Raw genomic sequence first — 57671 nt, 5'->3', positions numbered from 1 at the left:
AAATGGTACGCGAGTCTCAAACAATGAAATCAGAATTGATGGGGTTGATTACCGAACGAGGAGGAAACGCCGATGACAGTTCAACCACTGCAGGAGCACTGCACAGAACATGGATTGATATCAAAAACTCATTTGGAGGAGATCATGCAGAATCAACTTTGGAGAATGTTGTTTTTGGAGAAAAAGCTGCAATCGATTCTTATCAGGATGCTCTGGAAAGTGGAGACTTATGTCCGCAAAGTACGATAGTTATAGCAGATCAATTAATAAAATTGAAAGCTTCCTATGAGAAATTTAAAAGTATAGAAAAAACTACAGAATAATAGTACTACATTTAGAATGTATTTGAATTAATACATTGTTAGACTCCTGAAAAATAATGTTTTGAGGAGTTTTTTTTATTAATTCTTGAAATGATTTCGTAAAATTTACATTGGTTGTAAATTGACCTGCCAATTGCGAAAAAGCGGTCTCAATTCTTTTTCTAATTTTTGATTTACTGTAGGGAAATTTAACAAAATTCTGTTGGTTTTTCTGCAAAAAGAACGAACAGAATGTATTTTAATAATTACATAAATCCAACTGTAATTCTTTACCAATTTACCCCTCCCCCCTTATCTATTATTTTATGACTGTACACAGTAGCTAATAATAAAATATAAGAATGATATAAATAACCAATACCACAAAACACTATGATGGAATAGTCCTTGTATCTCTAATTCATAACGGTACATTTTCGTAAAATCATCACCCCTAGTCTAAAATAAATTATTATGGAAAAATTAACATCAGAAGATGCTATGAAATTATCAACTCAGGATAAAAAGATTAAATCTAATTTTGAAGAGATTAAACCCTTAGAAGATCCAAGGGGAAAATATCCAAAACCACCTTTTGAAAGACAGTTTCAACCTTTTCCAGGGTTGGCACACAACATGAATCCTGTCCCGGATCATGGAGAAGATTCCTACATTGGAGCAGGAAGACTGAAAGGCAGAAAAGCTCTAATTACAGGTGGGGATTCCGGAATCGGAAGAGCTGCCGCTATTGCTTATGCAAGAGAAGGGGCTGATGTTGTTATTAATTATCTTCCGGAAGAACAGTCAGATGCTGATCAGGTGCTCGAACTGATAGAAAAAGCAGGACAAAAAGGTTTCGGAATTCCTGGCGATCTTCGTAATGAATCATTCTGTAAAGAATTAGTCGGACAAGCTATAGAAAAGCTTGGTGGACTTGATATTTTAATAAATAATGCGGGACATCAGAAAACGAATGAATCTATTTTAGATATATCAACGGAAGCTTTCGACAGAACGATGAAAACCAATATCTATGCACCGTTTTGGATTATCAAGGCGGCTTTGCCACATTTACGACCAGGATCAAGCATTATCGGATTATCATCAGTTCAAGCCTATGATCCCTCAGAAGATTTATATGATTATGCACAGACAAAAGCTGCAACAACAAGTTATGTAAAATCTTTGGCAAAACAATTAGGTCCAAAAGGCATTAGGGTAAATGGAGTAGCACCAGGTCCGGTTTGGACAGCATTGGAAATAAGCGGTGGCCAAACTCAAGAAAAAATCGAAGTTTTCGGCGAAGATACTGCATTTGGCAGACCAGGACAGCCTGCGGAACTTGCATCGATTTTTGTACACCTTGCAGAAAATGTAGGAAGTTTTGCAACAGGTCAGATTTATGGTTCTGCCGGTGGAAGCGGGCAGCCTTAAGATTAATCAATAATTAAAAGTTCCACCTATATAGAATTCATCATATTTGAACCTCAACTTTTATAGAGGTTATAAAAATTATAATATATCAAAAAAATACTATTATGATAATGAAATAACAGTATCACTACTACAAATATGTTAAAAATTGCCAATGACAGAATTCAGGGATTCGCTAAAGTACAATACAAAATTTTGGATTCTTGCAATCTGAAAAAAGTAGACCATGACAATGTCAGTGAGGTTGAGACAACATTGAAGAAACTAAAATTAATGCGTTTCCAGGATGCATTAGATAGTGAAAATTTTTGGTATTGAATGCTCTCTAGCATCATTTTAAATCATCTTACAGTAAATTCAATAAAGTAGAAGAAATGAAAAAAATAATTTAATGATGATCAATAATTTATTATTTTGAAGTAATGGATTCTAATAATTAATGTTACACATTTTAATCTTAAAAAGCTATTTTTAGGATTGTTTTAATTAAGATAATTTACACCTAATGATGAGGAAATCACAACTTATTTAAAAAATGGAGTGCTAATAATTCTAGTACAAGTGAAAAAAAGATGGAAAATTCTCCGGTTAATTATTTGATGAGCCATAAAGATTGTTAAAGACATTAGTGATTAATATAACTTTTAGTTGCATTCATTTTAGACTCAAATTTGTTTTTAATCAAGGTCTGATTTTTTCGACGTTAAACATATTGAATATGTGTTTTAATCAGTTATTTTATTTAACAAATCATCACCTATGATTGTAATCATAGTATTTGTATATATTAGGTTTGTAACTTTGGTAAACACCAAACAAGATAGATTATGAACTCATTAGATTCTTCGGCATTTCTGCTACCTAAAGTTTCCGTACAGGTTATTTTGGACATTCAAAATTTTATTAAAAATACCGTAACAACCGCTAATATATAAGACAAAACATCAGCAGATGTACAATAAAACTGAAAAAGAAGTAAAGGTTAAAATGGGTAATGCAAATGTAAAAAAAATGCGAAATGAAAAACGCTTCGTTACGCAAATTTTTTGTAGATGCTTTAAAGGCATCTAGTATGCTGAAGATTGCATCGTGAAAGCTCTTAAAAACATGCAGGACACCACAGGGAACGAAGAGTTGAAAGGATGCTTTTGAATACCATAGCTCCCAGACAAAAAACATATCAGCAGATTGGAAAAAAGTATTTAGGTCTATCGATGAAATACCTGAAAAGAAAAAATGTAAAGCCATTGGAGAAATCATAACGGGATGATATTCGGAACATCAATTCGCAGGTTATTGCACATTTGATTAGTAAAAATATTAGCAAATATAAAAGCTTTTCAATACCGTACGAGTAAAACCTTTGGAAGGATTTGCCAGTTTTGTAAAAGAAAATTCAGATTCTGAAACCAATTTTATAGAGATAAATTATTTAAAGAAATATAGATAGCCTTGCAGAACTAAAAGGTAAAGAAGCTAAGGTTTTAAGATACGAAGGCGACTCTTACGCCATTTACAAAGAGGCAGATGGGTAAACATACAGTGGGTTTACAAAGAATATACTTTATTGAAAATGGAAAAGAACAAAAAAATTAAAACAGGTTTTTTTTATCGGAATAGTTTAGGAATCGTTTTGTTGTGTATGATGATTCTTTGTCTTATTGGTCAGTTTTTTACGGGTTTTAACGTAGAAAATAAAGAGTTGGCAGAACATGGACAATCTACTTTGAGTTTTAACAAGTACTTTAAAAGTGGACACTTCATTCAGGCAACATTTGAAAATTGGGAAAGTGAATTTCTACAGATGGTGATTTATGTACTTTTAACCATTTCACTAAGGCAAAAAGGTTCCAGTGAATCTAAATCTTTAACTGAACCAGAAAATGTTGACAGAGAACCCCAACCTAATCCAAATGCGCCATGGCCGGTAAGAAAAGGCGGGATATATTTGAAAATTTATCAGCATTCTTTATCTATTGCATTTGTAATTCTATTTTTTATCAGTTTTGTCCTACATTTTTACGGGAGTTTGAAAGACGAAAATACCGAAAAATTGATGAAAAACGAACCGCTCTTAAACTGGTATGATTATCTTTCAGAATCTAGGTTTTGGTTTGAATCCTTACAAAACTGGCAGAGCGAATTTCTAGCAGTTTTCTCATTAGTTGTTTTGTCAATCTGGCTTCGAGAAAAAGGCTCGCCTGAATCTAAACCCGTTGATATGCCGCATAATGAAACCCCTTAATTAATACCTAATCATAAATTTATTTAATGAAACCCCGATATATTCCGAGCGTACCTAAACAATTTAAAGGAAGTTTTCACGATACAGAAAGTTTTAAATGCTTTGGAGACTCCGACAGCCTCGATCTGAAATTTAATATTTTAAAAAAAAGACTTTTGTCCATCAATCATTGGAAAGATTATTGTCGTGAAAGTACAACTGATTTTAAACTTTGTGACTCCTCGGGAAGACTTGTAGAACGTTTACCACAAATTGGCGATTATATTAGAATTGATATTTCCGGCCACGCTGGACGTGAAGGTAGGTCTTTTGATTGGGTTCAAATTGTGTCAATTGATCTTGCTCAAGAAGACATGGTTATAATTCAGTGTAGACCTTCCCAAGATCCTGTAAAAGGTTATAACTCAAAAATTGCTCATTTTTATTCAAATGTTGCCACATCAACATTTATTGTTTCAAAAAATAATAACGTTTTGAAGGCTGGAATTTATGGCAGAAATGAATATCCCAATTTGAAATCTGGATTTTTCAATTGTCTGAGAAATATAACAATTGCCTTTGGTGGAATGCTCGGCTTTTCAAAAATACAGTGGAAATGTTTAGCCAAAGGATTAATAAATTTTAAATAATTCTTAATCAAAATATGTGTTATAAAACAATTAGAAGTAATTCAATTGGTTTTTTTGACATTAATGTGTTATTTTTTAAAGTACTATATTTATGTATTAACGCTTTGCTTAAAATTGTAATTTAAATGGACCTTCAAAATAAGTTTCATACGAATCAATAAGGTTACCTTTCAAATCATAAACTCCGATTGTAATATTCTGTTTAGATAAATTCATCTCTTTTTCCGGAAAAGAAATGCTGATTGTTCCTTTGGTAATTTTATCTTTTTCTATGCTAATTCTGCTTGAGCCGCTGTAAATAATTTCTCCGTGAGCCGGCTTAATTACTTTAACTGTTAGAATTCTCTTGTCATTAGATTTATTCAGGAAAGTGTAATTATAAATATTTGTAATTAGTCCATCACGAACAAAAAATGTACTTCCGGCCGGTTTAATAAATTTTGCTTCTAAATCTCCACGATTGTAAAGTAAAAAGCCTAAAAACAACTGTAATGAGATTAATAAAACCACAAAAGCTTTCATTCTCCCTGTAAATTTTGTAGGTTGTTGGGTTTCGATTTCCTTTTCTGAAGCATATCGTATTAAACCTTCTGGCAAACCAACTTTCAGCATTACTTCATCACATGCATCGATGCAAGCGGTACAGTTCACACATTCTAACTGTTGACCATCTCTGATGTCAATTCCTGTTGGGCAAACTACTACGCATTGAAAACAATCAATGCAATCTCCTTTGCCTGCTGCTTTTCGGTCTTCGCCTTTCCTCCATTTTGCTCTGTTTTCGCCACGATTAAAATCATAAAAGACGTTAATTGTTTCTTTATCTATTAAAACTCCCTGAAGTCTTCCATAAGGGCAGACTAAGGTACAAACCTGCTCTCTGAACCACGCAAAAACAAAATAAAAAGCAATTGTAAAAAGAATAATCACGATAAAATTTGTAGGATGAACGAACGGACCTTCTGCAATAGTTTGGAATACTTTTTCGTAACCAACGATGGTCATCATCATAAAATGAGTGAAAATCAACGAGAGAATAAAAAAGATTGACCATTTTAAAGATTTTTTCCAAATTTTTTCAGCGTTCCATTCTTGTCGGTCAAGTTTCATTTGTCTGTTGCGGTCGCCTTCGATCGCAAACTCAATTTTCCGGAAAACAGATTCTAAAAATATGGTCTGTGGACAAATCCAGCCACAAAAAATTCTTCCAAAAGCAATCGTGAAAATGATGATGCAAACCAATCCTACAATGGCTCCTAAAGTCAATAGAAAAAAATCCTGAGGGTAGAATGGCTGTCCGAAAATAAAAAATTCGCCATCAATAATATTTAATAATATGAATGGATTTCCATTAATCTTAATAAACGGAACCGCCAGATAAACTGCAAGTAAGATATAAGCAACAATAGTTCGGTAATTGGTGTATTTACCTTGTGGTTTCTTCGGAAAAACCCATTTTCTTTTTCCCGATTGTTCCATTGTTCCAATTGAGTCACGATAGGTTTCCGGGCTCAGAACCTGTCCTTGACCACCTCTATTTTGAGTGTTTTCATCCAGATGCATAGTAATTTTTTTTGATAATTTGCAGTAACATGAAGTATTGTTAATTTTGCAAATACAAGACCATTATGAGCGAATTGAATGATTAAAATATTGATATTTAGATTCGTATGATTATAATCATAATCTTGGGTTTTTATATTTTTAATTCTGCTTTTATTTAAGCTTTGAAAAATAAATCATTTCACATACTCTTTTTCTTTTTAAAAGAATGACATTTTTTTGAATATCATTATATAGTTAAAATTTAAAAGTGAAGTTCTTTTCTCTAATCCGTCAGTTATTTGTGGATTTGGGTGAAAACGTGTGTGTTGCCCAAAGTTTTGCTTCAAGCTCTTTTCAGCTTGATTTCAAGTGTGATAATATTGATGAGATCATCGGATTTAAATTATCCGGAGCAAATATTTTCAATATTGAATTCAGAAAAATAAAATAGATTTTTGGTATTCTCCCAATTCATTGTAAGTTTCTCCGAATCTGTCGAAAGCATGATGTGAATCCCTTCAGAAATCATAAAAGAACTGTTGGTGAATGCCCCTAAATAAACTTTATCTATGCGATCAGCAGGGCAGTGGCAAGTGCACTGTAAATTGATTAATGATTGTTGGCTATTTATGGAAATAAGGTATTAGACAGAAAGATTATTTTGAACTTGAAACTATTTATGAGACTAAATTTATATACTTCTTTACGCTACATTTTTAGATTGAACTTAGACACCTAGATTTTATATATTTTTCCAGTACATTCAAATAAATACAAAGTTTGAATCCGAAATAAATAAACAAAAATTGAAAACTATTATTCTATTTGATCGTTAATAAAAGTTCTATTTTACACTTTAGTGTAGTTTGTTAGATTTTCATTATTACTAGATTTGATCAAAAATTGGAAATATACTCTAGAAACAGTTTGTACGTTAGTGATGATGAACAAAATTTTTTAAAAAAAATCCTATCATTCTTGCTGGAAGCGGTATCGGGAGTAATATTGCAGAATGTGCTTTAAGATTTGGTTTTGAGAACTTGACTATTGTTGATGGTGATCGCGTTGAGTTTTCAAATCTCAACAGACAAAATTACACCTATGAAGATGTATCAACTTATAAAACATAATCGCTTTACAAAATGTTAAAAGATATCAATCATGATGCTGAAATTAAATTTATAACTGATTTTTTATCTGATGATAATTTAGACTATCTACTTTTAGATCAAAAGATTGCCGTAAATGCATTAGAGATTAGTTTTTAAAAGTTACAAGTAAAATCTTTTTAAGATAGGTACAACAGACAATCTTATGGATTATTCCGGTATGAAACACGGCTTTTTTAATTACCAATACAATATAATTAAAGAATTACATGAAGAATTTAACCACATATAAAGTGATCTTCTTATTAGCTTTTATAAGCTGTACAAATAAAATTATTGTGAGTGATGCTCCGATGCTAAAAGGAACATGGACTGTAGAAAGTGATATTAAAAATAATATCTCCTCAAAAAAAACAGGTACTTTTCAATATCCAAACCTGGGGATGGAATATAATTTGCGAAACGGAAAATTTACTGGCGTTTTTAAGATCATTGCGAAAAATAATGATACTCTATTTTATGCCAATTATGAAAATAATTTACCTATTGGAAAATATATTTCGAAAAGGTTAGATTATAATGAGCAAGTTTTCCATCATAGAACCATTCCGGTCAATTCTAAATTAAATTATGGAGTAGGTACAGGTAATTTTAATGAAAATCATACAAAGGAAGGATTCTGGAATGAGGTGGTCAAGAAGTATTTTATAAAAATGGAGAAGTTGTTTCAAAATAGGAAATTATTTTTTGTTGATATCCGAGATAATTCAAAGAGATGGTATCCAATTATTTTGTTAAATTATTCAACATCAGCATTTATTCTGTATTATTTCTAAATAAAGAGGTCAGTAACAGCAGAAATAAAAAAAACTTCATGTAGCTACTACTGTATTATAGTTTTTTGGAACATTGTTAATCCTTAAACGAGTAGTCTTAAACTTATTGCTCCCAAATTTGATAAAGACACTTTCCAAGAACTATATAACATAAAAAGTACAGTCGGAAAATTTTCATTTCTCCGACTTTATTTTGTAATCTGACGCATAGAGAGTAAGGTTTGATCGCTAATCAATGCGCTGCAAAAATTTTTTATTTATCTCTTCCTTTATATAATTTTCATCTTCTTTATTTAAAAAACCTAAAGGTGAATATTCTGTATATTTCTTTTTGAAATTTTCGACCAATTTATCATATACTTTATCTTTTTCAACATATGGGGAATGATAACGGTCAATCTTTTCAAATTCTCTTTCTATATCATTGAAAAATATTTTAAAGTAGACTCTGTCTTTAATTTCTCTTTTCCAGTTAAGAAGCCAATTAATCTGACTTGCTATGGTATTTGTATTTTCAGGGTATCTCAACTCTTGTTTTAAGAAAAAACGTGGATGCCCGTTTGTAAACTTACAAACAAGATCATAATCTTTACCCATTCTTTCATTGAAATCTGAAAGATTGAGCTGAGCCATTTTTAAATTTTCTGCGTTTTTGTCGAATGTTTCCTGAGGGATGTCGTTTTCGAAAGAAATTATATTCACCTAAATATTTTTAAATAATGTATTGAGCAAATTGTAGTCCGTTAATAGATTTAATTTTATCTGATAAAAAGTTACAGCTATAAAATTAACTGATCTAATTTCAGATCAGTTAAGAAACTTGTGAGTGCAAAATTATAAATGGAATATCTGAAATATAGAGTCCTTTTTCAAACTTCATTTTTGTGATTTGAAAACATTAGCCGAAACTTTGGACTTACTGATCACTCTTCCAAATAATAGAAATGTCAGGTTGAATCAGGAGGTTTAAAATAGTAAAACTGATTATGTCAAGATCATAATCGCATTTGTTCTTGCGCATATTATTGGATTTTTGTTGGAAAAGCTTGTATAATGAAATAAATTAGAGTGTCTTTAGTCTTAATTTGCTCATATTACCTGGTGTAAATAGAGATTTGATTCAGCCAAAAAAAATAGCTTAAGGTCAACGAACTATAACTGGTCATCTATAGCAACGCTTTCAATGGCTTTTACCAGCGCGTTCTCAGATCCAAAAATGGCCTGCCCTTCTACACGAAAAATATTGACGACCTCTATTCCTAAAAGGTTCAGAAAAAAACGAACATAATTTGTTGTAAAATCGTAAGGTTCCAGTTCACCTTCAGAATACTTTCCGCCAGATGAAGTAACGATGTAAGCTTTTTTATCTTTTAAAAGACCCTTTGGCAACAAGCCTTCACCAGTATATTGGAAAGTTAGTTTAGCTCGTGCTATCTGATCGAAGTATGCCTTTAACGTACTGGGAATATTCCAATTGTACATAGGAGCCTCGATCACAATAATGTCAGCTTTTAAAAGATCTTCAATTGTCTGGTCTGACTGTACTAAAGATTGTTTATGTGCTTCTGTCTGAATTTCTGCAGGTGTAAAAAATGCTTCAATATGATCTTCATCCAAATGTGCTGGTTGATTTAGTGCAAGGTCATATTCAGTAATCTGTAAATCAGAATATTTTTCTTTGATCTTTTCAATCACTATCCGACCCAATTTTCTGCTTGCAGAACTCTTAGTATTCGGACTTGACATAATGTGCAATAACTGTTTCATTTAGATAATTTTATTTCCACAAATTTATTTTATATTTACTATTGTTTTAATAGTAGTATATAAAAGGATAGTAGTAAAATCTCGGATAGTTATGAAAGGAAATGATAAAAAGCGGGCTTTTACAAAAATTGAATGCGCAGACAATCTTTCAGCAGTTGAAGATGCGATCTATGTATTGGGAGGCAAATGGAAACTTAGGATCATAGTTGCTTTGGTAAGTGGTTATCATCGGTTTAATGAGATCCAGAGAGCTGTAAAGGGAATCACTCCAAGAGTCTTGTCAAACGAGCTGAAGATACTGGAACTTAACGGGCTGGTAAAAAGGACGGTTAATTCGGAAAATTTTCCGGTATTGGTTGAATACGTACCAACTGATTATGCAGAAACATTAAAAGAGTTGGTGTATATGTTAGGCAATTGGGCAGTTAATCATAAAAAACGGATAACGTCGGAGATTTAAGCTTAAATTTCTGCAAATCTCAAATGTATTATTTATTCCGGCTGAATAATAACAAAATGAACCAGTGGAAATTCCCTCTTTATATTTTCACGAATACGCTTAATGGCTTCAGTGATCTCCTCGGTATCAAGATGGTCTTCAAAATCGATAATGAGCATCAATACGACTTCCTCGGGTGACTGGTAGGTAGATAATATATTTTTCGTTCTGACCACGGCAACATCTTTTTCAGCCAATATTGCGATCTTCTCTCTCGTCTCCGGCGCTATTCCTTCACCCATCAATAAGCTTCTGCTCTCTCTGGCCAGGATAAAAGAAACAAAAACCAGTATCAATCCGACAATGATCGAGGCGAGCCCATCAAGCTCAGGGATCTGGAAGGTATGGCTGATTCCCATCAATACCATCACAACGATAAGACCTGCGACTGCCGCACCATCTTCAAAGACTACGAGAAAGCTTGCGGGGTCTTTGCTTTTGATGATCGCATCCCACCATTTCAGGCCGTTGCGGGTCTTATTAAATTCTTTGATTGCAATATACAGGGAAGTGCCTTCGAAAATGAGTGAGAGTACCAATACGATATAATTCCAGAACGGATCTTTCATCAATTCAGGTTCCAGAATATGCAGGATCCCCTGGTAAATGGATAATGCACCACCAAGACCAAATATCAATATCGAGACAACAAAAGATCAGAAATATAATTCCTTGCCATAGCCGAAAGGATGATATTCATCTGCCGGTTTTTTGCTCCTTTTCAATCCATACAACAATAACAACTGATTGGTGGTGTCAACAGTGGAGTGGATCCCTTCAGAGATCATAGAAGAACTGTTGGTGAATGCCCCTGCAATAAACTTGGTTAACGCGATTAGCAGGTTGGCGGCAAGTGCACTGTAAATTGATTTACGATTATTGGCCATTTGATGGAACTAAGTATTAGATAGAATCATTTAACTTTTCAGCATGTTTAGGTCATTCTACAATTTGCTGTCCATTTTTTTCTTCATTCCCGATATGATACGTTTTCGATGGATAAAGCCCCAGTCAGCGATGGTGTTTGTCAGTAGTTTCAGGGATTTTCCGTAATCAGTTATTTGATATTCCACAGCAACAGGTGAAGTATTTAGTACATGGCGGTCGATCAATTCATTGATCTCCAGATCTTTCAACTCACGGCTGAGCATCTTTCCGGAAATGCCTTTGACCTCTTTTAAAAGCTCAGAATAACGCATCGGCTTGTAGCAAAGACATGCGATAATGGACATCTTCCATTTCCCGTTTAAAATTCTCTTATGCAAAGCACTTTAAAGTTGGAAACAATTGTGCTAAAAAGATCAGTGTTAATTTTTAGTATAATCACTTAACATCTTTAATTCTTTCTCAACTTTTTGTTATAATCTGTATTTTTATCTGTTCATTGTCTTTCCTTTTCCTGAAGTTGTTACGCTGTAATTTATTTTGTGTTTTGTTATTTAATAAAAAAAGTCAGTAAATCCGTATTAGAAAAGTTGATAAAGCCTGCTTGTCGTAACAGCGTCACTAATTGACCACGATGATAAGTTGCGTGATTAACGAAGTGAGGAAATGTTTGCCAAAAAATCATTTGTCCTTGTTTGCCGTTAGGATAAGTGAATGAAACAGGTTTTTGATAGTCTTCTTCTGGATAGTTTTCAATGAAGTTTTGCAAGTCTTCTGATGCTTTTTCCCAAATTTCAATCAGATCATTTTTTGTGCCGTTAAATTCAGCAGATAAATAAACTGGGTTAGAAACTTTTGTCCAAAAATCAATCCATATTTTTTTTGCACTTACAATATGAACCACAGTTTGTTTAACGCTTCTGAAGCTACTCAGAATAGGTTTTTCCCATTTTTCGTTATCGATTTGTTTTATCCATTCAATGATAATGCTGTCTGTCCAATTATTGTAATTGGCTAATTCTGTGAAATACTTTTTTGTCATTTCATTACGTATTAAATTCAGCGCAAAGTTAGATAGGAAGTGGGATATAGAATTATTGCTGATCGTCCAAAAGTTGTCGGGAAACAGTCAGATTTTGTTGCTGGAATTCTTTTGGACTAATGCCGTAAACTTTTTTGAAAGATTGCGAGAAACTTGAATGATTTTCGTAACCTACCTTATAAAATATTTCACTTGGGATTTCATTTTGCAGCAACAATGATTTTGCTATTTCCATCTTTTTTTGAAGGAAATATCGGCTGGGTGTTTCATTGTAGCGCTTTATAAATTTACGTTTGAAAGTGGATACACTTGTATGGCACAAAAACGCTAATTCTTCTAATGTAAGATTGCTGGTTACATTTAGTTCAACCGCTTTTCTTATTTCAAAATCGGAATGTTCTTCATTATTTTTTGTTTGGAATGAAAGAATTTCATTCGGATATTCTTCAATTAGATGAAGCATTAATTCTTCAAATTTTAGTTCAAGTATTTTGTCCGAAAAAGAAGCTGGTTTTTTTTGAATAAGTTTAAGAGAAGTAATGTAGTTTCTAATAAACTCATCTTTTTCAAATACTAAAAACGGCATTTTTGTTTTTGAAGATCCTGTTGAAATTTTGTCAACTATAGAAGCATATTTTAGAAAAAAATTTGTTATTGTTGTGTTGTCAAAAAAGAGCATTGTGCTGCGATAACTGTTGTTTACAGGAAGTTTTTCTGTCATTAGACAATTTCCCGAAGATAGAATAGCAAATTGGTCTTCTGTAATTGTTGTTTTGTTGTCAGCATAATACAAAACTTTTTCGCCATGTTCTAAAAACGAAATAAGATTTTGCGGAAGAAAAATTTTGTTTCTTGGTGTTTGTCGGTCCGAAATGTAGGTATAAGTATTAAACGAATTCATTATAAATTTCTATGTCTGTAGGTGTCTTACTTTAGTCGATATCTTTCAAATTAATGCATTGCATCATCTTATTTATATAATTTTCGTAAAGCAATTTTGTGTTATTATTACTATTATTATAAAAATTATTATCACCGTTGTTTGAGATTTTATTAACCACAGTGCAATATTAAACGATAAGAATTTTAATATTACTTATTTTTCTATTAAATACAAAAAAAATTACAAATTGAATACAAGTCATTGGTGCTATTTTACTCAACATTATAGTAAAAATATATTTAATGTCCATAGCTAACTACTCTTGATATTTTACAATTATCAGGACTTTGTTTCCAAATGTGTACAAACTTAAATGTTCCACAATTGATAAGAAATTTATTTTCCAAACGGCAAAATTGATGGATTCCGGTTTGGATGGCTCCGTAATCTAGAATTGGATATACTTCCACACTCTCCACTACAAGAACCCTCCGAGTATATATATAGTTTTTCGTCCCTCTTTTATAATTATCAGTGGTCTTTTCATACCTGCCAATCCACCAACATCGTGAAAGAATTCAAGATCTTTAGTGAAAAAGGTTTTAAGCATGTTAATATCCCCGATATTGGCAGCGCTGAAAAGCAAACTTTTATTCTTCATAACCGTGTCATATAATTCTTTTGAAAGCGGATTGTATGGTTTAGATTGAGAAAGGCTGCTAGAATACGCAAAAAAGCATATTAAAACCAAGAAAAATTAAATCAATATTATTTTTGTTCATATTTTTTTCTTTAGTTATTTTGAATATTCGGATAGGTTAATAGATATTATTTCTTATTATTTTAGTGATTTATATATCGTTTTTTGAGATCGACAACTTTAAAAAGATATAAAACGGCTTAATAAATTACTGAATGTCTGGTGTGATGTATGAATTAGATTTAAATGTCCTAAAACTTAGATTCTACCTTACAGCTGATAGATACTTATTCCCGGATTTTGAATTTTCTCTATATAATTATCAATATATATAAAATCAAAGGCCTCCTGTAGGAAGCCTTCGAAACACCAAATCACAAAATATTAATATGAAAAAAATTATTACAATGCTGTCGCTGTATATGTAACTGTTTGCGTGTAAGTTCCCGCCGGTTTACCTAAAATGTCGGCAGAAGACGATTTTGCTGCAGGAATCGTATAATCCAAGTTCAATGTTAATGCGCTTCCAAGTGGAGCATTGGTAACTAAATTTTGATCTGTTGCAGATAAAACTACAGTGTTTTTTGTTCCGCCCATTGTTCCGGATGCTGCAGCTGCTTTGATGGTCAAAACATTAACAGGGATTGTATTGATTCCATTCAGGAAATTTGCACCGCCTGCTTTTACTTTGACGTTAAAGTTCTTGGTTGAAGTAACTTTTAAAGAGTTGGCTTTAGTAACCGTCTGATCAGAGTTATAGTCTGCTGCAGTAGCATAGGTAAAATCAACCGTATTACCAATTGCAGTACTTCCCGGATCGATAGAGATCACATCGTTTAGCGTAATATTTACGGTTGTTGTTGCGGTTGTATTTTGAGCATTAACAGTGTTAGTTCCTAATATAGTTGCTCCAATAGTTAAGGCTGCGATTGCGATTAATTTTGTCATGATCGTAATATTTAATTTTTATTTCTTGTTTAATTGTTCTCTTTTGAGCACTACAAATCTACGGCAGCGCTAAAATTTTCTTTGTAGTTGAAAATGGAAGTTCATGTAGTAAAATAACTACACGAATCAGTTAAGACCAAGTTTCTTCAGTTGCTCACTGAAAATCTTGAAATTTAGAAGAAGAATAGAATTAGCAGTTGATGTTTTTCCCAGTCAATATTTTTTCCTGCGACAAAATTGTTCAGTAGTACGAAAAACTAACGAAAGATTCTTATCCTATTTCTAATACTTTGTCTCAATCAAATAAACAAAGTATTATGAATATTGACACAGCAGGATTTATTTCATGGATGGAAAGAATTATGACGAGATTTGATCTTCTTGGGAAGAAGATGAAGGAAATCAGAATGAACTTAACAGTATTGACGGGGAGCAGTTATTGGATAATAAGGATGTACTGAGATTACTTAAAATCAGCTCAAGGACTTTTCAGAGATACCGGTCTGATGAGAAATTGCCATACTACACGATCATTGGAAAACATTATTACAAACTTTCCGATGTTCATCAGTTGATTAGAGACAGTTTTAAAAGACGATGACAAATTTTCTTATTGAAAAGCAAATCTTATCTGTTTTATAAATAGGTCATTCTTAATGTTTCTACTTAAAATTTTAGTGTAGCTAATTCTCCAAATTATCCTACAAACACTGTTGAAACATATTTTAGGTACGTACTTCTGCTGATGAGGTAAGATTTCTGACAATGGGTCTACAAATATTCTAACCTGAATTTTTAAGGTATTCCTGCTACAATATAATTAACTGTTGACATTAAGAAAGATATGTTTGAAATTTATCCTAATCCTGTCAACCATATCTTAAATATCACTAAAGTTTCAGATCAAGCAAAATATAAAATTTATAATAGGTTAGGTCGGCTTATATACCAGTTTATTAATTGTACCTTACCAATGTCCAAAAAGACAAACAAAATTATGCTCATTGACAAAAATTTACTCTCCAGATACGGAGCAACTACCGATTTATATAAACCAAAAGATATCATTTTCGGAGAAGGAGATACGCCAAAATATTATTATCAAATAATATCCGGAGACATTAAACTCAATCATATTGATGAAAATGCACGTGAAATAATCATCAGTTTATTGAAAACAGGGGATAGTATTTGTGAATTTCTTCTGTTACTTGATACCAAATATCCCGTCAACGCTACCGTTATGACAGAGTCAACAATATTGAAAATAACAAAAGCTAATTTTGCAGAGATGTTAAATTCTCATCCCGAGATCGTATTGGATGTATGTAAATTCGTTTCCGAGCGTTTGCATCATAATGTTATAAAAACTAAAAATATTACTTCCCCCTTTGCAGAAGTGCGCATAAAAGCTATGCTGAATTTTTTTAAGGATTTAAACAACAATGATAAAACCGATTATTCTTTTCAAGTACCTTTAACCCGGCAGCAATTAGCTGCAATAACTGGTTTACGTACGGAAACTGTTATCAGATGTATAAAGAAATTGGAGAGAGAGAAGTTTTTAAAGATTCATAATCACAAGATTTTTATTTAGATCACAAGATTATTACTAGAGAAATTCTCCAGAACGAGATAATGAGATTCATTCTAAAAATTTCATCAGGATGCATCATTTGATGGCAGCGGAAATCCTGCATATCCTCAAAATTCAGGTCTGCAAATTCAAGCCACTTTTTATTAAAAAATGGAACCTTACCGTTAGGAAGTGCATTAGATATGTTAGAAGGTACTCGATCTGCTGACATTTTAACGTATGCCTCGTTTTTTTCAATCTGCTTATGGGCGTTCACTTGTTCTGCTATATCAGTAGCCACCATCAAAATGTCAGAAATATTCACATAAGTATCTGCAGGCGGTGGCAAGTAATAAAATTCAGCCAGTGCCACTAGGCAAATAAACTATTTGATTCTTATTGGATTGATGTTTTCGCAATGCTATCTTATAATGAGATCCTACATTAAAAAAAATGCAGTCAACCAAACTGTGATTTTCCTATTATTAACAGTTTTATCGTGTGATTATAATTATGATTACTATGATCAACGTCATAAAATTTATAATATCTATTTATCTAAATTGTTTTCTCAAATCACATTAAAAAAATGAAGAACTTATTATGTTTTAGTCATCTGTCGTGGAACTTTGTTTACCAACGACCTCAACACCTTCTAACAAGGTTTTCAAAGTTTTATCATGTGTTTTATTTCGAAGAACCAAAGATTGGTGACTCAGATATGTACACTGTCAATATTCAGGACGGAGTTTCTATTGTGGAATTGTTTATCACCAGGCATGATGATTCCACCAATGATAGAATCCGGGATCTTATTAATCAGATATTAAATGAGTATAATGTTGAAAGTTATATCAATTGGTATTATACGCCAATGGCGTTGCAGTTTACCGATCATCTGAATCCGGGAAAAATTATTTATGATTCTATGGATGAGCTGTCTGCGTTCAGATTTGCTCCGCCACAGCTTTTGGAATTAGAAGACGAACTTTTCAAAAAAGCTGACGTTGTTTTCACGGGTGGTAATTCACTTTATCAGGCTAAGAAAAACCGCCACCACAACATTCATGCAATGCCAAGCAGTATTGACAAAGCTCACTTCGGAAAAGCAAGAAAGATTCAGCATGAACCAGAAGATCAGATGTCAATCGGTTTTCCAAGGTTAGGCTTTTTTGGGGTTGTTGACGAAAGGTTTGATATAGAACTTCTCCGTGAAGTTTCTGCACAACGCACGGACTGGCAGTTTGTGATTATTGGTCCTATTGTTAAGATCAATCCGGATGATTTGCCCCGTGCTTCTAATATTCATTATTTAGGACCAAAAACGTATACAGAATTGCCTCAATATATCGCTCATTGGGATATTGCGTTGATTTTATTTGCTTTAAATGAATCTACAGAATTTATCAGTCCTACCAAAACTCCTGAATATCTGGCAGCCGGAAAACCTGTAATATCGACAGCAATAACAGATGTTGTACAACCTTATGGAAATTCCGGTCTGGTGCAGATCGTTGATGATGCAGCCTCATTTATTTTGGCCGCTGAAAAAATATTCACAGATACAGAAAAAGATTACTGGCTGCGAACGGTTGATCATTTTCTCGAAAATGATTCCTGGGATCATACTTTCAATAAAATGAATGCCCTTATTAATAATGTGAAAAAAGATCAAACTCAAATTAAAAATACACAAAATCAAATTAACCATGTATGATTTTTTAATAGTAGGCTGCGGTTTTGCAGGAGCAGTTTTGGCAGAACGCCTTGCTGATGAGGGAAAGAAAATTTTAATTGTAGATAAAAGGGATCATATTGCAGGGAATGCCTATGACTATTATAATGAAGAGGGTATTCTGATTCATAAATACGGGCCTCATATTTTTCACACAAACTCTGAAGATGTATTTAAATATTTAGGGAGATTTACAGACTGGAGACCTTATGAACATCGTGTCTTGGGAAGTGTTGACGGTCTATTGGTTCCGATTCCTATTAATCTGACCACAATCAATGAATTGTATGGTAAAAATCTTACCTCCGATGAAGTTACAGATTTTTTAGCTTCAAAAGCCGAAAAAAGAAATCCTATTCTCACTTCAGAAGATGTTGTTTTGAATGTAGTAGGGAAGGAATTATATGAAAAATTTTTCAAAGGGTATACAAAGAAACAGTGGGATCTTGATCCTTCAGAATTGGATGCTTCGGTTACTGCAAGAGTTCCGACAAGAACCAATAAAGATGACCGCTATTTCACAGATACTTTTCAGGCGATGCCAAAAAACGGATATACTGAAATGTTTAAAAAAATGCTGTCCCATAAAAACATAAGCATTATGCTTCAGACAGATTATAGAGATATTGTGGATGTAATTCCTTTTAAAACCTTAATCTATACAGGTCCTATCGACTCGTATTTTGATTACTGCTACGGAAAATTACCGTATCGTTCAATTGATTTTAAATTTGAAACCTTGAATCAGAAAAATTATCAGTCAACGGGAACCGTCAATTATCCAACCTCCAATTTATATACAAGAATTACAGAATTTAAATTTTTAACCGGACAAAAAAACGAAAAGACAACCATCGTCTACGAATATCCGACTGCCGAAGGGGATCCATATTATCCAATTCCGAGAAAACAAAATCAGGAAATTTACAATCAATACAAGAAGTTGTCTGAAGAACATCCTGATGTATTTTTCACAGGTCGTTTGGGAACCTACAAATATTACAACATGGATCAGGTAGTGGCGCAGTCACTGGCACTTTTCAAAAAGTTAAAAAGCAGAGAGCAGTATGTTCAGCAATGATTTTGAAGCGTTAAATATCAGTCCGTTCAACAGTTTTCTGATGGGCGGATTTGAATGTGCAGATCACCAGAATGCTTTCGGAAAAAGGGTAGATTTATACAAAACATCCGGTCATGAACGATATTTGGAGGAAGACTATGATAAATTGAATGAATTGGGAATTAAAACGATCCGCGAAGGCATCCGGTGGAGTATGGTTGAAAAAAAACCTTATGAATATGATTGGACGGAAGTAGAGCGGATAATAAAAGCTTCTCAGTCAAAGGATATTCAGGTTGTGTGGGATGTCTGCCACTTTGGTTTTCCTGATGATCTTACTCCTCTTCATCCACTGTTTGCGGGCAGATTCAGTCATCTGTGCCGTGAATTTGTTTTGAAATACAGAAGCCTGGTTCCCAATGGTCCATTAATTATAACTCCAATTAATGAAGTCAGTTTTATATCCTGGCTGGGAGGTGATGTCAGAGGTACTTCTCCATACTGCATTGGTCAGGGTTGGGAAGTGAAATATAATTTGATGAAAGCTTATATCGAAGGCATTGAAAAGATGAAAGAAGTGGATTCTTTAGTGCGAATTTTAATCACTGAGCCTCTGGTAAGTATTGTATCGAACGATCCAAATAATCCGGAAGCAGTTTTAATTTCCGAACAGAAACATTTTGAGCAGTTTCAGGTTCATGATATTCTTTCGGGAGCAATGTGTCCGGAGTTAAGAGGCAAACCTGAATATCTGGATATTATTGGGGTGAATTATTATTACAATAATCAATGGATTAATGAAACCCACGAATTTTTACCTTGGGCAGAAGAACCGCCACATGCTTTATTCAGGCCGCTTCATTCTTTAATTGAAACTGTTTTTATCAGGTATGGTAGACCTATCATTATAGCTGAAACCAGTCATCCAGGCGAAGACAGAGCAAAATGGATTCGTGCGATAAAAAAGGAATGTGTTTCCATTTTGAGATCTGAACTTCCACTTTTGGGATGCTGTTATTATCCTTTGATAGACCGTCCGGATTGGGATGATTTGGTAGACTGGCATCACAGTGGAATTTATGATATTTTTGATACAACAACCTTGGAAAGAGTACCAGATACAGACAGTATTGATGCTATAAAGAAATTCAAAATACAAATGGACGAAATCATGTTTGACGTTAAGAACTAGATATCTATTTTTTACGATTGACCTCTCTTCAAAGAGGTCTTTTTTGAGAATCTACGCTTTGACAGAATTTAATACACCCAAAAAACAATATATCTAAAGTTATAATCAGGTCATATCAATCTGTGTTCAAAATCTGGTGCATTTTAATGGCATTAATATGGTAACAGAAAGATAATAGTATAAGCTCTTCTTTTTATTCATAATTTTATAATTAAAGTTTGAAAAATACGCACACCAAAACAAATAAATCCAAAATAGCAGATTTAGTAATTTCTGCTCAAATTATAGGAGATCAATCTCTTTCCGAAGCGGCAGAAACAGATTCTATAAGCTCTTTTCCTACACTAACTTTAGGAAGACTGAAATCTGCAAATCTTTTAACAGCAAGTATTGCTAAAAAATATGGTGGTCAGAATTTAGGTTTAACATCAGGAACAAATTTAGCACTGCTTACTATACTGAAAAATATAGGCAGAGGAAATTTAGTAATGGGAAGAGTACTGGAAGGACACATCAATGCTCAGATTTTAATTCATCAATTTGGAAGCGATAATCAAAAAAAACTTTTTGCGGAAGAAGCATTTGACGGAAGACTCTTTGGTGTCTGGAATACGCAAGCAGAAGCTGGCACTGTATTGTTAAAAATAGAGAAAGGAAGTTATCAACTACATGGTACAAAAACTTTTGCCACCGCAACCGACTATGTTACCCGACCTGTAGTCACCGCTGCGATGAAAAATGGAGGCTGGCAAATGTGCGTAGTTCCATTAGATAAAGTAACGGTAAAAACCGATTCAAGCTGGTGGAATCCTATGGGAATGAAGGCGAGCCGAAGCTTTAAAATGACTTTTTTAAAAGCTGATATTCCAAAAATAAATCTTTTAGGATCAGCAGGAGAATATTATAAACAGCCGGGTTTTAGTGGCGGTGCGGTACGTTTTGCTGCGGTACAGCTTGGTGCAGCTGAGCAACTTTTAAATGAAACAAAAAAATACCTTATAAACTTAAACAGAACCCAGGATCCTTTTCAGAAAATGCGGTTAGGTCAGATGGCTATTGCTGTAGAATCTGGAAACCAATGGTTGAATGCTGCTTCTATCCGAATAGATCATTATATGAAAAAAACCTCAGTAAAAGAGGGCGAAAGCTATGTCATTTATGTTAATATGGTGCGAACCGCAATAGAGCAAATTTGCATAGAGGTAATGAATCTTTGTCAAAAATGTGTCGGTGCTCGCGGACTCAATAAACCTTATCATTTTGAACGAATTATCCGTGATCTCAGTACCTATTTACGTCAGCCTGCTCCCGATGCAGTATTGGCAGATGTTGGCGGTTATGTTCTGAATAATGATTTTCCTGCAAACGAAATATGGAATTTGAATTTTAAAAAATAAAACATGCATAAAATAAATTTTGAGAATATACCACTGGCACCCGAACAATGTGTCACAGGATTTGGGACAACACTTATTGTGGCTCCACACGCAGATGATGAAAGTTTAGGTTGCGGGGGAGTCATTTCGCTGTTAAGAAAATATGAACAGACTGTTTATATATTATTGCTCAGCGATGGAACACTGTCTCACCCTAACAGTAAAGAATATCCAGCCGAAAAACTAAGAGACCTTCGGGAAAATGAAATGCTGGATGCAGCTGAAATTCTGGGTGTAACAGCAGAAAATATTATTTTTTGCAGATATCCAGACAGAAATGTGCCCACAATTCAGCATGAAGGTTTTGACGCTTCTGTAGCCAGCATATCTAAATTGATGGATAAAATTAAACCACAAAGTATTTTTGTTCCTTGGCGTAGAGATCCGCATCCTGATCATCAGGCTGCTTTTCAGCTGATAAGCAATGCTGAAACTTCGAATGCAAAAATATATGAATATCCTATTTGGCTGAAAGAACTTGGCGAGCAGGAAGATTTGCCAACTGCGGAAGAAGCAATGCCTTTTCGGTTAAATATCGCCAATGTGCTTGACAAAAAGCAGCGTGCAATCTCTCAACATCGTTCTCAGATTACAGATCTTATCAGCGACGATCCTGAAGGATTTCGGCTTTCTGAAGAGATGCTCAGTCAATTTAATGTACCTTACGAAACTTTTTTTATATCAAAATAATGAACGAAAAACAATCTTTAGATTCAGAATACTTCAAAGATGTTTATGATGCTAATGAAGATCCGTGGAATTTCGAAACAAGCGAATATGAGGCAGCAAAATATGCAGCGACGATCTCAGCTCTGCCGAGAAAGCAATATGAAAAAGTTTTAGAAATTGGGTGCTCTATTGGTGTTCTTACCCAGCTTTTAGCAAAAAAAAGCATTTATTTATTGGCAACAGACGTATCACAAAAAGCGTTAGATCTTGCTGCTAAACGATGTGAAAATTTAAGCAATACATTTTTTAAAAAAATGAGCTTTCCCAAAGAATTGCCAGAAAAATCATACGATTTAATCATGATTTCAGAAGTAGCTTATTATTTGTCAGCTGCTGACTGGCAATTTGCCATGAATAGTTTATATGAGAGATTGCTTCCCAAAGGAAATATCGTTCTGGTTCACTGGTTGCCAGTTGTTCATGATTATCCGCAGACAGGCGATGAGGTTCATGACAGTTTTGAGAAAGTAATGCAAGATAAAATGACGAATGTTTTTTCTACACGAGCAGAAACTTATAGAATTGATGTTTGGGTAAAATCATAATCAGAATATTCCTGAAGCTTATTTTGTAAATCTTTTATCGCCGTGTCGATAGGCACATTGTGAAATTTTTTATCCAAATTAATCTTTTCCATTTGAATTAATTTTTCATACCATTCCCCGAAATATCGACTGTCAAGTAATGATTTATAAATGTGCTCATCGGCAGTAATTTCTGGAGCTATTTTTTGCATTGTTTCAAAGAATTCAGATACTGTTTGGTCTTTTAATTCCCACAACGTCATCAGATTTTTCTTTTGAGTAAGTCTGTGGAACATGGAAGCACAAGATTCTACAAAATAATCGCCAGCATGATTTCCCAGATTTTTCCAGACATTGAGTTGATAAGACAAACCAATTTCTGTTCTGCCGATGCATCTTGCAGAAGTATGTACTGTTACTTTATTACTGTGTCGAATTTTGGCATCTACAGTTTCCAATCTTTCAAAAAAAGCACAATCTTCTAAATGTTCTACTTTTGGTACACCTCCTGATTTCTCATAACAAAATGTGGTAATAGCAAAGCTGCCATTGAAATGCTGATGGTGTCTTGGGTTAGGGTCAAACTCAGAATTAATGATCTTTCCTTCTAGTTCAGCAAGCAAAAGTCTATACTTTTCGTCTTTAAAATGATGTAAACGTGTGAATTCGTCTAAACCTGCGAGTTCGTCTTCAGAAAGTAAAATTCTGCCTCCTACGGCCTCCGCTCCGTTATCGATTTCCCAATGGGTCTGCGCAATCCAGTCTGATGCTACCATCGTATCACCATCTGTGGTCATTATGATACCACCACCATTTTTCGAAAGTCTTGCATAGGCACATTCCATCAATTTCCTGCGTACATAGCCAATATTTGCTTGTTTAGGCGAAAGTTTTACCTCATCCAAATAAAGGTTAAGATGTGGATGATGCTCCTGAAATTCCTTAATTAGTGCTACAGAATTATCAGTACAATTATTAGCCAAAACTAAAATTTCAAAATGATCGGAAGCAAAAGGCTCGCCAAAAATATCAACCTGATTGTGAAACGAAATCAGTGTTTTTAAGATATGTGCTTCTTCATCCTTTACAGGAATGACTATGCAGAATTTTACAGTGGGTGAAATTTTAAATCTGGAGAATAAAAATTCACTGGAACTCTCTGTAGGATTTTTCATCTTATTTTTTTTAATCGAGTAGGTGTAAACTATTTTTATTGATTAAAATATTCAAATCTACATTTTTAGAAAACACTGTAATACAGAGGTTTTCTTAACGGCATGATCAACCAGATATTTGCAATTCTAATACCATTTTAGTTTTGTGATGTGGTACTCACGCAATTTTTTTTTTGAAATGAGATAATTGATGAGCTAGAGGTAAAATTGATAAAATATAATTCTATAACACAAAAAATGAAACTTATCTTTCTAACTCTGGTTTTTTCATTATTTTTATCAAGTATAACTTTTGCCGTATTAAAAGGTTACACATATTTATTTGTTCCTTTTTTTAATTCTGAATCAAGAAATTATAAAATTTTATTGTAAAAAGTTCAGATCAACGTAAAAACACTTACAAAATATGATTAATATAAAAGTAAAACGCGAAAAAATGAATACCGTATTTATGAAACATCATCTGATGGGGTTGCCCTTTGATGCGGTCATTCACCATTTCAGCGATAAAGATCAGAATGAACATATACACGATCATCCGTTTAGTTTTACAACACATATTTTAAAGGGGAGTTATGTCGAAAAGATCTACGAGATTCTTGCAGATGGAACTTATATCTCATCCATACATCACAGAAAAGAGGGAACTTCACATTTTGTATCTGCTTATATAATACATGAAATCATTGAGCTACCGGAAGGTGAGTGCTTTACTCTGATAAGACCCTACGAAAAAGAAAAAGAGACTTGTTTCTACAGATTTGAAGATGGAAAGGTTTTTAAACGACAGTGGAATCAGCGTAAGTTTAGAGAAATAATTTAATGTTGAATTTGAATTGTTGTATTCTGCGAGGTATAGATTTTTACTGAGAATAAAGGGTAATTTTTCAATTTACATGATGTGGTTTGGTGTGTATTAAATCATCTGTTTCTTAGGTAGTTTCAAGTATTAATCTAGTATGAGTAAGAAGTTCATCTTTAATATCCGTAGTAATTCTCATAATAATAAAATAATTGTAGGTGATCAATGATTTAAAAATTCTACGCCAACATATTAATACTAATATTTTAAAATATCCTTAACATTTTTCCTTATTGAGTTGGATCATCGAGAGCATGTTTCTAAGTTCTGAATTGCTTGCAAGGCTATTCGACTCTATAGTACATATATTCCGATGTTTCTGCTGAAAAAAGATGGGTAGCAAGAATTACAGATCTCATACCCTCTTTCTTATCATCTGTTTTGACGAATCGATTTCCGTTTTGCTTCCTTGAATAGACATCTGCATATAAAGTTGTATTTTGGATCTCTGGAACTATGTTTAAAGCTTTATCCTTAATTACTATTGATTATAGGTAAGTTGGAATTATGTGTGAAAACCGATAGACTAAATCTGCAAAAAAAATAAGTAATAATAATCTTCGATGATTTATAGATGAGCGCTGTTGTTTTTAACAAACAATAAATAATTTTAAAATTTAACTTATATTAGATATCTAAAAATTTCAAGATGCTGGAAAATTTTGAATTTTATCTTTTTTTGGTTCTGGTTATCACTTTGCTCATTATGCTGGCTAAGAAAATTCAGGTTGCATATCCTGTATTATTGGTGTTAGCGGGGCTTCTCATCAGTTTTATCCCTGGTGTGCCACCTATTAAAATAGAACCCGAATTATTATTCATCATTTTTTTACCTCCGTTGCTCTATGAAGCTGCATGGTCAACCTCGTGGAAAGAACTGTGGCGATGGCGGAGGATTATTTTCAGCTTTGCTTTTGTTGTCGTTTTTTTTACTGCTTTGTCAGTGGCTGTTTTCGCAAATTATTTTATTCCCGGATTTTCCTTAGCCCTGGGTTTTTTATTAGGTGGAATTGTTTCTCCACCGGACGCAGTGAGTGCTGGGGCAATATTAAAATTTGTAAAAGTGCCGAAGAGACTGGCCTCAATTCTCGAAGGTGAAAGTTTGCTCAATGATGCTTCTTCTCTGATCATTTTCAGATTTGCAATGATTGCTGCGGCTACCGGACAATTTGTTTGGCACGAAGCAGCAGGAAGTTTTGTATGGATGTGTTTTGGTGGTGTGGGAATCGGACTTGTTATTGCGTATATTTTTATGAAAATGCACAAAATTTTACCTACCGATTCAAATATTGATATTCTACTTACTTTTATTGCTCCCTTTTCAATGTACTTGGCAGCAGAACAACTACATGCATCCGGAGTTTTGTCGGTTGTAACCGGTGGATTATTTCTTTCTTATCGCAGTCATGACTTTTTAAGCAGTGCATCAAGAATACGTACGGTAACAGTTTGGGAAAGTTTTTGCTTTTTGTTAAATGGGATTGTATTCATGCTCATCGGCTTAGATTTGCCAGAAATTGTTTCCGGATTGGGTGATACAGATATATTCACTGCAATCGGTTATGGAATAGCAGTTACTGTTGTCCTGATTATTGTAAGAATATTTGCGGGCTACGCAGCGGTGATTACAACTTTAATTATGAGAAATTTTATCACTGTTGCAGATGCAGAATCACCCGGCTGGAAGACGCCCATGATTATCGGTTGGACTGGAATGAGGGGAGTAGTTTCTTTGGCAGCAGCGCTTTCGATTCCCTTGACTTTAGATGACGGAACTCCTTTCCCACAACGAAATATGATACTCTTCATGACCTTTATTGTCATTCTTTTAACACTACTTCTTCAGGGGCTGACACTTCCCATTTTACTTAAAAGGTTTCCTCCAATTGACCGGGACTTTATAAAAAGTGAGAAAGAGATAGATTACGAAATTCAAAACAGTCTGGCGGCAGTGGCGATTGATAAAATTCGCAGCGATTATGCTCACAAGATAGAAAGTTTCCCGGCATTAAAAGATCAATTACAGAAATATGAAAACCAATTGAGCAGTTCTGAGATTATTCTTAATTTTGATGAATACAGAAATATTTATATAGACATTCTCGAAACTCAAAGAAGCTGGCTGATCAATAAAAACCGTGAGGAACTTTTGCTAGATGAAGAAATAATCAGAAAACATCTTCGGCTGCTTGATCTTCAGGAGGAAAGATTAAATATGAAAAGCTAGGAGAATGTAAGATACTACCAGTTCTATGGAAAAAAAATCGCATTACTCTTCGAATAATAAATATGTATTTGTAGGTATTGTCCAAGACCATTTCCAGATGGTCATAAGATTAAAATCTTTTTTGCAATTACATCTTTTTTCCCAATTTTAATTACAAAAATATTCAAAGACTATAACAACTTTTTCAAGATAATTTAATTGGGTTTACTGATGCAAACGAATATCTAGTTCCCTCTAATGCTGTTAAAGCATTCCTTTTTTTTTCCGGTTGGTGAACCATCAATAACAATAAATCCTAATCATTATAGTCGTTCTCACAAACTACTTTTACTTAAAACTATCAAAACCAAGTCAAATTTCATTCCCCTTTGCTTTATTTATAGTGGTAGAGGGAACTGTGTTTTTCTTTCATGATTTAAAAGATTTTATATTTTATGCATAGAAAATTAGAGTGGACTAAAAAACTAACCAGATGGTCCTATTAGAGATACAGAAAACTCCCATACTGATGATGCTGAAGCTAATAGAAGTGAGGAAGAAGGACAAAACCGAGCAGAAGTACAGGGTAGCGAAGCCCTCAACTAATTTTAACATCTAAGATTAGTTGAGCTTATTAATTAACTTTTAAATAATTGGTTTTCAGTTTTTTAAAAAACATAATCTATATTGATTGAAATATTAATAAAAATTAAATTTTCATTATTAAAAATTTATTACTTTAGCAAAAACAAACAACCAAATCACCTAAATATGAAAAAAGTTCTATATTGTTTTGCGGTTTTCTCTGCAAATTGGGCTTATGGCCAGATAATCATTCAGCCTCCAACATCTGTAAATTTTGAATATGATGAAGCCGGAAATCAAAAATACCGAGGTGATGGTGTGCTCTCACGAAATCAAAACGTAGGTTTAGAACAGACTTATATTTTAGATTCAAGTGATGCACCAACAACTTCCGCAGTGTTAACCGAGCAAGAATTTTGGAATAATATCGGAATCTATCCAGTCCCTGTGAAAGATATACTTACTATAGATTGGACGGAGAATGTGAATGATTTAATTTCAAGTGTTGGTCTGTATCAACAAAGTACTGTTCACTGGGTTTTCCAAAGCGAAAAAATACCAAGTCTAAATAGAAAGCTTCAGATTAATATGTCTAAGCAGTACATGGGAGTTTATATCTTAGTGTTTACCCTTAAAGATGGTAGGCGAGTAAGTAAGAACATTACCAAACTTTAAAGCGACCGCTTTTCAACACCTTCTACAAAATAATTCTCAAAAAACTTTATTGATATGAAAAAAAATTTCCTTTTCATTGCATTGCTGCTTTTTATTTCTAACTACGCTCAAAGTGATGATAAATTTCACGATACCAAAGGTTCGATTGATGTAAATAGTGGAGGTCAGCTGCAGTATACTTTACCGATTGCTCTTCCACCTGGTGTCAAAACTGTTGCTCCCCAAGTCAACCTCTCCTACACAAGTGGTTCAGGAAATGGAACTGCAGGTTATGGATGGAATGTCGGTGGTATCACTGCCGTATCAAGAGTCAGCAGGAATATTGAGAAGGATAATGAAATTATTGGTGTCCAGTCTGACTATTCAGATTTGTACAGTTTCAATGGCCAAAGATTGATTTTGAAGTCAGGGGAATATGGTAAGGACGGAGCTGTATATGCGACAGAAAAATTTTCAAACCTGAAAATTAAATCTTATGGCAGTATTGCAGGAAAACCGTGGCAGGGACCTGCGTACTGGGAAATTACTTTTGAAGACGGTTCACAGGCATGGTATGGAACAATACCAAATTTGTTAGCAGCAACTACAGATTTGCAATATAATATTGTAAAATGGAAAGACACCAGTGGGAATATTATTACATATGAATACGACCAAACTGATCTCAACAGTCATAATATCTCACTAATTAAAAGTATAAAATGGGGTGGTAATGAAAATTTAAACAAGCCAAATTTTAATACCATAAATTTTAATTACATTGATAGAATTGTAAAAGAAACAGCTTATCATCAAGGTATATTGCATACTCAACAAAGTATTTTAAAGGAAATTATTGTCCTTACAAATCAGTCTCAGTTCAGAAGATACGAAGTCGATTATATTGATAACGGTACGAGCTACCAATTTATTAATAAAATTACAGAATATAACTCTCTTAACGAACCTGCAAATCCCGTATCTTTTACGCATGCTCCAAATCAGATGGGATCAGAAGAAACCTCTTATCACCATAATATTACTAATTTCAATACCAAGAAATATGCAGATTTCAATATGGATGGTGTTGCAGATTTTATTGAATTTGTATCAGTTGGGGTAATCAATTATAAAAGTTCAGTTTATGCCAGTGTCAGCCCTATTTCTTTACAATATGATTCTTCAAAATTTTCGGCAAACGATTTTAAAAATGCAGTCCCTGTAACTTTTAAGAACAATAATTACGTAAAAAATAAAGTTGGTTTAGTAATACCTGTTCCTAAGGCGACAAGCGTATCATATAAAAAAAATTATGAATTTCAGGTGTATTCGATTAATATCCAAAATCAAAGTTTAGATTTCGAATATTCAAAGACAATTGATTATGATTCTTACACTCCTCTAGTATTTGATGACGAATTGGGATCATGTAATAATCCATCAATTGTTATTAAGGATGCTGTTAGTTATGATTTTAATGGTGACGGAGTTTCCGAACTTGTTATGAAATTTCAGTCCAGCAGGATATGCGGTGGTGGTTTAGATCCTGGCTTATCAGGTAAATCATCATCTGATGATGTAAATGAATCAGACGATATATCAAATTCAAAGTATAACCCTTCTATTGATCAAACAAATACAGAGCTTGGGTATGATGAGGTTCCAGAACCAATTAATATCATTCCTGGTCAGACTTTCCAACTAAACTATTCTTACGTACTTATTGATCTGGATCAGAACATAGCTGTGCCGCAGAGCGTTTACAATTTCGATAATGGTATCGGAGGTACGGCAAATTCTTTAAAATTTGCTGATTTTAATGGAGATGGTATACAAGAAATCATTATCCAGATTAATTCTCAATTCAATAGAGTTCTTAATATAAAGAGAGATCTAGCCTTAAATTACTCGACAGCTACTGTTGGAAACTTTGAAGGTCAAAACTTTGTAGGATCTGTCTATAATGCTATGCTGTTTGGGGATTTCAATGGCGATTCAAAAATGGATATACTTGTACCCCAAGCTAATAAATCTTACAATTGGGATTTATATACATCGACAGGCAAGTCCTTTATCAAATCATATATCAACAACTTTGTATTTTATCAGGCCGGGACTGAAACATTAACCTCAAGTACACATAATACATTTTATGAAAGCGGATGTACTTATGGGATGTTGAGAATGTTTCAGTATCAAACGGGCGATCTTGACGGAGATGGAAAATCTGAAGTCATCGTTTCTAATGTGTTACTCTATGATCATGAGTGGAATGCTCACAGAGATCAGGAATGGACAACCACTACTGTTGCAGTTTATTCGACTAATAAGTTAACGGGAGCAATTAATAAGAGTATTGTCTATAATCCCTCCCAAAGCGGACCATTCGGGGTAACTTATTATGCTTTATATAATACGGATAACAGTAGTCCAATCCAGACGAACAGCGAAATTAATTTTTTTAGAACCAAATACTGGCTTAAAGGATTTAATGAGAAAGTAATTCCGTTCAGTACATTAAGTCTTAACAGAGAAAATCAGCAGATTATTCTTACGGGCAAGCCTGTAGACTGTCAGGGTGCAGAATGTGATCAGAATTATGTGTTGCATTATAATTATACTTTTCTTCCTACTATAGCAAAAATAACTCACATCAAGCAAGGGGATGTTACAACTATTATTGATTATAAATCAATAAATAGCTATGCAGATTCTAATTTTTACAAAACAATCCAGAGTGAGCCTTATCCATATATGGAATTGGATCAAATTCCTATGTCGTCAGTTGTTTCAAAACTTTCACAGTTTACAAACAGTAGTTTATTGCTCTCACAAGACTTTAGATATAGAGGTCTATTATCTAATTATCATGGCAGAGGGATGGTCGGTTTCAGACAGATTGCAAAAAGTTCCTGGTACGCCTCTGGTTTTGAAAATACAAAAATATGGTCAGGTGTCGAAATACATTTACTGAACGAATCCGTTCCTCTTAAAGAATGGGCTATCAGGACAAATGATGAAAGTAAGATTTTCCCTGTCATGTTGACAGAATCTAATAATGAATTGTTAAGTTTAAAAGTCAATACCTATAAAGTTGAGAAAATTATTAATGGGCAAGTAAGTACTACAGTTGCAGATATTGATAAACCTAAGGTGGTGAATGCAACTCTTTTAGAAACTTCCAGATCGAAAGATTTTCTGAAAGGTATTATTACTGAAAATTCTACAGTTTACGGAGATTATTATCTTCCTACGCAGAATATATCAAATACTAATAATGGGTTTGCGATTTCCACTGACACTTATGAATATTATAATAATATATCAGGACAAGGAAGTGACTACTATATCGGACGATTAAAAAATAAAATTACGACAGCTCAGGTATATAATGATACCAAGACAAGCAAAGAAGAATATACTTATGATAGTAATCTAATAAAAACCTTAAAATCATGGAATAGAGATAATACTCACTACCTTCAGGAATCTTTTGATTATGATGGGTTTGGAAATGTTCTTGGTAAAACAATCTCAAATAGTATTGATTCTCAAACAAAAAGCACAAGTGTAGCTTTTGATACTATGGGAAGATTTGTTATACAGCGTACGGACAATTTAGGTCTAATAAATACAATAAATTATAATAGCTGGGGACAAATAACTAGCCAGATTGATCCCCAGGGAAATTCAACTACTTCGAACTACGATGGATGGGGAAAAATCCTAAATACAACTTCAAATTTGTCAGGAACCTCGTCCTATGACTATGAGAAGTTATCTGGTGGTGCTGGAATAAAGGTTCAAGAGACCAATCCTGTCGGTAATAAAAATATCACTTACACGAATAATATAGGTCAGAAATTTAAAACAATCACTAAAGCGTTTAATCAAGGGCAATATGTCGTTACAGACTTTGCCTATGATGCAATGGGAAGACAAATTTCTGAAAGTGAACCCTATTATGAAGGTCAGAGCGCATCTCAGTGGAATACTGTGGAGTACAATGATAATTATTACCCTCCAATCGCAATTGCTACTTCATTTAACGGAAAAAAAACAGAAACTGTAATTAGTGGTTTAACTACGACGGTCAGCGAGACAAATGGATATCTTCGAACGACCTCAAAAACTACTGATGCCATAGGAAATGTTATTTCTTCTACTGATAAAGGTGGTTTTTTACAATTTATGTACAATGCTGCCGGTGAACAGACCAAAGCGATTTATGGAACGAATATCGTTGAAACTAAATATGACGTATGGGGTAGAAAATCAGAATTTAATGATCCCTCCAATGGAAAATATCTGTATGAATATGATGGTTTAGGCAACATAAAAAAAATTGTAAGTCCAAAAGGTCTGAAGCAATATAGTTATAACAATTTAGGTCAGCTTATTACTCAGATTGAAACTTCTTCAGATGGAATTTCGACAAATAAAAACATTACATTGGGCTACGACAGCTTTGGCAGGCTGATTTCAAAATCAGGAACTGCAAATGGAAAACATTATAATTCAAATATTGAATTTGATACATACGGCAGAGTTAAGTCAAATGTAGAGAACAGCAATGGAAGGACATTTACACAAAAAGGCTTTTTCTATGATGAAAAGTCAAGAATAAAGTCATACACAAAAAGCTTGCAATCATCAGGTATCTTGACTGAAGTAACAATAATGCATGCATATAATGATTGGAATGGTCAATTATATCAGCTGAAAGATAAAAAGACTGGATTGGTCTTATGGGAGCTTCAAAATACCAATGTTAAAGGTCAAACTCTTACCTCAAAATTAGGTACATCAACTATAAATAATTTATATAGTGTTAATGGTTTTCTTACAAGTACAAATCATTCTTCCGCTGTAAAACCAGGTATTCTACAAATTTCCTATACTTTTGATGCTATAAAAAATGAGTTAACCAACAGGACTACAGGTGGTGATTTTAACATTCTTGAAAGTTTCACTTATGATGATAACAATCGTCTTATCAGTTGGACAGATCCGAGAACAGGGTTAACTTCAAGCAACGTTTATGATGTTAAAGGCCGAATTACAGTAAATGATCAATTGGGGCAGGTTAAATATGAGAATAGCAATAAGATTTATCAATCAACCGGTATTGATTTAAACCCGGCAGGAGTTCAGAATTATACGAATGATCTGATACAGTATATAAGCTATAATGAAAATAATGATCCAATCCACATTGACGGACTAAAAGGTGATGTAGGATTTCAATATGGCTTAACGGCAATGAGGCAGAGAGTTACTTATGGGGGAAATTTCGAACCGAACAAAGATGGAAAGTATACAAAATTATATAACGAAGACGGAAGTTTTGAGATTACTATTGATAATAAAAACAAAGTTGAGAAACATGTTTTATATATCGCCGGAGAACCATATGAAAGCAGTATTTTATTTGTGAAAAATTATAAAGATACGAATGCTTCGTACAAATTTTTGCACAAGGATTATCTTGGAAGTATTTTGGCTGTTAGCGATGCGGCTGGTTACAAGATTGAGCAAAGACATTTTGATGCTTGGGGTAACATTACTCATCTTCAGATCGGTACTGGTTCGGTTTTAACAGATAAGAATTCTATTAGCGATATTATTTCGAAATCCACCTTAATTGTAGACAGGGGATTTACCAGTCATGAACATTTTGTAGAGGTGGGAATCATCCATATGAATGGAAGACTTTATGATCCCTTGTTAAGAAGATTTTTAAATGCTGACCAAAATATACAAGAGCCATTTAATACTCAGAATTATAATAAGTATGGTTATGTACTAAACAATCCTTTAATGTTCAACGATCCAAGCGGAGAAATTTTTGGAATTGGCGAAACACTTGTATCAGCAATTGTTATTGGAGCAATAATTGGTACTGCTGGTTATGTAGTTGGAGCACTTATAACGGGTGAAAAAATTACTTTAGCAGGATTATTTAAAGCAAGTACATTTGGAGCAATTTCAGGTGCCGTAACATTTGGAATTGGTAGTATATTTACCTCTACGGCGGGAGCTGCCACTCAGTTTGCTACGAGTATTGGAAGGGTTGGTTCTGCGTTTCTTCAAGCTGCGGCGCACGGTATTGCACAAGGTACCTTGTCACTGATGCAGGGGGGGACTCACCAATCAGGTATGATTTCAGGTTTTTTAGGTAGCATAGGAGCATCCGCTTTTGGCATGATCAGTAAAGAATTTGCAAAGAGTGCTGGGGGGATGGTTTTATCAGGTGCAGTTCTTGGTGGCGTTGGTGCTGAACTTACAGGCGGCAACTTCTGGCAGGGAGCATTAATAGGTGGAGTAGTTGCAGGCCTTAATCATGGCTTGCATAGAATTAGTGAAAATTTGGCAGTTGATAAAACGGTTAGAAAACAATTCAGAGCATATGTCCGAAATAAAGATTATCAGTGTGCATTTGAATTGGTTAATTCGCAATATAATTTGGATAGTGGTATAGAAGGTAAGTATACGATGACGTACGCCGATAGCGATAAATTTTCCGGACTTACTGGTGGAGAAGCAAATAGCCTGCAGGAGGTTACTATTGCTAAGCATGTTTTTAATAGATCTGTAGCTGTTTTTGCTAGAGTTGTTCATCACGAATTTGTACATGTTTTCCAACGTGCTGTAATGGGAATGGCTGGGAATCTAGGAATTTACGAAGTCAGAGAATTCCTAGCGTATCATGACACCATATTTAATAATAGTCTTCCAAGTGCTTCATTCAGTTCAATGGAAGGATACTGGAGTAAGGCAAAACAGTTCTACAACTATATGACAGCAAATCCGACTCTTATCAAAGCTTACCAATTGCAATATAACGATTTTAGAAACACAGAATATTTTAACAGATGATAATTATGTGGAAATTCCTTCTGCTTTTTTTTGCTGGTCTTGTATCAGCGCAGCAAACATGCAAACTTTCTTTTGAAAGTAATTCATTAACAAAAGAAAATGAAATAATTTTTATTGTAAAGAATAATACAGATCGTAGAATTAGAATTCCTGCAGACTATGCATCTGTATGGATCAGGGCTGTAGATATTCAGATTTATAATGATATCAACAGGAAGTATGAAATGACCGGATATTCTTTTGATGATGCAACATGCCTCGATACGAAAAAATGTCTTGGAAGAATGATTTTTCTTAAGAAAGGTGATTCGAAGAGATATGTAATTAAAATTATTCCTGGAATAGTTTCAAAGGCCTTTAAAAAGTCAGGAAAGTATAGATTTAAATTGTCTTTTGATACTTATGTGTTTAGCGGCTGTAATAATTACGTTACGGATTGGCAATTTTTTCAGAATTAAGGACTGATATTATTGTAACGAAAGAAAAACGAATTATGATGGTAGAAAATCAAAATTATTTTTTAGATAAAAATTGAGTACATCTATTTATTAGCCAGCAATTTAATCACCGTTAGAAACAAAACTTAGAAGGATGGTTTTTGCCGTCCTTTTCTTTATTTATTAAGTGAAATGGCTTTACAGTTAGGAAAATAGTTACTGCTTTTATTTTGTTTATCAGACTCTAAGTATATGATGAATCTTAATAAGATTATTAATATCTGCTTGGAAAATGAATGGATGACAAAAAATCCTTTCGCTAATTATAAATCAAAGATAATAATTGAGGATGTTTTATGCTTAACAGAAGTAGATTTAAAAAGGATGAGAGATAAAATTTTTTCCTCTGAAAGACTTAATAGAGTTAGAGACATTTTTATTTTTTGCTGTTATACAGGGTTGTCTTATGCTGAAGTAAAAAAATTATCTAGTAACCACATTAAGATTAAAGATGACGGAGAAAGGTTAATTAAAATTAAAAGAACGAAAACTAATACTGAGGCAAAGATTCCAATTTTACCTATAGCCGCAGAGATTTTAGAAAAATATAAAAACGAAACTGAATGTATAAACACAAATAAACTTTTGCCAGTTATAAGTAATCAAAAAACAAATGAGTATTTAAAAGAAATCGGAGCTATCTGTGAAATTGATTTTGATATTACCTTTCACACAGCACGGCATACATTCCCAACTAGTATCACGTTTAATAATGGTGTGCCAATCGAAACAGTAAGTAAGATGCTAGGACATAAAAGTATTCGTATGTCACAGCATTATGCGAAAGTTCAGGAAACAAAGATATCTACGGATATGAAAATACTGAAAGAGGTATTAAATAAAAAAAGCTCAAGATTGGAAAATTAAGATTACTAATGTCAAAGTCCTGTCTTGAGAACATGACAGGACTTTATCCAAATCATTTACTATCAGATATAGACCATATTTTAGAAGTTTTACGGTAACTAATCATCATAGACTCATTTCTGATATAGGGATTAATATTAATATTTTGGTGACGGCAATATTATCTATAATTACTTAAAATACTTTTTGGTAACTGAAATTGGTTAATTGTAAAATAATAATCATATAAAATAAATTGATTTACTCAATAAAAAAATGAACAACGTTCAAAATATATTTATACATTTGTATGATAAATCATTCTATGAGTATCAGCGAAAGAAAACAGAAGGAAAAGGAGGCACTAAGACTGCTGATTCTGAACGGGGCAAAAAAGCTTTTCGTTGAAAAAGGTATTGAATATACCACGATCAGGAATATAGCAGATGAGATCAATTACAGCGTTGGGACGGTCTATGTTTATTTCAAAGATAAGAATGCGATTTTCCATGACCTGCATTCCATCGGATTTCAGGAATTGGGACAGTACTTCAATGAGCTTTTTGCAATAGCGGATCCAATGAAAAGACTGAGAAAAATGGGATTTACCTACATCAAATTTGCGATGGAAAATTCTGAAATGTATGATCTGATGTTCAATCTGAAAGCTCCGATGGATTATCTTGAAGAACAGAAGAATAATCTGTGGCCAGAAGGAACTGAGACGTATGGCTACTTAAAAAAAACAGTGGAGGAGTGCATGAAGCAAGGCCATTTTGATGGTCATAATTCGGAAGCATTGTCTTTCATGATCTGGAGTTTGGTTCACGGTATGTGCTGTCTGGAGATTCGTCACAGAACCAAAGGCATTAAATTCAGCAGTCCGGAAACTATTATGTCAGAAGGCTATAATGAATATTTAAAAATATTAGAAAAAATGTAATTTTTTTTAATAAAAAATGAACGTTGTTCAAAATAAAAACAATGTGTAAGTAACAGGAGATTATTAGTTTTTGTTAGGAAATTTCAAGACACATTAAACTATCTAAAATAATAATGGACAGAAGATTTTTATTAAAAAGGATCCCTCGCATTTTTGGCGATTTCCACGTCTTCTGTCTTCTTTAAAAACATTGATATGGACTCAAGTAATCAAAAATTGTACGATACAATTATCGTAGGTGGCAGTTATGCAGGACTCTCTGCTGCCATGACACTCGGACGTTCTTTGAGGAATGTCTTAATTATTGACAGTGGAAATCCCTGCAATAGACAAACCCCTAATTCACATAATTTCTTAACGAGAGATGGCGTACCTCCGGAAGAAATTGCGAAAATTGCTAGAGATGAGGTTTCAAAATATCCAAGCATCGAGCTTTACAAGGGTTTCGCAGTGAATGGATGCAAAATATCGGAAGGTTTTATGATAAAGACTTCAGATAGCAATTTATTTAAAGGTAAAAAACTGATTTTTGCCACCGGAATTTTAGATTCCCTACACGATATCAAAGGATTCGCAGAATGCTGGGGCATATCTGTCATACACTGTCCCTATTGTCATGGATATGAAGTCAGAAACAAGAAAACAGCAATTTTAGCAGATGGAGATCGTTTGGTTTATTTTACTTCATTAATTAAAAATCTGACCGATGATTTAACCTTGATTATATCAGAAATAAATGCCAGTAATGCTGACAATATTGCAATTCTTAAAAGAAATGGTGTCAAAATAATTGAGAAAAAGATCTCGGAGATACAACATCATAACGGATATATTGATAAGGTCATTTTTTCTGACGTAACATCAGAAAGCTTTGAAGCAATGTATGCACCGGTTTCATTCCAACAACACTCTGGTATTCCGGAGGAATTGGGATGTGAGATGACTGATGTAGGTCTTATCAAAATTGATGAAGCTCATAAAACTACCGTAGATAGTGTCTATGCAGTTGGTGATAACAGTAACCTGTTAAGATCAGTTTCATTGGCAGTATCATCCGGGTCGGTAGCGGGAGTGAAAATCAATGGAGAGTTGTCTGCTGACATGTTTAGCGAATAAATCACTTAATTTATAAGATGAGGTTATGCTAACTGTCTGAAGCAAGCCATTTATTTTATGCTCCAATAAAATTAGATCCACATTTACAATCTCGAGAGAATTTTGTTGATGTCTTTTGATGGAAATTATAAAACAGTCAATTTAGTCTCACTAAATGATTAGAATAATTACCCTTTTTTTGAAAAAATTATGAACAATGTTCAATTTATAAACAATGTATTTAAAAAGTAAAAATCTATCAGTAATGTTTCTGTCATGCCTTGGTTTTCTTGGGTATGGTCAAAAACATCTTGACCGTTATATAGAAATCGGTCTTGAAAACAACGAAGTGATCAAACAGAAAAACTTTGACATCAATAAAAGTTTATATGCGCTGAAGGAAGCACAATCATTGTTTTCGCCGAACGTCGCCTTTGTTACCAATTACACCATTGCAGACGGAGGAAGAACCATTGACATTCCCATCGGGGATATGCTGAATCCGGTGTACAGCACATTGAATCAGATCACGAGTTCTAACGCTTTTCCACAATTCCAGAATCAGTCGGTATTGATCAATCCAAACAATTTCTATGATATCAAGCTTCACACGACGATGCCTCTGTTAAACTATGAGATCATCTACAATAAAAAGATCAAGGCCCAACAAACCACGTTGCTGAAGATCGAACTTGAAATTTATCAGCGGGAATTGGTCAAGGAAATAAAAATTGCCTACTACAAGTATCTGCAATCTGTGGAAGGTATCAGGATCTATGAAAATGCACTCTCCATTGTTAAAGAAAATCAAAGGGTCAACAGATCACTTTTTAAAAATGACAAGATCAACAGAACTGCAGTACTCAGAAGTGATAACGAGGTAACTAGAATCGAGGCGAATCTTGAAACGGCAAAAAACACAAGCAAAAACGCAGGATCCTATTTCAATTTTCTTCTCAATCAAAAGCTGGATTCAGAGATTGAAATTGATGAGAATATGGAATTGCCAACTGAACTGATTGCAGAAAATACTGCCAACAGAGAAGAATTGAAACAACTAGGACAGGCGAAAGAGATCAACGAAAATGTTTATCAATTGACAAAGTCCAACTGGTTTCCAAAACTAAGCGGATTTGCAGATCTGGGATTGCAGGATTTTGATTTTAAAGTGGATAGGTCGTCCCGCTACTATTTTGCAGGTCTGAGTCTGGAATGGAATATTTTCTCAGGTAACAAAAACAAATTTAAGCTGAAGCAGGTGGATGAGGACAGCAAAAAGATCAGTTCTCAGATCGACAATGTAAAACAGCAGCTGCTATTGCAGTTCGAGGTTTCCCAAAACAATCTGAGATCGGCATTGGAACAGTATGAATCCGATAGTAAGCAAAAAGAAACTGCCCAAAAATACAACGGAGATGTTACCAAACTGTACAAAGAAGGAATGGCCATTTATATCGAGTTGCTGGATGCCCAAAATCAGGTGGTCAATACTCAGCTGAATGCCAATATTTCCCTGTACAATTCCTGGATCGCCTTTGCAGAACTGGAAAGAGCCAATGCTACATTTAATTTTAAAAGATAAAAACTAAAAGATCATGAATAAAACATTAAAAATATCAATGCTTTCTCTTTTATTTATCATGTCCTGCAAAGAAGAGAAAAAAGAAGTCAAACCCTTGGAAAGTGGCGAGATCATTCCTGTAAAGACTGCATCGGTCGGATCTCTGGCTCTTGCCGGAAACATCAGCGCATCAGGTTTGGTGACGACAGAAAACGAAACGACCTATTCCTTCAAGATCGGTGGAGTAGTGAGCGGCGTGTATGTTGAGGAAGGTCAGTTTTTCAGAAAGGGTCAGCTTCTGGCAACACTGGATGAGACCGAGATCCGTGCCGGTCTGAATCAGTCCGATCTGAATGTTCAGAAGAATGAGCGTGATTACAAACGTGCAACCAATCTATACAAGGACAGTGTGTACACATTAGAGCAGGTTCAGAACACAAGAACAGGCCTTGACATTGCCAGAAGACAAAAAGATGCCGTTGCTTTCAACGCCAGATATGCAAAGATCTATGCAAGCTCTGACGGCTTCGTTTCGCAGAAAATAGCCAATAAAGGCGAGATCGTTGGTCCGGGTTCTCCGGTTCTGATGATCAATGAAACTTCTCACAACAACAATTACTTACTGAAAGTCGGTTTGACAGATACCGAATGGGCATCCACAAAGATCGGGCAAAAAGCAGTGGTTACACTCGACGGTTATCCGGGAAAGAAATTCGATGCCTTTGTGTTCAGGAAATCACAGGCAGCCGATATGGCGCTCGGATCTTTTCAGGTGGAGCTCAAACTGACGATGAATGACAGCAAACCTGCAGTGGGAATGTTCGGAAAGGCAGAGATCCAAACCGATCATTCCGAAGACTTTATTGTGATCCCATATAATTCTCTACTCGAAGCTGACGGAAACAGAGCCTTTGTCTTTGTTGTTGAGAACAGCAAGGTCAAGAAAAGACCGATCACGATCGCCAAATTCGAAAACAGCAAAGTTTTCGTACAGGATGGACTTCAGAAAAGCGATAGGATAGTGATCTCCAACAGTGCCTATCTGAACGAGCAGTCGAACATTAAAATCATTAAATAACAACTGATGAAAATTACAAATTTTGCTGTAAAAAACTATCAGTTCACACTGATCATGTTTCTTCTCGTTGCCGTAGTGGGTATGCTGACACTGTTCACAATGCCAAGATCGGAAGATCCGGCAACGCATCCGCCTCAATATCTGATCACGGTCATTTACCCAGGTACAAGTCCAAAGGATATGGAAGAACAGGTGGTTAAACCTATTGAAAATAAGATCTACGGATTGGAGAATATCGATAAGATCCTGACCACTGTGGAAGATGGTGTTGCCGCCTTTGAGGTCAAATTCAAATATGGCGTTGATGTGGACAACAAGTACCAGGAAATTTCCACAGAGATCAATGCACTAAAAAATAGCGATCTTCCGAAAGACATCTATCAGATCAAAACAGAAAAGATATCCTCGGCCGATGTCAAAATTCTTCAGGTAGCCTTGGTGTCTGAAAATGCTTCGGAGAAAAAAATGCACGACGAAGCAGACAAACTTAAAACAAAACTGGAGAAGATCACCAATCTTAAAAACGTGATCTATTCAGGGATTCCGGAGCAGGAGATCAGGGTAGATCTGAAACTGGATAAATTGGCTCAGCTGAGAATCCCTCTGAATGTCGTGATGGGAAGTTTACAGAGCGAGGCTGCCGACATTCCGGGTGGAAGTATTGATATGGACACTAAAGTTTTCAACGTAAAAACGAGTGGTAAGTTCAAAAATGAAGGGGATGTAGCCAATACTGTAATCTACAATGCCAACGGAAAGATTGTTTATCTGAAAGATGTTGCCGAAGTGGGTTACAGATCTCAAACGGTAGATCATATCACGAGGATCAACGGACACCGATGTGTTCTTGTCAGTGCAGGGATGAAGGATAATGTCAATATTACCGATGTTCAGAAAGAATTTGAACCGATCCTTGAGCAGACTGCAAAGGAGCTTCCCGAAAATATCAAATTGGTTAAAAATTTCGATCAGGCGAATATGGTTTCGCAGCGTCTCGGGCATTTAGGTTTTGACTTTGGGTTGGCGATCATATTGGTCATTATCACGTTATTGCCTTTGGGAACGCGCGCTTCGGTGATCGTGATGATCTCCATTCCTTTGTCACTGGCACTGGGATTAATTGCAATGAACGCACTGGGATTTTCATTGAACCAGTTAAGTATCGTTGGTTTGGTAGTCGCTTTGGGACTGTTGGTCGATGACAGTATCGTGGTCGTCGAGAATATTGAAAGATGGCTGCGTGAAGGGCATTCCAAGAAAGATGCGGTCCTGAAAGGCACCAGACAGATTGGTTTAGCAGTCGTCGGTTGTACCGCTACGCTGATCATTGCGTTTCTGCCTTTGGCATTCCTTCCTGATGTTGCAGGAGAATTTATGAGAAGTCTTCCGATGGCCGTGATCACGAGTGTTTTAGCTTCGATGTTGGTCGCGTTGACGTTAGTTCCTTTTCTGGGGAGCAAGTTTCTGAAGACCCACGACCACGAAGGCGGAAATATCTTTCTTCAATACCTTCAGAAATTCCTGACCAACAGCTACAAAGGTATTATGCCTAGAGCTTTGAAATATCCCAAGATAACGATCGGAATTTCATTGGCCTTGAGTGTTTTGGCATTTGCGTTATTCAGTTTCACCGGATTTAAACTATTTCCGACCTCTGAAAAACCGATGTTTCTGATCAATATCAAAATGCCTCTTCAATCCAACATTTCCGAAAGTGACCGTGTGGCGAAGATCGTTGAGTCTGAATTAAAAAATCACAAGGAAATCACCTATTACACTTCAAATGTTGGAAAAGGAAACCCGCAGATCTATTACAATGTGCATCCACAGGACAGAAAACCTGATTTCGCACAAGTCTTTGTTCAATTGGATGACGAGGCAAAACCAGCTGTAAAGACCGAACTGATTGAAACCTTGAGAGAAAAATTTAAGACAATACCTTACGCGAAAATTGAGGTCAAAGATTTCGAACAGGGAACACCGATTGAAGCCAATATTGTAGTTCGCCTTTTTGGTGAAGATCCAGCGGTGCTGCGATCACTCTCTTCACAGGTTGAAAATATTCTGAGAAAACAGGAAGGAACAGTTTACGTCAACAATGAGTTGAATACCTATAAAACAGATGTCAAGGTAAAGATTAATAAAGAAAAAGCAAGAACGTTAGGCGTGATGACCAGTGAGGTCGATAAAGTGATCCGCCTTGCCATTGCCGGACTTCCTGTTGGAGATTACATTGATGACCGGGGTGATTCAAGAACCGTGACCTTAACTTTGCCAAGGGAAAAATTCTCCACTCTTGATGCTTTGAAAAATCTTTATGTCAACAATGTTCAGGGAGCACCGATCGCACTGAATCAGATCGCGACGGTTACCTTTGAAACTTCGCCAACAGCGATCAACCACTTCAATAAGTCAAGATTTGCCAAAGTTTCGGCAATGACTGCCAAAGGATACTATGCCAATGACCTGCTGGTGGATATTGTTCCTCAGCTTGATCAACTGAAAATGCCGCAAGGCTATTCTTACAAACTGGCTGGTGAAAAAGAATCTGAAGGCGATGCACTGGGTGGTAACTTTATCTCGGTCATTATTTTAAGCACATTTCTTTTCATTGCGGTCTTGTTGTTACAGTTCAAAACATTCAAAGGGATCATTATCGTTTTATCCATCATTCCATTGGGAATTTTAGGTGGCGTTATTTTCCTGCTGATCGACGGAAGCCCGATGTCGATGGTTGCGATCATCGGATTCATCGGACTGTCGGGAATTCAGGTTAAAAATTCTCTATTGCTGGTAGATTTCACAAATCAGCTCAGACTGGAAGGGAAGTCGATCGACGAAGCCATTGCCATTGCCGGAGAAACACGTTTTCTTCCTGTGGTTTTAACTTCCATTACAGCAATCTGTGGATTGATTCCTTTGGCCTTAAATTCAAATCCATTGATCGCACCTTTGGCAATAGTGTTGATCGGAGGTTTGATAAGCTCAACGATTCTTTCAAGAATTGTGACCCCCGTAATGTACAAACTGATCCCGCCAAGTCTGGATATTGAAACTGATAACGAACAAAATCAGAATTAATCATTAAAATTTAAACAAATGGAAGAGTACATATTAATTACAGGAGCATCATCCGGAATAGGGTACCAAATGGCTATTCAACTGGCAGAAAAAGGCAAAAATCTGATTTTGGTGGCGAGGAGTGAGGAAAAGCTGAAAAAACTGAAGGATGAATTAATCAGTATCTACAAGATCTCTGTGTTTTGCATAGTCAAAGACCTGTCTGTGGTGGATAATGCAATAGAGCTCTACGGTGAAGTTCTTGAGAAAAATCTGCTGGTTACGGGTCTTGTAAACAATGCCGGTGTTGGGACTTATGGAGAATTCATAGAGACTTCCCTGGAAGAGGAACTGAAGATGATCGACTTGAACATTTCCAGTCTGGTAGTACTCAACAAACTTTTTGCGACTGATATGGTGGCAAGAGGATCAGGACGGATCATGAATGTATCGTCAGTTATGGCATTTCTGCCGTTTCCGTATTATTCGGTTTACTCTGCAACGAAAAGTTTCGTACTGGCCTTTACGGAAACACTTGCTTCCGAACTTGAGGGAACGGGCGTTGTGGTTACTGCACTCTGTCCGGGACCGATCGATACCGGATTTTACACCGAGGAAATGCTCAAGGCCAAAATGGTGAAAACCAACAAGCCGGTACATCCTGAAGTCGTCGCTGAAGAAGGTGTTAAACTTTTGCTAAACGGAAAAGGCAAAAAAATCGTTGGTTCTATGAATTGGTTTCTGTCCAATCTTCCACGGTTTATGCCGGATTTTCTGATGATGAAGATTAAAAAGAATTTGGCGAAAAGTACTTAAAAATAGATTTCAGTAAAGTAAGATGTGATATTGTTCTAGTAGTTTAATTATAGGATGATTTTTGATGTATAAAGAATCAACCGTGCAAGTTTCAGATAAATCTCAAAAGGTAAGTGGCTCCAGTTCATTACCTTTTGAGTGATTTTTATAATACTACGTTCACTATCGACAATTTTACATAAAAAGTGATTATTTAGCAATCATCTTTTTATGATTGATTCCCCATTCCTTCAAAGCGTAGATAATGGGTGTCAGTGTATCTGCATAAGGTTCTGACTTGTAAATTATCTTGACAGGATAATCATCAATGATAATTCTTTTGATTAATTTATGCTGTTCCAAATCTTTCAGCTCCTTTGCTAAAACTTTCGGTGTAATTCCCTCAATACTGTCTTGAATATCGGTAAAGCGCTCGTTCCCGACACCAACGGAGATGATGATCGCCAGTTTCCATTTACCGTTGATGACTTCTAGCGCATCTTTAACAGGTTTCACAGTGTTGAGACAATCGTTGTATGGTTTCTTTTTTGCCATTATATTGATGTATTAAATATCCGAAGAACGTTCTGCATTGATTTCATCCATCAACTCAGCAAAAAGCTGTGCCGATTTTATTCTGTCTTCCAGTGCAAAGATATTGGAAACCATAATAATTTCATCAACCTGAGTTTTGTTTAGGAAATCTTCTACCTGTTTTTTAACCGTTTCCTTGCTTCCCACAAACGAATATTTCAGCATCTGATGTAGACTTGGGTGTTTCAAAACCTCTTTAAGGTCTTCTGTCATTTCTGTCGGAGGTTGGAGTGGTTTTGAATTTCCGGTCAGGATACCAAAAAACATTCTGATCAGTGAAGTAAATGAACGTTCCGCCTCTTCGTCTGTCTCCGCAACAATGATGTTGACGCCGGCGATTGTGTACGGTCTGTCTAAAACTTCCGATGGCTGGAATTCTTCCCGATAGATTTCCAAAGCCGGGTGAAGATGGGTGGATGCAAAATGACTGGCAAAAGCGTAAGGCAAACCTTTCGCTGCAGCGAGATGAGCGCTGTCTGTGCTGGAGCCTAAAATGTAGATGGGAACCTCAACGCCTTCCGCAATCGGAACTCTCACTTTAGAAGTTTTATTTTCTGCTGAAAAGTATTCCTCGATTTTTTCCACTTCAGCAGGAAACGAATGCGCTGCTTTCATAAAATCTGAACGGATTGCCTGTGCTGTCGGCATATCAGTTCCCGGAGCTCTTCCCAATCCCAGATCTATTCTGTTGGGATAGAGTTGTGCTAAAGTTCCAAACTGTTCTGCAATAACCAGCGGAGAGTGGTTGGGAAGCATAATTCCGCCGGAGCCGACTCTTATATTTTTTGTATTTTCAGCGACATAACCAATTAAAATCGAGGTAGCACTACTTCCCACTGATTCCGAATTGTGATGTTCTGCAAACCAATATCTGGAATAATTATTCTCTTCTGCAACCTTCGCCAGTGTAAGCGAATTATTTAAAGTTTCTTTAAAACTGCTGCCCTCTGAAACAATGGCCAGTTCTAAAATTGAATATGATGTTTTTTTACTCATTATACTTCTTTGTAATGTTCGAATCGTACTTGAAAAAATTAACAGCACAAAGTTACAAAATACTTTACAAAAGAAAGTGATTATAAATTAGATAGCTAATATTGATGAGTCCTATCATTAAAAATACACTTTCCTAAAGGAAAGTACTATCAAAATGAAAGTAAATTTAACCTAACTTTGTCCCATCGAAAACAGATTAAATTATACAGATTTAAAATCAAAAGACAATGAATAAAAAAAACCGTGTTACGGAAGTTTTAGGAATCAAATATCCAATTATTCAAGGGGCAATGTCGTGGGTGACCAATGCTGAGTTTGTTGCAGCAGTGAGCAATGCCGGAGGTCTGGGAATGCTGGGTCCTCACGCAGGTCAGAAAACAAATCCTAAATCTTTGGACGAAATTACTGATAGGCTCAGAAAGGAAATTCGTAAGGTAAAACAGTTGACCAATAAGCCTTTTGCAGTGCCGGTAATGCTGTCTAATGACCTGACTACCGTTGATGTCATCGCTGATCTGCTCATTGAAGAAGGTGTTGAAGTGGTTCTTATCAACGGGATTGAAGATTATGAATTTGAACCTTTGGCGAAAAAACTTAAATCAAATAACATTAAAATAATCTATCGTGCATTGAATCCAAGTGTAGAGAATGCAAAATATGCAGAAAAAATTGGAGCCGATATTCTTGTCGCCACCGGATTTGATGAAGGTGGTACTGTGCCTGATAAAATCATTGGTACGTTTTCCATCATACCGATGATATCAGATGCCGTGAATATTCCGGTGATGGCTGCCGGAGGAATTGCTGACCTCCGTGCTGTTCGTGCATCGTTTGCATTAGGGGCTGAAGGAGTATTTGCAGGAACAGTATTTATTGCAACAGAGGAAAATCCTGCGGCCGAAAATGTGAAACAACTCATTGTTGACCATACAGCCAGCGACTTATTGATTTTCAGAACCAATCCGGCTTACTACCGCTCAATTCCAACACCTTACAGTCAGGAACTTTTGGAAATGGACGAACGGGGTGATTCTCGGGATGAAATTGCCAATAAAATGTATGGCGAGCAGGGCTTAAAAGTTGGAATGCTGGATGGGGATATTCATAGAGGGTATATCACAGTTGGCAATGGAATTTCTTACATAAAGAATATTCGTCCTGTAAAGGAGGTTGTCGAAGAGTTGATGTATGATTTTAATTAATACAGTTTTAAAATCTATATTGTAAGGTAAGATTTAAGTTCATCAATATTTAAAAACGAAATGAATAAGACCGGAAAAAAGTTGAAGTTAGGAACCGTTCTTGACGGTTTAGGTTGGAATCATATGGCGTGGCAACATCCCGCGATGCCTTCTGATGCTAGCGAAAACCTTGATTTTTACATCAAGCAGGCTCAGTTGGCGGAGTCTGCCAAGTTCGATACTTTGTTTTTGGTGGATGTCAGCCACGTTGGTCCCGGAAATATTCCGCACTACCTCAGTATGTTCGAAGGCGTTAGTATAATGTCTGCACTCAGTGTGATGACCAAAAATATTGGGCTTTCCGCTACCATCGCATCTTCTTACGGAGACCCTTACAGTGCTGCAAGGCAGATATTGTCGCTGGATAAAATTAGCAAAGGACGTGCTTCACTCAACGCCATCACTTCCAATCCTGGTGGAATGGTCAATTTCAGCCGTGGACATTTGACGAAGAGAGACCAGTACCCGATGAACAAGGAATTTATTGAAATTGTACTTGGACTTTGGGATACCTATGAGGACGATGCCTTTATCCGTGATAAGGAAAAAGGAATCTTTTTGAATCACCATAAAATGCATCACGTCAACTATCGTGGAGATTATTTTTCAGTAGAAGGTCCTTTGAATATCAGTCGTTCGGTTCAGGGTAGGCCTGTTCTTTATACCGCAGGAACTTCTGAAAACTTTATGGAAATTGCCACCAGTTATACAGATGGCGTTTTCACACACGGTATTGATTTGGAAGATACTTCGGCGTTGGCACACAGAATCAGGCAGAAACTTGTTGCAAAACAGAGAAGACCGGAAGATTTCATTATTTCCATCTCACAAAATCCCATTGTGGGTGAAACTGAAAAAGATGCGATTGATAAATATATGGAGCTGATGCAACTCAATCCGAGAAACAGTCTCCCGAGACCACAATTTTTTGGTTCAGCCGAAATGGTGGCATACCAGATTCAGAAATGGCACGAAGCAGGAGCGATGGATATGCTTTTAATACGACAGGACCATCCGCACGGTCTTCGTGATTTTATTGATTTGGTCGTTCCAATTTTACAGGACAGGGGCATTTTCAGAACAGAATATGAAGCGGATACGTTGAGAGGTAATCTTGAAATTCCAAATCCGGCATTCAGAAAAATTAATTAAAAATTAAAAAAAATTATTATGAAAATAGGAATTATTGGTACAGGAGCCATTGGCGTTACCATTGCAAAAAAAATGGTAAAAGCGGGTCATACTGTAAAAGTAGCTAACTCAGATAATGGTGATAAATTAAAGACCCGTGCCAAGGAATTGGGTGCTCAGCCTTCTTCGTTAGAAGATGTAGTCAATAATGTGGATGTCATTATTTTATCCTTGCCAACGGTGGCGATTCCAACTTTACCGAAAAATATTTTTTCCAACATTGATGATCGGGTCATCATTGTCGACACTTCCAACTATTATCCTTTCCGTGATGCTCAAATAGAGGATTTACAAAACGGTAAAACTGAAAGTGTTTGGGTTTCGGAACATTTGGGCAGACCTGTGATTAAAGCTTTTAATAATCTGCTGGCAGAAACATTACTCAGCGGTGGAAAAGAATCAGGAAGTGAAAACAGAATTGCAATGGCTATTGCCGGAGATGATGCAAATGCCAAGAAAATAATTGCAGGTCTAGTTAATGATGCAGGATTTGATGCGGTTGATTCCGGTAGTCTGGAAAATTCCTGGAGACATCAGCCCGGAACGCCGGCATATTGTACAGAGCTTAATAAGGAAGAATTGAGGATTTCATTGGACAAAGCACATAAAGAAAAAGCGCCTACAATTAGGGATAAAGCGATTAAAGACCTTGGCAGTAGAACAACTTACCCTTCACATCAGGAGATTATTGAGTTTAACAGGAATCTTTTTACCGATAAGAAATAATGAAATAATCTACAAATATCGATGTAACTACAAGCTGGCCTTTTAACTTGATATCGATAGTTTAGTAATTAACATTTCATTGAAAAAATACAGTTGACATTTAAATCTGGTTTATCGAAACCCTTATCTTTGTATGCAGTATGCTGAACCACTTATTTACAGAAAACAATTTTTCCCCAACATCTACTGAAGAACTTTTCAGAACATTTACTGAACCGTCGCAAGTCGGAGAAATAATCAGTTTTTCACGTAAGAAATTTTATTCAGTTATTCTTCTTGATGGCTCTTACCAAATTGATTTTGAAGAAACCAGCCTGCCTTTGGAAGGAAAAAATATTTTGTTCACCACAACAAAAGTTCCTTTCGGTATCCATTGTTTTAAGGAAAATAAACCTGCTCGGTCCTGTGCTTTTTCAGAAGACTTTATTACAAAGGCAAATTCAGGTTATGAACTGCTTTCTTTCAGCGTTTATAAACCTGGAAGTCAATTTATCTATACTCTTGATGAATTTGAATATGATAAGTTTTCGACAATTTTCAAAAAAATAGCGAAAGAGGATTCAAATGAAGTTAATCCGTTGCAGACATCATTATTGAGGCATTATACAATGGAGTTGATTCTCAACGGGCAAAAATTACAGCCTTCCGCATCGTATATCAATCGCAGAAATACCGCAGAAGTTGTTGCTTGCTCGTTTATAAGACTTTTGGAGAATCAGTTTCCTATTGATGAGCTTACAAAAACCATTGCTATAAAGACCCCCGGTGAATTTGCTGAGGCGCTACACTTGCATCCCGTCTATCTCAACAGACAGGTGAAGAAAGCCAAAGGTCGCACGATGAGTGATTTCATTGCGTCACGAGTGTTACAGGAAGCTAAAATCCTTCTCAGAACGACAACCTGGAACATCAGCGAAATTGCTTCTGCGCTGGCCTTCGAGGAAGCTTCCCATTTTAATACCTTTTTCAGAAAGCATACTGAAGTGACACCTTCGGAATATAGGAATTCCAAAGTTTGAATTGTGTAAGCATTGGTTGCATTGTCGCTATAACTCGGATTGAATAAAGACTGAGATTTGCATCAAACAAAAATCAGTACAATGACACAACAAAAAGTAGCTCTGGTTACCGGTGGTAACAGAGGAATAGGAAAGGAAATCGTAAAGAAGTTAATAGAAAAAGGCAATGCGGTGATTTTTACCTATCGCTCAAATGAAAAGGAAGCGGAAGACCTTATCGCAAAATTTGAATCCACAGGAACTCGCATAAAGGCTTTAAAACTGGATGTCTCGAAAATCGAAGAATTCGAGAGTTTCTCTGAGTCGATCAAATCAATTCTAAACGAATGGCAGTTTACAGGTATCGATTCTTTTGTAAACAACGCAGGAATTGGATTTTTTGTACCATTTGAAGAAGCAACGGTTGCTCAGTTCGATGAAATGCTGAATGTTCATTTTAAAGGTCCCTTTTTCCTGACCCAGAAATTGCTGTCATCAATCAATAACGGCGCAAGCATCGTCAATATCAGTTCCACTGCAACCCGTGTGGCACTTCCCGGATTCTCTGTGTATGCTGCAATGAAGTCAGCTATGGAAACCGTCTCATTATATCAGTCCAAAGAATTGGGAGCGAGAAAGATCCGTTCCAACAGTATTTTACCAGGACCGGTTGCAACCGATTTCTCAGGTGGGGCCGTACGTGATATTGAAGAGATTAATAGCCAGATCGCTCAACAGCACGCATTGGGTAGGGTAGGTTTGCCAAAAGATATTGCTTCTGCCGTGGCGTTCTTATGCAGTGAAGACTCTGCATGGATCGACGGGCAGGCAATCGAAGTATCGGGAGGTTATATGTAAAGGATCTCCTGAAATTATGTTAAAGTATAGAAACCCGCTCTCTTAAGCGGGTTTTGATATTATGATCCACAAATATTCTACCAAGTTTTGGTACTAAAGACGTTGAAAAAATAGTAAAATGTCTGATATTTTTAATATCTTAAGTCGATGAAAAACGAGGATGTCATCAAGCCATACACCATTAGGAACATCATCAACTACAGAAAGCTCGATTGGAGTATTTCAGATGATTTTCTGTATCTTACAGATGTACCGGAGATCTTCGAGCCTTTTGAAATGAAACCGCATTATTTCGCCTATGGAATCATCAATTCGGGAAGTATCACGATCGAAGTAGATTACCAGAAATTTCTGATAGATGAGCGTTCCTTGTTGATCTACCGTCCTGAACAAAATGTAAAGGTCATAAAGATAGAAGCAGGTACAAAGGGAATGTTTGTACTTTTTACGAAAAAGTTTATGGACTGGCGAGACTCCCACTTCATTCCGTAAATACAGTATTGATAAATCCATAAAATGATAAAGTTTGTCCAACTTCGGGTAAGCAATAGGAGATAATCAATCGCTAATTTTATTTTATAATTAAATTCAATTAGTATGGAACGATTAAAAGGAAAAATAGCCATTATTACAGGTGCATCCCAAGGAATGGGAGAGTTGCACGCAAGAAAATTTATTGCAGAAGGAGCTAAGGTCATACTTACGGACCTTAATGAAGAAAAGGGAAAAAAGATAGCTGATGAATTAGGTGAAAATGCTTTGTTTATAAAGCACGATGTTTCGGATGTGGAGCAATGGAAAGATGTTGTAGCGAAAGGTGAAGAAAAGTTTGGACCCATTAATGTTTTGGTCAACAATGCAGGAATTTTAGGTCCGATAAAAACGGTAACCGAAATAACGGAAGAGGAATATCTGAAGGTAGTTGAAATCAATCATAATGCTGTTTTCTACGGAATGAAGTGTACGATTCCGTCTATGCAAAAAGCTGGTGTCGGTTCCATTGTGAATATTTCCTCAGTTGCCGGAATTGTCGCAATTCCTGGATATCCAAGTTTGGCCTACACGGGTAGTAAGTTTGCTGTCAGAGGTTTTACAAAGGCAGCAGCGGTAGAATATGGTAAAGATAATATCAGAGCCAATTCAGTGCATCCAGGATATATCAAAACTCCAATGATGGTGGAGGCTACTGGCGAAGACGGAAGCGGAGCAGCAGATGTTACGCCTCTGGGCAGAATGGCAGATGCAAGTGAAGTTAGTAATCTGGTCGTATTTTTAGCCTCTGATGAATCATCTTTTCTTACAGGTACAGAGCAGGTCATAGACAGCGGGATGAGTATCCAATAGCTCATTGTTTGCTGATGAGCATTAAATTTATTTTTACTAGCGTCATTTTTAGAAAGCGGTGCTATTTATTTTTATAGACTGTAGAGAATTCTATAACACTTTTTACAGGTAATCATGAGTTTGATTCTCGTAAAATTGTGCTAAAACTTACTACTTATGTATCCATAAAAGTGTCATTCAAAGTCCGAACTTTGCACTGTCAACAAGAATAAATGATTTACAGATTATGAAACATTATAAAGACATCAGCAGCTTCAATAAGGATATCGGAGTGGAAACCCCGGAACATCCTTTGTTCAGCGTAACTTTTGGTCACAAAAGCGATGGTGGAATTGAGGATATTATTTTCAGTGCCGATTTTTATATCATCTCTTTTCAGACATTTATTTCAGGAGACATTACCTACGGGAAGAAAGAATTTGACCATCAAAGGGGAAAGATGACTTTTTTTCGGCCTAATCAAACGGTTACATTTAAAAATGTAAAGGTGGAGGATGGTTGCTTTTTGATAGCGGTCAAAGAAGATTTTCTGTCCGGCACCTCTTTATTCAGTGAGATGAAAAGCTATGGCTATTTTGATTATGAGACCAAGGAAGCCCTGTATCTAACACCCAGTGAAGAAGAGACCATCTGGCATCTTGCACTTACTATGCATAAAGAATCATATAATAATACGGATGTTTACAGCAAACAAATTCTTCTGGCGCATCTTGGAACTTTATTGACTTATTCCCAGCGATTTTATAAGAGACAGTTTATCAATCGAATTGAAGCGACTGGTGCTTATGCCGGCAGATTTCAGCAGGAACTTGATAAATACTACAATGAAAGAATAATGAGTCAGACAGGTCTTCCGACGGTATCCTACATGGCAGAGAAACTTAATCTGTCTTCCCGGTATCTAAGTGACCTTCTCAAACAGGAAACGGGTAAAACAGCAATTGAGCTTATCCATTTGTACCTCATAAAAGAAGCAAAAAATCTATTGATTGAAGGGAAAATGAACATTACTGAAATTGCATTTTCTTTAGGATTTGAAAATTCCAATTATTTCGCAAGACTTTTCAAAAAAGAGGTCGGGATCTCACCCAATGCATTCCGGGAAACTGGCTTAAACTAGAATCTTATTACGGATTTACTTACCTTAAGGCAACTGGGGCGGGAAGCGCTTTGTCTAATGCTAAATAGTACATCATATAAATAATAAAATTAAATTTAAAAATAATGAATACAGAAACACAACAATTATTCGAACCATTTTCCTTTAAGAAAGGGATCAGAATCAAAAACCGAATTGTAATGGCACCTATGACAACCTGGGCCAGCAATGAGGATTACACCGTCTCAGAGGATGAGATCAACCACTACGAAGCCCGTAGCGGAAACGTTGGTTTGGTCATCACTGGCTGTACAAGAATACTCGCAAATGGTATTGGTTTTACAAATGAATATGCGGCTTACGATGATTTCTTTCTACCCGGTCTTAAAAAATTGGCTGCTGCTGCTAAAAAGGGTGGCGCACCTGCCATTCTTCAAATCTATCACGCAGGTAATAAGGCAGTGTCGGATTTGATTCCAGATGGTATTCCCGTAAGTGCAAGTGCTGTAGCTTTGTCACCATCTGCCTTGTATGCAGGTGGTATCGTATCACGGGAATTAACAAATGAGGAAATTTTGGAAATGATTCGGGCTTTCGGAGAGACAACACGCAGAGCGATAGAAGCTGGTTTTGACGGAATTGAATTACATGGGGCTCACGGATTTCTTTCGCAGAATTTCTTTTCACCCTACTATAATCAGAGAAACGACCATTGGGGCGGAACAGCTGAAAAGAGGATGAACTTTGCACTGGAAGTTATCAAAGAGGTCAAGGATGTCATTACAAAATATGCTGACCGTCCGTTTCTGATAGGCTTCAGGATATCTCCCGAGGAGCCTGAAAGCTACAGAATAAGAGATACATTTCCACTGATTGATAAGCTGATTGATTCAGGAATTGATTATCTTCATGTGTCATTGGCAGATCTGCTTCATCAGAAACCGGCTGGTGAAGAAAATGGTGATGCAACGATATTAAGTTTGATACTTGATCACGTTTACAACAGAATACCTGTAATCTCAGCAGGCGGTATCAAACAAGGCGATGATGCGGTAAAGGCAATTAATATGGGATTGTCTCTGGTCGCTGTTGGACACGGATTAATTATAAACCCTGATTGGGTCGAACGTGTGGAAAATGGTGAGAAGGTCGATGAAGTTTTGAGTTTATCGAAGGCCGATGAGCTGGCTGTTCCTAAAAAGCTGCAGGCCTTCATCAAAGTTGCCACAGGTTTCTTTAAAGTAGTTGATTAGTAATTAATTTAAAGGACTCTAAATTTCAAATATATTTGAAGATATAAATATTTAAAATTATTATGCTTTGAAAGCCTTGCAATTTATGATGCAAGGCTTTTTACAATTAATCTAGCTAGCAGAGACTGACCTTAGACAAAGTAACTATGAAATTCTTCAATTACTTAAGATTTTAATGATAAATTACTTATAAAAATATAGTTTTTGATCCCATTTTTTTTCGTGATAATTTAATTTCATGTTCTTGTGGGTATGGTTTGCGTGAGGTCATACTTACATCCTCCCGCAGACTTCTTTCCATTTCCCTGGCTCTGTCCTGATCCATTGAATATCGGGGGTCGGCAATCAATGGCATCTTCGCCATCTTTGTGATGGTGACTGTGGGAAAATGATAATCCACCTCCACAGTACCTAACAACAAATAAATTCCGCCTTCCTTAAAAGGAAATTTTCTAAGGCTGTCAGGAAAGTGGGCTGTGTCAAAATATTGTCCTTCAGCATCAATCCAGGTCCCGAAAAACATATCATCTTTTTTACCAGATTGGTTTTTCTTTTTGATAGGAACGTGCTTTCTTGAGATCAGGTAGGCAAGCATTTTAACCTGTCTTTTATGATATTTCAGTAAATGCTTTACCATCACATGGCCTCTGTATTTCGTTTTTAAAAGGTCAAAGATAGAATGGGAGACAGGAAATCCCAGTATTTCGATCTCATCAAAAGCATCTTCAAATCCGTTTCTTTCAATGACAGGCAGATGATAATCCTTTTGAGGTTCCTCAAACAAGGAAATGATCTTGGTATTATACTGACCTTTTGAGAACAGGAATCTTGCTTCGATCAGAAGTTCATGCTTTTGCTTTCCAGTGAATCTGAAGGCACCGACAAAGATCAATATCTGTAAAGTTTCTATACCAATATTGATCCTTTTGACAAAATCCTCAAGCGACCTGTAGTTACCATTAATCTTTCTTTCCTCAGGAATGAACTGTTTGACAGTGGCCTCCATTTTTTCAATATGCATAAGACCTAAGTATACATCTGTTCCATAGACCGTCGTCTGAAATTCGCTAAGGTTGACGCATGGATTGTGAATGGTTGCTCCAGACATTTTTAGCTTCGTGGACATAAACTTCCATTCTGTAAAATCCACCGCCGTTATTGATGGCAGATACCATAAATTCTATAGGGTAGTAGGCTTTCAAATAGAGACTTTGATAACTTTCTACAGCATAGGATGCGGAATGTGCCTTACAGAATGAGTATCCTGCAAAGGATTCGATCTGCCGGTAAACTTCCTGAGACAATTGTTCAGGATGCCCTTTCCTCTTGCAGGATTCAAAGAAATCATCCTGTAATTTCTGTAAAGCTGATAGTGAACGTCCCTTTCCGCTCATCGCCCTTCGAAGGACGTCACCATTTTCTGCAGAGACTCCACTAAAGTGTAATGCGATCTTTATCACGTCCTCCTGATAGACCATGATCCCATAGGTCTCACCGAGCTCTTTTTCAAAGACCTCGTGAAAATATTCAAACTGGTCGGGGTGGTTATGCCGGAAGATGTATTCCCGCATCATGCCGCTTTGTGCCACCCCAGGGCGAATGATAGACGATGCTGCAACCAATACCTTGTAGTTATCACATTTCAGTCTTCGCAATAATCCGCGCATTGCCGGAGATTCAATATAAAAACAGCCGATGGTCTTTCCGATACTTAATAATTCATTGCATCTTGATTCATTCTTTGAAATTGTTGTATCCTCTATGTCCACTTTAATGCCTTTCTTTTCTTCAAGCAGTTTGACTCCATATATATAACCTCCGTCTGGAGTTGTATCTGAAGAAAATAAATAGTCATTATCAGATCCTCCATAACGTGCTGTGATAGGCTTAAAATTAAGATGGTCAAAATGCAATTGCCGGAGAAAACTTGAAAATTGTAAAAAGTTTTATTTGAATTAAGTAAAATTATAAGATTCATATATCTGATAAAATCAATTTTTAGTTTATTAATGAAGTTTTATATATTCATAAAATTTATTTAGTGATAGTAGCACCATAT

Annotated in this window: 46 protein-coding genes and 4 pseudogenes (1 of these 50 only partly in view); 37 read left to right on the top strand and 13 right to left on the bottom strand. The window is 35.6% G+C overall.

Going from position 1 to position 57671, the window contains the following annotated elements; genetic code table 11:
• The 4 genes and pseudogenes from OEA66_RS00545 to OEA66_RS00530 form a co-directional block, all read left to right on the top strand.
• Window positions 1–323 (top strand): annotated as a pseudogene (locus OEA66_RS00545) (PA2169 family four-helix-bundle protein); its annotated part reaches 55 nt to the left of the window's first position; the annotation flags it as partial.
• Window positions 324–776: 453 nt separating this feature from the next.
• Entirely contained in the window at window positions 777–1736 is a 960-nt protein-coding gene (locus OEA66_RS00540) for an SDR family oxidoreductase (protein ID WP_267279511.1), read from the top strand.
• Between the two features lie 1573 nt (window positions 1737–3309).
• Entirely contained in the window at window positions 3310–3981 is a 672-nt protein-coding gene (locus tag OEA66_RS00535; RefSeq protein WP_267279510.1) for a DUF6766 family protein, read from the top strand.
• Between the two features lie 26 nt (window positions 3982–4007).
• The gene (locus OEA66_RS00530) at window positions 4008–4610 is read left to right on the top strand and encodes a hypothetical protein (protein ID WP_267279509.1); all 603 of its coding nucleotides are present in this window, start codon (window positions 4008–4010) and stop codon (window positions 4608–4610) included.
• Window positions 4611–4718: 108 nt separating this feature from the next.
• On the opposite strand, the gene ccoG is transcribed toward OEA66_RS00530, so the two are convergent.
• Window positions 4719–6173: a cytochrome c oxidase accessory protein CcoG gene (gene ccoG / locus OEA66_RS00525; RefSeq protein ID WP_267279508.1), complete on the bottom strand. Its 1455-nt coding sequence runs from the start codon at window positions 6171–6173 to the stop codon at window positions 4719–4721.
• A gap of 250 nt (window positions 6174–6423) precedes the next feature.
• Here ccoG and OEA66_RS00520 point away from each other — a divergent pair, with 250 nt between their 5' ends.
• The 3 genes from OEA66_RS00520 to OEA66_RS00515 all read left to right on the top strand — a co-directional run bounded on the left by OEA66_RS00520 (window position 6424) and on the right by OEA66_RS00515 (window position 8100).
• The gene (locus OEA66_RS00520) at window positions 6424–6606 is read left to right on the top strand and encodes a hypothetical protein (RefSeq protein ID WP_267279507.1); all 183 of its coding nucleotides are present in this window, start codon (window positions 6424–6426) and stop codon (window positions 6604–6606) included.
• Window positions 6607–7126: 520 nt separating this feature from the next.
• Entirely contained in the window at window positions 7127–7285 is a 159-nt protein-coding gene (locus OEA66_RS20470) for a ThiF family adenylyltransferase (protein ID WP_375379286.1), read from the top strand.
• Window positions 7286–7533: 248 nt separating this feature from the next.
• Window positions 7534–8100, top strand: coding sequence for a hypothetical protein (locus tag OEA66_RS00515; RefSeq protein WP_267279506.1), 567 nt, complete (start codon window positions 7534–7536; stop codon window positions 8098–8100).
• Between the two features lie 228 nt (window positions 8101–8328).
• Here the strand turns inward: OEA66_RS00515 and OEA66_RS00510 are convergent, their stop codons facing one another.
• The gene (locus OEA66_RS00510) at window positions 8329–8802 is read right to left on the bottom strand and encodes a hypothetical protein (RefSeq protein ID WP_267279505.1); all 474 of its coding nucleotides are present in this window, start codon (window positions 8800–8802) and stop codon (window positions 8329–8331) included.
• 450 nt (window positions 8803–9252) lie between these two features.
• Entirely contained in the window at window positions 9253–9867 is a 615-nt protein-coding gene (locus tag OEA66_RS00505; RefSeq protein WP_267279504.1) for an FMN-dependent NADH-azoreductase, read from the bottom strand.
• 91 nt (window positions 9868–9958) lie between these two features.
• Here OEA66_RS00505 and OEA66_RS00500 point away from each other — a divergent pair, with 91 nt between their 5' ends.
• Window positions 9959–10327 (top strand): winged helix-turn-helix transcriptional regulator, encoded by a 369-nt coding sequence (locus OEA66_RS00500; RefSeq protein WP_267279503.1) that lies wholly within the window; start codon window positions 9959–9961, stop codon window positions 10325–10327.
• A 32-nt stretch (window positions 10328–10359) separates the two neighbouring features.
• On the opposite strand, the pseudogene OEA66_RS00495 reads toward OEA66_RS00500, so the two are convergent.
• The 5 genes and pseudogenes from OEA66_RS00495 to OEA66_RS00475 form a co-directional block, all read right to left on the bottom strand.
• Window positions 10360–11253, bottom strand: a pseudogene (locus OEA66_RS00495) (cation diffusion facilitator family transporter).
• A gap of 57 nt (window positions 11254–11310) precedes the next feature.
• Window positions 11311–11631: a winged helix-turn-helix transcriptional regulator gene (locus OEA66_RS00490; protein WP_267279502.1), complete on the bottom strand. Its 321-nt coding sequence runs from the start codon at window positions 11629–11631 to the stop codon at window positions 11311–11313.
• Between the two features lie 170 nt (window positions 11632–11801).
• Window positions 11802–12293, bottom strand: a complete 492-nt coding sequence (locus tag OEA66_RS00485) for a DinB family protein (protein WP_267279501.1) — start codon at window positions 12291–12293, stop codon at window positions 11802–11804.
• A gap of 52 nt (window positions 12294–12345) precedes the next feature.
• Window positions 12346–13194 (bottom strand): helix-turn-helix domain-containing protein, encoded by an 849-nt coding sequence (locus OEA66_RS00480; protein WP_267279500.1) that lies wholly within the window; start codon window positions 13192–13194, stop codon window positions 12346–12348.
• A gap of 1084 nt (window positions 13195–14278) precedes the next feature.
• Entirely contained in the window at window positions 14279–14824 is a 546-nt protein-coding gene (locus OEA66_RS00475; RefSeq protein ID WP_267279499.1) for a peptidoglycan-binding protein LysM, read from the bottom strand.
• 317 nt (window positions 14825–15141) lie between these two features.
• Between OEA66_RS00475 and OEA66_RS00470 the strand changes: the two are divergent.
• A pseudogene (locus OEA66_RS00470) lies at window positions 15142–15425 on the top strand (helix-turn-helix domain-containing protein).
• Between the two features lie 243 nt (window positions 15426–15668).
• Entirely contained in the window at window positions 15669–16421 is a 753-nt protein-coding gene (locus tag OEA66_RS00465; RefSeq protein WP_267279498.1) for a Crp/Fnr family transcriptional regulator, read from the top strand.
• 1 nt (window position 16422) lies between these two features.
• On the opposite strand, the gene OEA66_RS00460 is transcribed toward OEA66_RS00465, so the two are convergent.
• Window positions 16423–16773, bottom strand: a complete 351-nt coding sequence (locus tag OEA66_RS00460) for a PAS domain-containing protein (RefSeq protein WP_267279497.1) — start codon at window positions 16771–16773, stop codon at window positions 16423–16425.
• Between the two features lie 216 nt (window positions 16774–16989).
• On the opposite strand from OEA66_RS00460, the gene OEA66_RS00455 reads away from it, so the two are divergent.
• The 6 genes from OEA66_RS00455 to OEA66_RS00430 all read left to right on the top strand — a co-directional run bounded on the left by OEA66_RS00455 (window position 16990) and on the right by OEA66_RS00430 (window position 23097).
• Complete coding sequence (locus OEA66_RS00455) at window positions 16990–18117, top strand: glycosyltransferase family 1 protein (protein WP_267279496.1); 1128 nt, start codon at window positions 16990–16992, stop codon at window positions 18115–18117.
• Window positions 18110–19216: a UDP-galactopyranose mutase gene (gene glf, locus OEA66_RS00450; protein ID WP_267279495.1), complete on the top strand. Its 1107-nt coding sequence runs from the start codon at window positions 18110–18112 to the stop codon at window positions 19214–19216. Before OEA66_RS00455 ends, glf begins: the two co-directional genes overlap by 8 nt.
• Complete coding sequence (locus OEA66_RS00445) at window positions 19203–20387, top strand: hypothetical protein (protein WP_267279494.1); 1185 nt, start codon at window positions 19203–19205, stop codon at window positions 20385–20387. Before glf ends, OEA66_RS00445 begins: the two co-directional genes overlap by 14 nt.
• 218 nt (window positions 20388–20605) lie before the next feature.
• Window positions 20606–21784 (top strand): acyl-CoA dehydrogenase family protein, encoded by a 1179-nt coding sequence (locus OEA66_RS00440; protein ID WP_267279493.1) that lies wholly within the window; start codon window positions 20606–20608, stop codon window positions 21782–21784.
• Window positions 21785–21787: 3 nt separating this feature from the next.
• Window positions 21788–22513: a PIG-L deacetylase family protein gene (locus tag OEA66_RS00435; RefSeq protein ID WP_267279492.1), complete on the top strand. Its 726-nt coding sequence runs from the start codon at window positions 21788–21790 to the stop codon at window positions 22511–22513.
• Complete coding sequence (locus tag OEA66_RS00430) at window positions 22513–23097, top strand: class I SAM-dependent DNA methyltransferase (RefSeq protein WP_267279491.1); 585 nt, start codon at window positions 22513–22515, stop codon at window positions 23095–23097. Before OEA66_RS00435 ends, OEA66_RS00430 begins: the two co-directional genes overlap by 1 nt.
• Here the strand turns inward: OEA66_RS00430 and OEA66_RS00425 are convergent.
• Window positions 23067–24251, bottom strand: coding sequence for a glycosyltransferase family 2 protein (locus tag OEA66_RS00425; protein WP_267279490.1), 1185 nt, complete (start codon window positions 24249–24251; stop codon window positions 23067–23069). The genes OEA66_RS00430 and OEA66_RS00425 overlap by 31 nt on opposite strands.
• Before the next feature lie 466 nt (window positions 24252–24717).
• Between OEA66_RS00425 and OEA66_RS00420 the strand changes: the two genes are divergently transcribed.
• The 12 genes from OEA66_RS00420 to OEA66_RS00365 all read left to right on the top strand — a co-directional run bounded on the left by OEA66_RS00420 (window position 24718) and on the right by OEA66_RS00365 (window position 45333).
• Window positions 24718–25074, top strand: a complete 357-nt coding sequence (locus tag OEA66_RS00420; protein WP_267279489.1) for a hypothetical protein — start codon at window positions 24718–24720, stop codon at window positions 25072–25074.
• A 688-nt stretch (window positions 25075–25762) separates the two neighbouring features.
• Window positions 25763–27340 carry a Na+/H+ antiporter gene (locus OEA66_RS00415; RefSeq protein WP_267279488.1) on the top strand — a complete coding sequence of 526 codons (1578 nt, stop codon included), beginning with the start codon at window positions 25763–25765 and terminating at the stop codon, window positions 27338–27340.
• Between the two features lie 750 nt (window positions 27341–28090).
• Window positions 28091–28579, top strand: coding sequence for a T9SS type A sorting domain-containing protein (locus OEA66_RS00410; RefSeq protein ID WP_267279487.1), 489 nt, complete (start codon window positions 28091–28093; stop codon window positions 28577–28579).
• 54 nt (window positions 28580–28633) lie between these two features.
• Complete coding sequence (locus tag OEA66_RS00405; protein ID WP_267279486.1) at window positions 28634–35437, top strand: RHS repeat-associated core domain-containing protein; 6804 nt, start codon at window positions 28634–28636, stop codon at window positions 35435–35437.
• Window positions 35438–35442: 5 nt separating this feature from the next.
• Complete coding sequence (locus OEA66_RS00400) at window positions 35443–35895, top strand: hypothetical protein (RefSeq protein ID WP_267279485.1); 453 nt, start codon at window positions 35443–35445, stop codon at window positions 35893–35895.
• A gap of 279 nt (window positions 35896–36174) precedes the next feature.
• A complete protein-coding gene (locus OEA66_RS00395; protein WP_267279484.1) occupies window positions 36175–36801 on the top strand; it encodes a site-specific integrase in 627 nt (208 codons plus the stop codon).
• A 304-nt stretch (window positions 36802–37105) separates the two neighbouring features.
• The gene (locus tag OEA66_RS00390) at window positions 37106–37723 is read left to right on the top strand and encodes a TetR/AcrR family transcriptional regulator (RefSeq protein WP_230653852.1); all 618 of its coding nucleotides are present in this window, start codon (window positions 37106–37108) and stop codon (window positions 37721–37723) included.
• 195 nt (window positions 37724–37918) lie between these two features.
• Window positions 37919–38839: an NAD(P)/FAD-dependent oxidoreductase gene (locus tag OEA66_RS00385; protein WP_267279483.1), complete on the top strand. Its 921-nt coding sequence runs from the start codon at window positions 37919–37921 to the stop codon at window positions 38837–38839.
• 244 nt (window positions 38840–39083) lie between these two features.
• Window positions 39084–40400 carry a TolC family protein gene (locus OEA66_RS00380; protein WP_267279482.1) on the top strand — a complete coding sequence of 439 codons (1317 nt, stop codon included), beginning with the start codon at window positions 39084–39086 and terminating at the stop codon, window positions 40398–40400.
• A gap of 13 nt (window positions 40401–40413) precedes the next feature.
• Window positions 40414–41457 (top strand): efflux RND transporter periplasmic adaptor subunit, encoded by a 1044-nt coding sequence (locus tag OEA66_RS00375; RefSeq protein ID WP_267279481.1) that lies wholly within the window; start codon window positions 40414–40416, stop codon window positions 41455–41457.
• Between the two features lie 6 nt (window positions 41458–41463).
• Window positions 41464–44538 carry an efflux RND transporter permease subunit gene (locus tag OEA66_RS00370; RefSeq protein WP_267279480.1) on the top strand — a complete coding sequence of 1025 codons (3075 nt, stop codon included), beginning with the start codon at window positions 41464–41466 and terminating at the stop codon, window positions 44536–44538.
• An 18-nt stretch (window positions 44539–44556) separates the two neighbouring features.
• Window positions 44557–45333 (top strand): SDR family NAD(P)-dependent oxidoreductase, encoded by a 777-nt coding sequence (locus tag OEA66_RS00365; RefSeq protein WP_267279479.1) that lies wholly within the window; start codon window positions 44557–44559, stop codon window positions 45331–45333.
• A 189-nt stretch (window positions 45334–45522) separates the two neighbouring features.
• Here OEA66_RS00365 and OEA66_RS00360 read toward each other — a convergent pair whose 3' ends face one another.
• Window positions 45523–45867, bottom strand: coding sequence for a winged helix-turn-helix transcriptional regulator (locus OEA66_RS00360; RefSeq protein ID WP_230653836.1), 345 nt, complete (start codon window positions 45865–45867; stop codon window positions 45523–45525).
• A gap of 12 nt (window positions 45868–45879) precedes the next feature.
• Window positions 45880–46902 (bottom strand): LLM class flavin-dependent oxidoreductase, encoded by a 1023-nt coding sequence (locus OEA66_RS00355; protein ID WP_375379281.1) that lies wholly within the window; start codon window positions 46900–46902, stop codon window positions 45880–45882.
• A gap of 227 nt (window positions 46903–47129) precedes the next feature.
• On the opposite strand from OEA66_RS00355, the gene OEA66_RS00350 reads away from it, so the two are divergent.
• From OEA66_RS00350 to OEA66_RS00310, 9 genes are all read left to right on the top strand, one after another.
• Window positions 47130–48104: an NAD(P)H-dependent flavin oxidoreductase gene (locus tag OEA66_RS00350; protein WP_267279478.1), complete on the top strand. Its 975-nt coding sequence runs from the start codon at window positions 47130–47132 to the stop codon at window positions 48102–48104.
• Window positions 48105–48164: 60 nt separating this feature from the next.
• A complete protein-coding gene (locus tag OEA66_RS00345; protein WP_267279477.1) occupies window positions 48165–49295 on the top strand; it encodes an LLM class flavin-dependent oxidoreductase in 1131 nt (376 codons plus the stop codon).
• An 18-nt stretch (window positions 49296–49313) separates the two neighbouring features.
• Complete coding sequence (locus tag OEA66_RS00340; RefSeq protein WP_267279476.1) at window positions 49314–50060, top strand: NADPH-dependent F420 reductase; 747 nt, start codon at window positions 49314–49316, stop codon at window positions 50058–50060.
• A 140-nt stretch (window positions 50061–50200) separates the two neighbouring features.
• Entirely contained in the window at window positions 50201–51079 is an 879-nt protein-coding gene (locus OEA66_RS00335; RefSeq protein WP_267279475.1) for a helix-turn-helix domain-containing protein, read from the top strand.
• An 81-nt stretch (window positions 51080–51160) separates the two neighbouring features.
• Window positions 51161–51916, top strand: a complete 756-nt coding sequence (locus OEA66_RS00330; protein WP_267279474.1) for an SDR family NAD(P)-dependent oxidoreductase — start codon at window positions 51161–51163, stop codon at window positions 51914–51916.
• 147 nt (window positions 51917–52063) lie between these two features.
• Window positions 52064–52408 carry a hypothetical protein gene (locus OEA66_RS00325; RefSeq protein WP_267279473.1) on the top strand — a complete coding sequence of 115 codons (345 nt, stop codon included), beginning with the start codon at window positions 52064–52066 and terminating at the stop codon, window positions 52406–52408.
• 105 nt (window positions 52409–52513) lie between these two features.
• Window positions 52514–53260 carry a glucose 1-dehydrogenase gene (locus tag OEA66_RS00320; protein ID WP_267279472.1) on the top strand — a complete coding sequence of 249 codons (747 nt, stop codon included), beginning with the start codon at window positions 52514–52516 and terminating at the stop codon, window positions 53258–53260.
• Window positions 53261–53486: 226 nt separating this feature from the next.
• Window positions 53487–54380, top strand: coding sequence for a helix-turn-helix domain-containing protein (locus OEA66_RS00315; RefSeq protein WP_267279471.1), 894 nt, complete (start codon window positions 53487–53489; stop codon window positions 54378–54380).
• Window positions 54381–54484: 104 nt separating this feature from the next.
• A complete protein-coding gene (locus tag OEA66_RS00310; protein WP_267279470.1) occupies window positions 54485–55612 on the top strand; it encodes an NADH-dependent flavin oxidoreductase in 1128 nt (375 codons plus the stop codon).
• Window positions 55613–55799: 187 nt separating this feature from the next.
• On the opposite strand, the pseudogene OEA66_RS00305 reads toward OEA66_RS00310, so the two are convergent.
• Window positions 55800–57414, bottom strand: a pseudogene (locus OEA66_RS00305) (helix-hairpin-helix domain-containing protein); the annotation flags it as partial.
• Between the last annotated feature and the right edge of the window lie 257 nt (window positions 57415–57671).

Origin of the sequence: Chryseobacterium luquanense, from assembly GCF_026460945.1 — a bacterium.
Taxonomy (GTDB): Bacteria; Bacteroidota; Bacteroidia; order Flavobacteriales; family Weeksellaceae; genus Chryseobacterium; species Chryseobacterium luquanense.
Note: the sequence above shows the minus strand (reverse complement) of the source record. Positions and strands in the feature narration are given on the sequence as shown.

Bases quoted from the DNA above. Each gene is read 5' to 3' on its own strand.
- OEA66_RS00540 (WP_267279511.1), top strand. From the start codon at position 777: ATGGAAAAATTAACATCAGAAGATGCTATGAAATTATCAACTCAGGAT.
- OEA66_RS00535 (WP_267279510.1), top strand. From the start codon at position 3,310: ATGGAAAAGAACAAAAAAATTAAAACAGGTTTTTTTTATCGGAATAGT.
- OEA66_RS00530 (WP_267279509.1), top strand. From the start codon at position 4,008: ATGAAACCCCGATATATTCCGAGCGTACCTAAACAATTTAAAGGAAGT.
- ccoG (WP_267279508.1), bottom strand. From the start codon at position 6,173: ATGCATCTGGATGAAAACACTCAAAATAGAGGTGGTCAAGGACAGGTT.
- OEA66_RS00515 (WP_267279506.1), top strand. From the start codon at position 7,534: ATGAAGAATTTAACCACATATAAAGTGATCTTCTTATTAGCTTTTATA.
- OEA66_RS00505 (WP_267279504.1), bottom strand. From the start codon at position 9,867: ATGAAACAGTTATTGCACATTATGTCAAGTCCGAATACTAAGAGTTCT.
- OEA66_RS00500 (WP_267279503.1), top strand. From the start codon at position 9,959: ATGAAAGGAAATGATAAAAAGCGGGCTTTTACAAAAATTGAATGCGCA.
- OEA66_RS00485 (WP_267279501.1), bottom strand. From the start codon at position 12,293: ATGACAAAAAAGTATTTCACAGAATTAGCCAATTACAATAATTGGACA.
- OEA66_RS00480 (WP_267279500.1), bottom strand. From the start codon at position 13,194: ATGAATTCGTTTAATACTTATACCTACATTTCGGACCGACAAACACCA.
- OEA66_RS00475 (WP_267279499.1), bottom strand. From the start codon at position 14,824: ATGACAAAATTAATCGCAATCGCAGCCTTAACTATTGGAGCAACTATA.
- OEA66_RS00465 (WP_267279498.1), top strand. From the start codon at position 15,669: ATGTTTGAAATTTATCCTAATCCTGTCAACCATATCTTAAATATCACT.
- OEA66_RS00455 (WP_267279496.1), top strand. From the start codon at position 16,990: ATGAAGAACTTATTATGTTTTAGTCATCTGTCGTGGAACTTTGTTTAC.
- glf (WP_267279495.1), top strand. From the start codon at position 18,110: ATGTATGATTTTTTAATAGTAGGCTGCGGTTTTGCAGGAGCAGTTTTG.
- OEA66_RS00445 (WP_267279494.1), top strand. From the start codon at position 19,203: ATGTTCAGCAATGATTTTGAAGCGTTAAATATCAGTCCGTTCAACAGT.
- OEA66_RS00435 (WP_267279492.1), top strand. From the start codon at position 21,788: ATGCATAAAATAAATTTTGAGAATATACCACTGGCACCCGAACAATGT.
- OEA66_RS00430 (WP_267279491.1), top strand. From the start codon at position 22,513: ATGAACGAAAAACAATCTTTAGATTCAGAATACTTCAAAGATGTTTAT.
- OEA66_RS00425 (WP_267279490.1), bottom strand. From the start codon at position 24,251: ATGAAAAATCCTACAGAGAGTTCCAGTGAATTTTTATTCTCCAGATTT.
- OEA66_RS00420 (WP_267279489.1), top strand. From the start codon at position 24,718: ATGGGGTTGCCCTTTGATGCGGTCATTCACCATTTCAGCGATAAAGAT.
- OEA66_RS00415 (WP_267279488.1), top strand. From the start codon at position 25,763: ATGCTGGAAAATTTTGAATTTTATCTTTTTTTGGTTCTGGTTATCACT.
- OEA66_RS00410 (WP_267279487.1), top strand. From the start codon at position 28,091: ATGAAAAAAGTTCTATATTGTTTTGCGGTTTTCTCTGCAAATTGGGCT.
- OEA66_RS00405 (WP_267279486.1), top strand. From the start codon at position 28,634: ATGAAAAAAAATTTCCTTTTCATTGCATTGCTGCTTTTTATTTCTAAC.
- OEA66_RS00400 (WP_267279485.1), top strand. From the start codon at position 35,443: ATGTGGAAATTCCTTCTGCTTTTTTTTGCTGGTCTTGTATCAGCGCAG.
- OEA66_RS00395 (WP_267279484.1), top strand. From the start codon at position 36,175: ATGACAAAAAATCCTTTCGCTAATTATAAATCAAAGATAATAATTGAG.
- OEA66_RS00390 (WP_230653852.1), top strand. From the start codon at position 37,106: ATGAGTATCAGCGAAAGAAAACAGAAGGAAAAGGAGGCACTAAGACTG.
- OEA66_RS00385 (WP_267279483.1), top strand. From the start codon at position 37,919: ATGGACTCAAGTAATCAAAAATTGTACGATACAATTATCGTAGGTGGC.
- OEA66_RS00380 (WP_267279482.1), top strand. From the start codon at position 39,084: ATGTTTCTGTCATGCCTTGGTTTTCTTGGGTATGGTCAAAAACATCTT.
- OEA66_RS00375 (WP_267279481.1), top strand. From the start codon at position 40,414: ATGAATAAAACATTAAAAATATCAATGCTTTCTCTTTTATTTATCATG.
- OEA66_RS00370 (WP_267279480.1), top strand. From the start codon at position 41,464: ATGAAAATTACAAATTTTGCTGTAAAAAACTATCAGTTCACACTGATC.
- OEA66_RS00365 (WP_267279479.1), top strand. From the start codon at position 44,557: ATGGAAGAGTACATATTAATTACAGGAGCATCATCCGGAATAGGGTAC.
- OEA66_RS00360 (WP_230653836.1), bottom strand. From the start codon at position 45,867: ATGGCAAAAAAGAAACCATACAACGATTGTCTCAACACTGTGAAACCT.
- OEA66_RS00355 (WP_375379281.1), bottom strand. From the start codon at position 46,902: ATGAGTAAAAAAACATCATATTCAATTTTAGAACTGGCCATTGTTTCA.
- OEA66_RS00350 (WP_267279478.1), top strand. From the start codon at position 47,130: ATGAATAAAAAAAACCGTGTTACGGAAGTTTTAGGAATCAAATATCCA.
- OEA66_RS00345 (WP_267279477.1), top strand. From the start codon at position 48,165: ATGAATAAGACCGGAAAAAAGTTGAAGTTAGGAACCGTTCTTGACGGT.
- OEA66_RS00340 (WP_267279476.1), top strand. From the start codon at position 49,314: ATGAAAATAGGAATTATTGGTACAGGAGCCATTGGCGTTACCATTGCA.
- OEA66_RS00335 (WP_267279475.1), top strand. From the start codon at position 50,201: ATGCTGAACCACTTATTTACAGAAAACAATTTTTCCCCAACATCTACT.
- OEA66_RS00330 (WP_267279474.1), top strand. From the start codon at position 51,161: ATGACACAACAAAAAGTAGCTCTGGTTACCGGTGGTAACAGAGGAATA.
- OEA66_RS00325 (WP_267279473.1), top strand. From the start codon at position 52,064: ATGAAAAACGAGGATGTCATCAAGCCATACACCATTAGGAACATCATC.
- OEA66_RS00320 (WP_267279472.1), top strand. From the start codon at position 52,514: ATGGAACGATTAAAAGGAAAAATAGCCATTATTACAGGTGCATCCCAA.
- OEA66_RS00315 (WP_267279471.1), top strand. From the start codon at position 53,487: ATGAAACATTATAAAGACATCAGCAGCTTCAATAAGGATATCGGAGTG.
- OEA66_RS00310 (WP_267279470.1), top strand. From the start codon at position 54,485: ATGAATACAGAAACACAACAATTATTCGAACCATTTTCCTTTAAGAAA.